A 57,671-nucleotide genomic window follows, 5' to 3' on the forward strand; every position below is an offset into this window, starting at 1 on the left:
CTTTCAATATATTTCCCGAATTGCGAATTGGCTTCAACTTTTTGAGATTCAAGAATTTCGATCATAGCCTGATCGTTTATGTCTTCTAGTTTTAATTCCCAAAAAAGCAGTTTTTTGTACAATTCAACCCAGTCTTCATAAGAATTAACCATCGCTAATTCCATCGAAATTTTACGAAATTCTTTCTGATAATCTAATGTCGTTTTTTCTGTAATTAATCTCGAATCATCCAGATTTTTCTTTAGACTCAGCAAAATCTGATTCGGATTTACGGGTTTTATCAAATAGTCGGCGATTTTAGATCCAATCGCTTCTTCCATAATATATTCTTCCTCACTTTTGGTAATCATAATCATAGGAATGGCAGATTTTTTTTCTTTCATTTCAGAAAGTGTTTCCAAACCGCTCATTCCCGGCATATTTTCATCCAAAAAAACAATATCAAAATTTTCCTCTTCAAACAAGGCGATAGCATCAAGACCATTGTTGCTGGTTGTAACTTCGTAATTCTTTTTTTCGAGAAACAATATATGTGGCTTTAAAAGATCAATTTCATCATCGACCCAAAGTATTTTAATCTTATCCATAAACAATTTTAATTTTAATGCAATTTAAAAGTATAGAACTTAAAAAGTATTAAAAATAGTATAAAATTAAGGATAAGGAATTGAAATAAATTCGAAATTAATTTTTGGGTCTTTTTAATGTTTCAGAAAATACTGATATTAAATATCAACTTTTTAAGTTAAAAACTGAAATGGTTTTATACTTATTTACTTATATTTGTTGACCAAAAAATAACCAGACTAGTGACTCAAATTAATAAGTTAAAAATATTTAATGACCCAATTTACGGGTTTATATCCATCCCGAACGAGCTTATCTACGATTTAATTCAGCACCCATATTTTCAGCGTTTGCGTCGTATTTCGCAAATGGGATTATCGTATTTGGTTTATCCGGGTGCTAACCATACGCGTTTTCATCACGCATTAGGATGCATGCATTTAATGCAGAAAGCTGTTGAAACACTTCGTTTTAAAGGTGTTGCGATCTCAAATGAGGAAGAATGTGCTCTTTTAATTGCTATTTTACTTCACGATATTGGGCACGGGCCATTTTCCCATGCTATGGAAAAAAGTATTGTTGAAGATGTAAATCACGAAGCCATTTCATTATTATTCATGAACAGGCTGAATGATGAATTTGACGGAAAATTAAGTTTGGCGATTCAGGTTTTTAAAGGCGAATATCACAGAAAATTCATGCTGCAATTGATTTCAAGTCAATTAGATATGGATAGGATGGATTATTTAAAAAGAGATAGTTTTTATACCGGAGTTGCCGAAGGAAATGTAAACTCTGAACGTTTGATTCAGATGATGAATGTTGAAAATGATGTTTTAGTTATCGAAGAAAAAGGAATTTATTCTGTAGAAAAATTTCTGCTTTCAAGAAGATTAATGTACTGGCAGGCATATTTGCATAAAACGAGTTTAGTTGCCGAATTAATTTTGATGAAAGTTCTAAAAAGAGCAAAAGAATTGACTTTAAAAGGAATAAAACTTCCTTGCAGCGAGCCGCTTTTGTATTTTATGCAAAACAAAATTACGCTTGAAGATTTTGATGCCGAAAAACTGGATTTATTTTCTCAATTAGATGATTTTGATATTATCAGCGCTTTAAAAGCCTGGCAGAAGCATAATGATTTTATACTTTCTACATTAAGTAAAATGATCATTAACAGAGATTTATTGAAGATTAAACTCAGCGCAGATAAAATCCCGATGGAAGAATCGCAGTCTTTAAAAGAAGAATTTGCCGAAGCACATAATATTTCGGCAGTAGATGCGGGATATTTTATTTTTAGAGGGAAAATTAAGAATCAGGCCTATAGTAAAGAAGCCGAACCGATACGAATTTTGAAAAAAGATAAAACAATTGAAGATGTTGTTGAAGCTTCTGATCAGTTGAATCTGAAATCGTTATCTAAATTGGTGACAAAATATTACATCTGTTTTCCAAAACAACTTATCTAAAATTAACATTTAAAATCTATTTTTTATATTTTTGTCGCGATGAAATTTACAGCAGAACAAATAGCAGGAATTTTAGAAGGTGAAGTTGTTGGTAATCCCAATGCAGAAGTTTCTAGGCTTTCTAAAATAGAAGAAGGTGAGGAGGGATCTCTTACTTTTTTGGCTAACCCGAAGTATATCAACTATATATATACCACAAAAGCGACGGTTACAATTGTTAACGACAGCTTTATACCTGAACAGGAAATCACTACTACATTAATTAAGGTTGAAGATGCTTATGCTTCTTTTTCTAAATTATTACACTTTTACAATCAGGTAAAATTGAATAAAAACGGGATTGAACCACAATCTTTCATGTCTGAAGGCACTAAATATGGAGAAAATCTCTATTTAGGAAGCTTTAGTTATATAGGACAAAATGTAGTTTTGGGAAATAATGTAAAAATTTATCCAAACAGTTTTATTGGCGATAATGTTGTTGTTGGTGATAATGTGTTTATTTTTGCCGGTGCAAAAATTTATTCAGAAACTGTAATTGGCAATAATTGTACAATTCACTCTGGTACTATTATAGGTGCAGATGGTTTTGGTTTTGTGCCAAATGAAGAAGGAGTTTATAGTAAAGTACCACAGATTGGTAATGTAATTATCGAAGATAACGTCGATATAGGTGCCAATACTACAATAGACAGAGCAACTCTTGGTTCTACAATTATTAGACAAGGAGTTAAATTAGACAATCAAATTCAGATTGCTCATAATGTCGAAATTGGTAAAAATACTGTAATTGCTGCACAAAGCGGTGTTGCAGGCTCTACTAAAATCGGCGAGAACTGTATGATTGGCGGGCAGGTAGGTATCGCAGGCCACTTAACAATAGGAAACAATGTAAGGCTTCAGGCTCAGTCTGGAGTTGCCAGAAACATTAAGGATGATGAGACCTTACAAGGAACTCCATCACTTGGATATACGGATTTTAACAAGTCATATGTTCATTTCAAAAATCTTCCTAAAATAGTTGCCGAAGTTGAAGAAATAAAAAAACAAATAATAAACCCAAAAAATGGAAATAATGGTTAAACAGAAGACCATCAAAAATGAAATTTCACTAACAGGAGTTGGATTACATACTGGAAAAGAAGTTACAATGACTTTTAAACCAGCTCCAATCAATAATGGTTTCACTTTTGTCAGAGTAGATTTGCAAGGTCAGCCAGTCATTGAGGCTGATGCTAATTATGTTGTTAATACGCAAAGAGGTACCAATTTAGAAAAATTAGGTGTTAAAATACAAACTCCAGAGCACGTTTTGGCTGCAGTAGTAGGCTGTGATTTGGATAATATCATTATTGAATTGAATGCTTCTGAACTTCCAATTATGGATGGTTCTTCAAAATATTTTGTTGAAGCTATTGAAAAAGCAGGTATCGAAGAACAAGATGCAAGCCGTAATGTTTATGTAGTAAAAGAAGTTATTTCATTTACAGATGAAGCTACCGGAAGCGAAATTCTTGTTATGCCAAGCGACGAATATCAGGTAACTACAATGGTAGATTTTGGTACAAAAGTTTTGGGTACTCAAAATGCTACACTTAAAAGTATTGCTGACTTTAAACAAGAAATTGCAAGTTCAAGAACTTTTAGCTTTTTGCACGAATTAGAATCATTATTAGAAAATGGTTTAATTAAAGGTGGTGATTTAAATAATGCAATTGTTTATGTAGATAAAGAAATCTCTGAGTCTACAATGGAAAATTTAAAGAAAGCTTTTGGTAAAGATGAAATTTCTGTAAAACCAAACGGTGTTTTAGATAACCTTACTCTGCATTATCCAAACGAAGCAGCAAGACACAAATTACTTGATGTAATTGGAGATTTGTCTCTTATTGGAGTTCGTATTCAGGGAAAAATCATTGCAAACAAACCAGGTCATTTTGTAAATACTCAGTTTGCTAAAAAACTGGCTAAAATCATTAAAATAGAACAGAGAAATCATGTACCTGTTTATGATTTAAATCAGGAGCCATTGATGGATATTCACAAAATCATGTCAATGCTTCCTCACAGACCACCATTCTTATTGATTGACAGAATTATCGAAATGTCTGATCGTCATGTAGTTGGTTTGAAAAATGTTACTATGAACGAAAATTTCTTCGTAGGACATTTTCCTGAGGCACCAGTAATGCCGGGCGTTTTAATTGTAGAAGCAATGGCACAAACGGGAGGAATTTTAGTTTTAAGTACAGTTCCTGATCCTGAAAATTATTTAACATACTTCATGAAAATTGATAATGTTAAATTCAAACACAAAGTATTGCCGGGTGATACATTAATTTTCAAATGTGAGTTGATTTCTCCAATCAGAAGAGGAATCTGTCACATGCAGGCAAACGCTTACGCAAATGGAAAATTAGTAACCGAGGCAGAATTAATGGCACAAATCGCAAGAAAACAATAATTAATCAAATTTATTGTTTAGGTTTGTTGCCCTAAAATTAGATTATTTTAATTAAATATAAAACATAGATGAATCAACCATTAGCATATGTTCATCCTGGCGCGAAAATCGCTAAAAATGTTGTAATTGAGCCTTTTACAACAATTCACAATAATGTTGTTATTGGTGATGGTACTTGGATTGGTTCAAATGTGACCATTATGGAAGGTGCCCGAATTGGAAAAAACTGCAATATTTTTCCCGGGGCAGTAATTTCTGCAGTGCCGCAAGATTTGAAATTTGGCGGAGAAGATTCTTTAGCAATAATTGGAGACAATTGTACTATTAGAGAATGTGTTACTATTAACAGAGGTACAATTGCTTCCGGACAGACTATTCTTGGTAACAATTGTTTAGTTATGGCTTATGCACACATTGCACACGATTGTGAAATAGGTAATAACGCAATTATTGTAAACGGAGTCGCATTAGCGGGTCACGTAGTTGTTGGAAATCATGCAGTTATTGGTGGTTTAGCAGCAATTCATCAATTTATTCATATTGGAGATCACGCTATGATTTCTGGTGGATCTTTGGTAAGAAAAGACGTTCCGCCTTATACAAAAGCTGCAAAAGAACCATTGTCGTATGTTGGTATTAATTCAGTTGGTTTAAGAAGAAGAGGATTTAGTACTGAAAAAATTAGAGAAATTCAGGAAATTTACAGAATTTTATATCAAAAGAACTATAACACAACACAAGCTTTAAGTATTATTGAAGCTGAAATGGAAGCAACTCCTGAGAGAGATGAAATTCTTGATTTTATCAGAAATTCATCACGAGGAATTATGAAAGGTTATTCGGGTAACTATTAATTTTAGAGTTTAGATTTCTGATTTTAGATTTCTAAACTTCATTATAAAATTAAAAAGATTAAAACATTATAAAAACATGTAGATCGGTTTTCAAAATCTAAAATCTACATTCAAAAATCTAAAATTAAAAAACAAATGGCATCTACAGCAGATATTAGAAACGGATTGTGTATTAAATTTAATCACGATATCTATAAAATTATTGAGTTCCTTCACGTAAAACCTGGAAAAGGTCCGGCTTTCGTAAGAACTAAATTAAAAAGTTTAACTTCTGGAAAGGTATTAGATAATACTTTTTCTGCAGGTCATAAAATTGACGTTATTCGTGTTGAAACACATACATTCCAGTTTTTATATCCAGAAGGTGATGAATTTCACTTTATGAATGCTGAAACATTTGAGCAAATTTCTTTAAACAAAAACATCTTAGATGCTCCGGAATTATTGAAAGAAGGAACAAATGTAATGGTTCAGATCAATACTGAAACTGATTTGCCATTATCAGTAGATATGCCGGCATCTGTAATTCTTGAAGTTACTTACGCTGAGCCGGGAGTAAAAGGAAATACTGCTACAAATGCTACAAAAAATGCAACGGTAGAAACTGGTGCATCTGTAAACGTTCCGTTGTTTATCAACGAAGGTGATAAAATTAAAATCGATACAGCTACAGGTTCATACATGGAGCGTGTAAAAGAGTAGTTTATTAATTAAGATAATTTGTCAATGAGTCAATTAGATAATTTTTGAATCAAACTATTTTGAACATTCATTTCTAACTGACTCATTTTCTAATTGACACATTTTCTAATTGACAAATTTTCTAATTATAAAATATGAAATTTCCAAAAGTTTACTCTTTAGAAGAAATTGCAAATTTGCTGAACTGCGAATTTATTGGTGACAAAAACTTTGAGGTTTTAGGCATGAACGAAATTCATGTAGTTGAACCAGGTGATATTGTTTTTGTTGATCATCCAAAATATTATGACAAAGCTTTACAATCTGCAGCAACAATTGTTTTGATTAACAAAAAAGTTGATTGTCCGGAAGGTAAAGCTCTTTTAATTTCTGATGATCCTTTCAGAGATTTTAATACTTTAACCAGACATTTTAAACCTTTTCAATTTGCAAATGTTGCGATTGCATCTACTGCCGAAATTGGTGAAGGAACTGTAATTCAGCCAAATAGTTTTGTTGGAAATTATGTAAAAATAGGAAAGAACTGTTTGATTCATTCAAATGTTTCTATTTATGATCATACCATAATTGGCGACAATGTAATTATTCATGCCGGAAGTATATTAGGAGCTGATGCTTTTTATTACAAAAAACGTCCGGAAGGTTTTGATCAGTTAATTTCTGGTGGTAGAGTAGTTATAGAAGATAATGTTGGGATTGGTGCACTTTGTACGATTGACAAAGGCGTTACCGGTGATACAACAATTAAAGAAGGCACCAAGCTTGATAATCAGGTTCATGTGGGACATGATACAGTTATCGGAAAAAAATGTTTAATTGCATCACAAACTGGTATTGCAGGCTGTGTGGTAATTGAAGATGAAGTTACGCTTTGGGGCCAGGTAGGAACAACGAGTGGTATAACCATTGGAGCGAAAGCTGTTGTTCAGGGCCAGACAGGAGTTACGAAATCACTCGAAGGAGGAAAATCTTATTTTGGAACTCCAGTTGAAGAATCAAGAGAAAAATTAAAGCAATTTGCTAATATCAAAAAGATTCCTGAAATTCTAAATAAATTGAAGTAATATGTCTATAAAAGAGTTTGTTCAAAAATTTTATAAGTCGGATGCCTTGATTGATAGTGAAGTCCTGAAAACCTATTTGCATCCTGATGTTATCATTGAGTGGAATAGCAGTAAAGGATTCATTGAAATGAATTACAATTCGATAATAGAAATGGCGAACGAGCTTAGCAGGGCTTATGTACGTTCTAAGGTAAGAATTAGCCATATTATTGCCGAAGATGATTTAGTGTCAGTGCGTTATTCGCATTATGTAAAAACGATTGAGAATCCGCGTGAAGAGATGTTATTAGCACATTTTGCAACAATTTGGCAGATAAAAGATGACAAACTTTACAGAGGTTATCAAATGAGTCAATTTTCTTAATATTTTTTTGATAATAAAAGAAGCAAAATACATTACAAAACCTTATTTTTGCAACACAATTTTAAAAACTACATAAAATATATATCATGAGTGTTTTAGTTAATAAAGATTCCAAGATAATTGTTCAGGGATTTACAGGAAGTGAAGGAACTTTCCACGCTTCTCAAATGATTGAGTACGGTACTAATGTTGTTGGTGGTGTTACTCCGGGAAAAGGAGGGACTAGCCATTTAGACCGTCCGGTTTTTAATACAGTAAAAGATGCTGTTGATCAAGCTGGAGCTGATACTTCTATCATTTTTGTTCCGCCAGCTTTTGCTGCTGATGCAATTATGGAAGCTGCTGATGCCGGAATTAAAGTAATTATCGCTATTACAGAAGGTATTCCTGTAGCAGATATGATTAAAGCAAATAATTATGTTAAAGAAAGAAATTCTAGATTAATTGGACCAAACTGTCCGGGTGTTATTACTCCGGGTGAAGCTAAAGTTGGAATTATGCCAGGTTTTGTTTTCAAAAAAGGAACTGTTGGTATTGTTTCTAAATCTGGAACTTTAACTTACGAAGCTGCTGACCAGGTTGTAAAACAAGGTTTAGGAATCACTACAGCTATCGGTATTGGTGGAGATCCAATCATTGGGACTACTACTAAAGAGGCTGTTGAATTATTAATGAACGATCCAGAAACTGAAGCAATCATTATGATTGGTGAAATTGGAGGACAGCTTGAAGCTGATGCTGCAAGATGGGTAAAAGCTGATGGTAACCGTAAACCAGTTATTGGTTTTATCGCTGGAGAAACTGCTCCTGCTGGTAGAACAATGGGTCACGCAGGTGCTATCGTTGGAGGTTCTGATGATACAGCTGCTGCTAAAAAACAAATTATGAGAGACAACGGAATTCACGTTGTTGATTCACCAGCTGAAATTGGTAAAAAAGTAAAAGAAGTACTTGGATAATCCTCAAGTCTCAAAATAATAAATTCCAAAAAAGTCTCAATATTTTGTTGAGACTTTTTTACATTTTAAAGACTGAGGCGAAAATGAAAAAAAACTTAGCATCTCAGAACCTCAGTATCTTAGGAGCTTAAAAAAGAAATATGTACAAAGAATTAGAAAAATTTAAATCAAGTAATAGTTTTACTTTTACTGTAAATGATAGTTTAGAAGAAGTTTGCAACGCTCCGGAAGGAAGTGCAGGAATTTTTGTGGTTTATGAAATCGACGGAGATTCAAAAGAATTAATTATGGTTGGTTCTACAGGAACTGTACAAAATGACGGGACTTTGAAAACAAAAAACGGCGGCCTATATGATAAAATCGTAAACGGACATCAATTTGCAAAAACAGGAAGAAAATATTCCTGGCCGGCACAAATGAAATTAGAAAATATCTCTGTTCTTGAAGTAGTTTGGTACGAAACTTTTAATGGAGATACAAAAGCAATTCCAACTGCTGTTGAAGGGCAGGTTTTGCAAAATTTCTTAGATGAAAATGCAAAATTACCAAAATGGAATGTCGCTTTTTAGTAAGCATTTTAATAATTATGACACACAAAGCCCTGCTCAATTTTAAGCAGGGCTTTTTTCATTAAGGATAGTTTTGTATTTAAGTTTGATATGTTTAATAGAGTATTATCTTATTAATTATAGGGCGTTTTTAAAGTGATTTATAATTTTAACATTTCCTTAAGACCCCAGCAATAGCAGTCAAAAGAGACATTTTGATGTATTAGGAAACCGTCCCTTTTGTGTAAAATAATTGGTTATAAGTTTTTGCTTTTATATATTTATCGCACAAAAGAAAAGGATAATGTTAAAATATTGTATTCTTAATATTATGATTTCATCTTTTTATCCAGAATTATAAGCCCCCAAGAACTATGAAAACCCGAACCCTGCCAATCCATTCAATTGATGATAATACACTTTGGAATAATTTAAAAATGGGTGATGAAAAATCATTTTCCCTTTTATTCGAAAGATATTACAGTGATCTTGTTAGTTATGGAAATTCTCTTTCTCCTTATGCCGAAAAAGTTCAGGATTGCGTTCAGGATGTTTTTACCGATATTTGGGTTTATCGTAATTCACTGCAGGAGTCTGTAGTAGTTAAAGCTTATTTGTTATCAAGCGTAAGAAAAAGAATTGCCCGTTTGTATGAACGAGATCATATATTTAGAAAAACAGCAAGTACTGATACAATTGCCTTTCTTTTAGAGTTTTCGGTAGAGAATGAACTTTTAGATGATGATTATGCTACCAAAGAAAAAGTAATGTATTTGAATAAATTGCTTAATGAATTACCTCCACGACAAAAAGAAGCCCTTTATTTACGTTATCACCAAGGATTATCTGTAGAACAGATTGCCGAAATGCTGGATGTTAATTATCAGTCAGCAAGCAATTTATTGCACCGCGGATTATTAGCTCTTCGCAAAGAATGGAAAGGTAGTTTTGCCTTTATTACACTACTATTTTCAAGTACTCTTTAAAAAAGGTTAAAAAAACTTAAAAAAAATCTTAATTTGGTGAGTATATATTAAGAGAACTGTCCTCTATGTTTTTGTAACCTTATTTTTTAGATGCAAAAACGTAATAAATATACCGAAATAGAAGATTTTCTATCTGACGAATCATTCCAATCATGGATTTTAAATAAGATCGATGAAGATGGGTGGGAAGAGTGGACTCTTGAAAGCCGTCAGCGTGCTAAACTTGTTCAAGATGCACGATTACTACTTCTAGCTATGAAAGTTCCTGAACATGAACTCTCAAACTCTGATATTCACAGAGCGTTACATCAAACCTGGATTAAAATTCGCGACAAAGAAAATCAACAGACTTTAAAAAGTTTAAAAGTTAGATTTTTAAGAAAACAATTTTTGTCCGGTGTTGCTGCAACATTATTTTTAGGATTAATGTCAGCCTGGTTCTATAACAATTATTATGAAACAGACAGCAAAGTCGTTACCTACAAAGAACTTATTGAAGAAAATAGTGAAGGTTTAGTTGAGCAGACAAATAATTCTGATAAACCACAAATTATAACATTATCAGACGGCAGTTCTGTTTTATTACAGCCTAATAGTAAATTAAGTTATCCTAAAATCTTTACCGGAAACGAAAGAAAGGTATACTTATCCGGCGAAGGCTTCTTTGAAATTAGTAAAAACCCCCAAAAGCCTTTTTTCGTTTATGCAAATGAAATCGTAACAAAGGTTGTCGGAACTAGTTTTAGAGTTAAAGCTTATTCTGACCAGCCTGATGTTGAAGTTCTTGTTCGCACCGGTAAAGTTAAGGTAAAGTCAAATGATCTTGTTTCTAAATCAGATAAAGAAGAAATTGTACTGCTTCCTAATCAGGCGCTGCGATTTTTAAGAACAGATTTAAAATTCAATAAAATAACCAATATTACACAAGATGCTGTTCTTACTCAAAGCGTTGGGAATATCGAACAATTAAGTTTTGAATTTAATGATATTCCGGTATCGCAGATTTTTGAAACCATCGAACAGGCGTATTTAGTAAATATAGATTATCCGAAAAATAAATTAATCGATTGTCATTTAACAACATCTTTGAGTGATCAGCCTTTAACAGAAAAGTTGAAAATTGTCTGTAAAAGCATTGGTAACAATACCAGTTTTGAAATGAACGGAAACCAGATCATAATAACCTCAGACGGTTGTAATTAATTTCTTTTAGTGTAACTGTAATTGCACAGAAAGAATTCTTGTTTTCAATATATAATTTTTCAAAGTAAAGCCTTTCATTTTTTAACAAAAATGTAAACTATTTCATTAAATAAAATAACCAAAAACTAAACTCAACCAGAAAATAATTAAATGCCTATGTAAAAATGAATACCATAAAAAAAGTGCCGAAATGCTGTAACATTATCGACACTTATAAAGTTGAATTTCTCGCTGTAACGAGGAGTTCATCGTTTCTTAAAATACACTCGAATCAGTATTAATCAAAACAAATCAAAATTATGAAAAAACCAGTTGTTAAACAACGATTACTCCATAGAATCATGAAAATAACACTATTTCAGTTTGTCTTGGCACTTGTGTTTTCAAGCTTTGCTGTGGCAAACAATGTAAATGGGCAAAAAAAATTAGATACCAAAGTTACAATTACAGTTGAAAATTTGACTCTTGATAATGCTTTGTCTAAAATTGAAAAGTCTGCGCATGTAAAATTTTCGTATAACTCAAGACTTCCTCAGTTGAGTAATAAAGTAAGTATTGAGGCAAATCAGGAAACGCTTTCAAGCATTTTGAGCCGAATCCTGCTTCCGTTTAATATTACTTTTTCTGAAGTAAGCAATCAAATTGTTCTGCAAAAAACTAAAACAGATCCTTTTGCAAGTGCTGATAGTCATGATTCACTTTTTGAAGTATTAACTGCAGGTCCAATTATCAAAGGTAAAGTTACGGATCAGTCAGGAAGTCCGCTTCCGGGTGCTACAGTTATGGCAAAAGGCACTAAAGTGGCTGTATTAACAGACTTTGATGGTAATTTCGTTATCGAAATGCCGGCAAATTCAACAGGACTTATTATTTCATACGTAGGTATGGATACAAAAGAAATTGGTATTGAAAACACTACACCAACAATTGTTCTTAGCGAACTAGGACAAAACTTAAAAGAAGTTGTAGTAACTACAGGTTACGAAAAAACATCTAAAAGAACTTTTACAGGAGCAATCAGCAAAATTTCTGGTGCCGAATTAAAAGTTGACGGAGTTGTAGACGTGAGCAGAATGATCGAAGGTAAAGCAGCTGGGGTTACTGTACAAAACGTTACAGGAACTTTTGGTGCGGCTCCTAAAATTACTGTTCGTGGTTCATCTTCAATTTTTGGAGATACAAAACCTTTATGGGTAATTGATGGTGTTGTTCAGGAAGATATCATCAACATGTCATTTGCAGATTTAGCATCTGGAAACTCAGAAACATTATTAAGTTCATCTGTTGCGGGTTTAAATGCAAATGATATTCAAAGTATTGAAATCCTTAAAGATGCATCGGCTACTTCTATCTACGGTTCAAGATCATTAAACGGAGTTGTGGTTGTTACAACAAAACAAGGGCGTAGAGATGCACCTTTGAAAATTACTTACGGTTTAGAGCAGACAGTTAGAGCAGTTCCTAACTACGGACAATATGATATTCTAAATTCTCAGGAATCTATGAGTATTTTAAAAGAAATGGAACAAAAAGGATATTTAGATTTGCCTTCTACAGTAAATGGAAGATATGGTGGAGCATACAACATTTTAGGAAGAGCAATCAATACTTATGTGCCAGAAACTGGAGGATATTTAGTTAATAACGATCCTGTTAGCCGTAATAACTTTTTAAGAAAATACGAATTGGCAAATACAGACTGGTTCAACGTATTGTTTAGACCATCTATTACTCAAAACCACTCGTTAAGCTTTTCTGGTGGAGGTAAAAACAATACATTTTATGCGTCTTTAGGATATTATACAGATCCGGGATGGACTATTGCTGATAATGTAAAACAAATTTCAAGTAACATCAAAGGAACATTTTACGTAAATGACAAATTGAATATTACATTATCTACATTGGCATCTGTGCGTGATCAGGGTGCTCCTGGAAGTTACGAGAGCGAAAAAGACGTAGTTTTTGGAAAAGTAACCCGTGATTTTGATATCAACCCATTCAACTATGTATTAAATACTAGTAGAACGTTAAGACCATACGACGATAATGGCAATTTAGAGTACTACAGAAATAACTGGGCTAAAATGAACATCATCAACGAGTTGAAAAACAACTTTATGGAAATCGAAGTAAAAGATATCCGTTTTCAATTAGACCTTGATTACAAAATTACGCCACATTTAACGTATAATTTAACAGGTTCTGCTCGTTATGCAAATACTAGCCGTGAGCACAAAATTTTAGAAAACTCAAACGTAGTTGGTGCTTATAAAGCCGGAACTCCAGATGGAGAAGACGGAGTAAATACATTAGTTAGAGATCAAAATATCTTTTTATATCAGGATCCAAACGATTTAACAGCTCCAAAGGTTTCTGTTTTACCAAACGGAGGTTTCTTAAGAAAATTTACAAATGACATGACATCTTACAACTTAAGAAATAGTGTTAATTACAGAAATGTTTTTGCAGATAAACACGAAGTAGAAGGTTTATTCGGAACCGAGATGAGAGTTGTAGACAGAACAAGTGATCAGTTTACAGCAGCGGGTTTACAGTACGACAGAGGTTTAACTGCTTTTACAGATCCTAGAATTATTGAAAAAATCATTAATGGAGGAGATTCTTACTACGGATTTAATGAAGAAAAAGAAAGAACTGTAGGTTTCTTCGGAAAAGTAGGTTATACATACGATCGTCGTTATACAGCTTCTGTTACAGGTCGTTATGATGGTTCTAACAGACAAGGAAACAGCGATTCTTCAAGATGGTTACCAACGTACACTTTTAGTGGAAAATGGAATGTTGCCGAAGAAAAATTCATGAAAAATGTTGAATCAATAAACACTTTGGCACTTAGAGCTTCTTACGGTTTAACAGCAACAGCCGGACCTGCAACAAACTCTTTAGCAATTTACAAAAGTTATGTTACAGACCGTTTCAATCTTGATAACAGAGAAACTGCAATTAGAATTGATGAATTACAAAACAGTGATTTAACTTGGGAAAAACAATTCGAGACCAATATTGGACTTGATCTTGGAATGTTTAACAACAGAGTACAATTAACGACAGATGTTTACCGTCGTAAAGCATTTGACTTAGTTGATTATGTAATCACTTCAGGAATTGGAGGTCAAAGAGTTAGACAAGGAAACAATGCCGATATGGAGACAAAAGGTCTTGAGGTTGGTATTACAACTAAAAACTTTGATGGTAAAGATTTTAAATGGTCTACAACGCTTAACTTATCAGTTTACCACCAGGAAATTACGAAGTTACAAAACACACCAACAGCGTTTGACTTAGTAGATTCTAATGGAGGAAATACAGTTGGGCATCCAAGAAACTCGATTTATTCTTACCAGTTTACAGGTTTAAATAATCAGGGTTTACCAACATTTATTTTACAGCCTGGTGCAGAAAATAATATTACAGATGCAAACTTTCAGGATAATTTAGATGTTACTAAATATTTAAAATATGAAGGATCAATCGAACCAAACAAATCTATCGGTTTAGCAAATACATTTACATACAAAAACTGGTCATTATATGTATTTTTTGTAGGTTCAGGCGGAAACAAAGTTCGTTTAAATCCGGTTTACGACAGTACTTACGATGATTTAACTGTATTTACAAAAGATTTCACAAACCGTTGGATCAATCCTGGAGACGAAAACTTTACAAATGTTCCGGTTATTGCAGACAGACGTTTAAATGCTAATTATGGTGGAGAACGTACACTAGCAAGAGCTTACAATACTTACAACTATTCAGATGCTCGTATTGCTGATGGAGATTTCGTTCGTTTGAAAAACATTTCATTAAGCTGGGAATTCCCTAAAGATTTCAAGAAAAAATTAGGGTTAAGTACATTTACATTAAAAGGTTCTGCAGTTAACCCATGGTTAATTTATTCAGATAAGAGATTAAACGGTCAGGATCCTGAGTTTCGTAATTCCGGAGGAGTTGCTTTACCAGTAACATCTCAATACACTTTTACTTTAAACCTTTCATTATAATAGTCAGAAACATGAAAAACTTAAAAATAGCATTATCCCTTTTAATACTTATAAGTATTACTAGCTGTGATGATTTCCTTTCGGAAAAACCAGATAACAGAACAGAAATTGACACTCCTGAAAAAATCTCAGAATTGTTAGTTGAAGCTTATCCGCAAATGAGTTATTTTGATATTGCAGAAACAATGTCGGATAATGTTTTTGACAGCGGAATGGTACAGACTTTAATAAAAAATGAGCAGAACTATAACTGGGAAATACAAACTGAAACTACAGATATAGATACGCAGGCTTACTATTGGGATGCATGTTACAGAGCTATTGCACATGCAAACAAAGCCTTAGAAGCTATTGAAGACTTAGGAAGCCCTGCTAGTTTAAATCCTCAAAAAGGAGAAGCATTAATGGCAAGAGCATATTCTCATTTTATGCTGGTTTCATTTTGGTCAAAACGTTACAATCCTGCAACAGCGGCTACAGATTTAGGAATTCCTTACGTTACAAAACCTGAAACAGAATTAGTAACAAAATACAAAAGAAATTCAGTAAGAGAAGTTTTTGATTTTATCGAAAAAGATATCGAAGACGGTTTAAAACTGGTAACAAATAATTACAAGCAGCCAAAATTCCACTTCAATGTAAACGCATCAAAAGCTTTTGCAAGTAGATTCTATTTAGTAAAAGGAGATTGGGACAGAGTACTCGAATTATCAAGCGATTTAGGTTCTAAGCCAGTAGGCAAATTAAGAGATTTTCCATCTTATGATTTATTAAGTGCTGTTGATCAGAGATTAGCTTATGCAGATAGCGATGCCGAAACAAATTTATTAATCGTTTCTGCAAACTCAATCGTAAGCAGATCGTACTATTCAAACCGTTTTTACCTTTCAGGAGCAAGATATCCGGAAATTTTTGGTACTGCAACTAGCCCTTACCTTAAACCTTGGTATTATAATTTCTACTCATCAAACAGTAGTATAACGGTATTTATGCCTAAATTTTATGAATATTTTAAATATTCGAATGTAACTGCCGGAATTGGAGATCCTTATGTTGCAGAAGTTTTATTAAGCAATGATGAGTTTTTCTTAAACAGAATTGAAGCTCACGTAATGAAAGGAGATATCGCATTAGCAAATGATGAATTAGATTATTTCCTGTCAACAAGAACTGTAGGTTATGTTGCCTCAGACAAATTAACAGAAGCAAAAATCGTTGCAAAATATCCTGTAATAGCAGATGAATATACGCCATTCTATACAATGACGCCTGTACAAACATCTTATATTAAAGCAATTGCAGAAACAAGAAGAAGAGATTTTGTACACGAAGGAATAAGATGGTTTGACGTAAAACGTTTCAACATAGTTGTAAACCACGAAACAGCAAACAAACCAACTAATGTTTTGGTAAAAGATGACAACAGAAGAGCGCTTCAAATCCCACTTCATGCATCAAATACCGGAGTTGAATTAAATCCTAGATAATCTTTAAAATTAAAAACTTATGAAACTATTCAAATACAATAAATTTGCTTTTATGGCTATGGTTTCTGCAGCTCTAATTTCATGTGCAAGCGATGATCAGCCTGGAGAAAGTCAGCTAGATTACACACAGCCAACAAAAACGGCATTAGATAAATGGATTGCAACTACATATTTAAATCCTTTTAATATTAATGTACAATACAAATGGAACCAAAATACTGTTGATAACAGCCGTTATTTATTTCCGCCAACAATAGATAAAGTAAAACCAGCTCTGGAAATCGTTGAAGAAATCTGGCTTAAAAGTTACTCAACAATTGGAGGAGCAGATTTCGTGAAAAAAATCGCGCCAAGAGAAATTGTTTTAGTTGGAGGTGTAAACTTAAACAGCGTAGGAACAAGAACGTTAGGTTTAGCCGAAGGTGGACAAAGAGTAACATTATTTGAAACAGATTATATCGATCAGTCAGATCGTGCAAACGTTTCAGAATTTATTCATACCATCCAGCACGAGTACATTCACATTTTAAATCAAAATAAACCTTTTGACGAAAAAGCGTGGGCAGCAGTAACTCCTGTAGGATATACTGCAGACTGGTATAACTATGATATTCCGGAATCAAACGAAATAGGATTTATTACAAGTTATGCAAGATCAAATATTAATGAAGACTTTGCAGAAACTGCTTCAATGATCTTGATTTTTACAAAAGCCGAATATGAGGCATTCCTTGACGGAATCGAAAGTCCATTCGCTTATCAGGCATTAAAAACAAAAGAAGCTCTTGTAGTAAAATATTTCAAAGAAGCATTCAACATGGATTTTTATGCTTTAAGAGACGAAGCTGAGAAAAACACAACAGGTGTAATAAACAACTAAAAACAAGTATCATGAAAATAAAAAACATATATAAGTATTTATTTGCAGCAATTTTGATACTGCATTTAAGCGCCTGTAACAACAATACCGACGCTGAGCAATTATTTAATCAAACTCCAACGGAACGTTTAAACGCTCAAAAATCTGAACTTAGCGAAGCATTACTTGCCTCACAGTTTGGCTGGAAAGCAGTATATTTTACAGACAATACCGTTTTAGGCGGTTACACGCATTTGTTTAAGTTTGCCCAGGATGGAACTGTAGAAATGGCCTCAGATTTTGACGCCGATACTGATGTGTATAAAAGTGAATATGAAATTCAGTTAGGAAGTACTGTAAGTTTAACATTTACAACAAAAAACAGAATTCACCTTTTATCAGAATCAGATAATTATCCAATACCGGCTTTAAGAGCAAAAGGATATTTAGGGGATTTTCAGTTTTTATACTACGGACAAGAAAACGGAGAAATAATTTTTAAAGCAAACAGAAACGGTACAGAAATCCGTTTTGTAAAAGCAACTGCAGATGATTGGGCAAATTTGTCAAAAAATCTGGTAATGGAACAAAACGTTATTGGAAGCGACGAAAGACCGCTTTTCAGATTATTGGAGACAACTGACGGAACTACAACACATAAATTTGATTTCGCTTTTAGTGAAGTGACTCGTTTTGCAGAATCAAATTCTATCGAAAGTGGTTATTCAATCAGCTACAACATGGGTGTTGGATATACTCCAACCGGGATTGTAGTAAGCCCTGCAGTAGAAGTTGGAGGTCAAAAATTGACAAACTTTGTATACAATGATGCCGATGGAAGTTTTACAGCAACAGGAACTGGTGGAGTTAAGGCAACAATTAAATATTCTAACAAGCCATTAATACTTACAGATGACTATAAGAATTTCTTAGATGCTAAACCACAGATGGTTTTAGGTTACATTGCCGCAAACCTTTACACAGCACCAACAACTTCAACATTAGCAAAATCATTGATAGATGAAGTAAATGCAACATTACCGGCAAATCAAAAAATAAGCAGAGTTCAGATTTATTTTAACTCACCTTACGGAAATTATGTTGAGTATCGTTTCTCTGGAGGAAAACCAAGTTTGTACCACAACTTTACAACAAGTGCCGATGATACAAACAAAACAATTTTGTTTACTCACGATTCATGGGATAATGGAGCTGCGTATATTCCGGCACCGGCATTCCTGAAAAAATTAGACGACGAATTCTTCAATCCATCAGGACTTTACATCAAAAAAGAAGCATTCAAAATTACGTATTCAAATACCATTTATACAATTACTAGTTCAACAAGTAATTTTAGAATAACAACATATCAATTATAGTAATTTTTAGTTTTAATTTTTATTTTGAAGGAAGCAGCTCAATTTATTGAGCTGTTTTTGTCTTCTTAAAGTCTAAAAAATGAAAATTAACAGGACAGCCAATTTTAAATCATCCGTTTATAGAATGTTATCTATGGCATTAGTTCTCATTGCAGCATTTTTTATTACAAAAGAAAACCACATATGAAAATTTTAGTTTTATTTATTTTGGAAAAAGCAGTTCAATTTATTGGGCTGTTTTTTTGTTTTAGAACAAAAGAAAATTCTCAGTCTTTTTTACAATTCAAATTTTATTAAACGCCCAAATAATCTATATTTGTAATTCAAAAAATAAAAACGAATACCTCAATATGAAATTACTAGAAGGAAAAGTAGCAATCATTACTGGCGCCAGCCGCGGAATTGGTAAAGGAATTGCAGAAGTTTTTGCTAAACACGGAGCAAACGTAGCATTTACATATAGTTCATCTGCTGCATCTGCAGAAGCACTTGAAGCAGAATTAAATGCTTTAGGAGTAAAAGCAAAAGGTTACCAATCTAACGCAGCTGATTTTAATGAAGCACAGACTTTTGTTGACGCTGTTTTAGCTGATTTTGGAACAGTTGATATTTTGATTAACAATGCCGGAATCACAAAAGACAACTTATTAATGCGTATGTCTGAAGCTGATTTTGACCAGGTTATTGATGTTAACTTGAAATCAGTTTTCAATATGACAAAAGCAATCCAAAAAACTTTCTTAAAACAGCGTGCAGGTTCTATTATCAATATTAGTTCTGTAGTTGGAGTTTCTGGAAATGCAGGTCAGACAAACTACGCAGCTTCAAAAGCAGGAGCAATTGGTTTTACAAAATCGGTAGCTCTTGAATTAGGTTCTCGTAATATTCGCTGCAACGCAATCGCACCAGGTTTCATCGAAACAGAAATGACAGCAAAATTATCTGAAGACGTAGTAAAAGGATGGAGAGAAGGTATTCCGTTGAAACGCGGCGGAAGCCCGGAAGATGTAGCAAATGCTTGTCTTTTCTTGGCTTCAGACCTAAGTTCATACGTTACAGGACAAGTACTTAATGTTTGTGGAGGAATGCTTACCTAATAAGTTGATTGTTGATGGTTTTTGTTTATAGTTAACAACCATAAACCATAAACTAACAACCAAAAACTAAAAAATAAATATGACTACAAACACAATTTTATTATTATTACTTTCTTTAGTAATAGCAGGTGGTTTGTCGTACTTTCAATATTTTTATAAAGCCAAAAACAAATCAAATCTGATTTGGTTTTTGGCTTTTTTACGTTTTCTGGCCATCTTTGGATTATTGGTTTTATTGATAAATCCGATAATTTCTAAAAGTTCACTTGAAATTACCAAAACGCCATTAGCAATTGCAGTAGATAATTCAAGTTCGATAACAGCTTTAAAATCAGATAAAAAAGCAGTTGAGTTATATCAAAAACTGGTTTCAAATCCGGCATTAAAAGAAAAATTCGAAATTCAGTCTTATCAATTTGATGACGAATTTAAAACTTCAGACAAATTTGATTTTAAAGGAAAACAAACAAATCTCGATGAAGTTGCCAGAAATTTAAAAAGCATCAACAAAAACCTGACTTTCCCAACCGTAATTATTACCGACGGAAATCAAACGACAGGAAACGACTACGTATACAGATTCGATCCTGCGAATAAAGTTTATCCTTTGGTTGTGGGAGATACAACCACGTTTTTTGATTTAAAAATAAATCAGCTTAACGTAAACAAATACGCATTTCATAAAAATAAATTTCCCGTAGAAGTTTTTCTGCAATACGCCGGAGACAAACCAACAACTGCTGATTTTACAATTTCGCAGGGAAATTCAGTTGTAGCCAAAGAAAAAGTTTCTTTTTCGCCATCAAAAAAAACAGCCGCTCTAAATTTACTTTTACCAGCTGATAAAGTAGGACTGCAGATTTTTAGAGCCAATATTTCATCTGGAGCAAAAGAAAAAAACAGCTACAATAATATCAAGAATTTTGCTGTAGAAATTATTGATCAAAAGTCAACAATTGCAATAATTTCATCAATAAATCATCCTGATATTGCTGCATTAAAACGTTCAATCGAAGTTAATGCACAACGTAAAGTGATTTTAGTTAAACCAAATGATATTAACCAGTTACAAGAAGCATCGGTTTTGGTTTTATATCAGCCAAATTCATCTTTCAAACCAATTTTTGACAATAACAAAGCTGCCGGAAGAAACACATTTATCATAACCGGAAACAGTACCGATTTTAATTTTTTAAATCAGCAGCAAAGCAATTTAATCTTCAAAATGAGCGGACAAGTTGAAGATTATTTATCAGAATTTCAACCGCAGTTTAATCTGTTTGCAATAGATAATATTGGTTTTGAAAATTTCCCGCCATTACAAAATGCATTCGGAACCATTTCTACAAACGGAAATGTATCCGTTTTACTTTCTTCAAAAATTAGAAACGTTTCCACAAATGCACCTTTATTGGCTTTCGCCGAAAATCAAGGCAAAAGAACTGCTTTTCTATTAGGAGAAAATAGCTGGAAATGGCGTCTGCAAAGTCATATTGATAATCAGTCATTTGAAAAATATGATGTTTTTGTAGATAAAATAATTCAGTATCTAGCAACATCGGCTTCAAAAAAATCTTTAGTTGTAACACACGAAAGTTTTTATAATTCTGGAGAAGAAATTGTGATAAACGCACAATACTTTAATAAAAACTACGAGTTTGACGAAAAAGCAAGACTAACAATTACGGTTACAAATGCAGAAACCAAACAAGTTAAAAATTACGATTTATTAAAAGGAAACAATTCTTTTTCTGTAAACTTAGAAGGGCTAACAGCCGGAAAATATAATTTCACAGTAAAAGAGTTAAATTCAAATACATCATATTCAAGTCATTTCGAAATTTTAGATTTTGATATCGAAAAACAATTTGTAAACCCGGATGTTTTAAAATTGAAGCAATTGGCATTACAAACCAACGGAAAAGCCTATTTTGAAAATCAGGCAGATGATTTGATTAATACACTTTTAGAAAACAAAGAATACAAATCAATTGAGAAAAACGTTTCTACAAAAACGCCAATAATTGACTGGGTTTGGTTATTGATCTTAATTGCGGTTTTATTGACAACGGAATGGTTTGTTAGGAAGTATAACGGGCTTTTGTAGTTTTTATCATATAGCGTAAAGTCCCTACGGACAAAATTGAGTTTAAAATACTGGTTTTGCTACCGATATTTAATCTCTACGAGATTTTTTTCGTTATATGTTTTGCTATTTTTTTCGTTAAATAGAATTCTATAAAAGGGTTTATACATAGAAAAAACTCCGTTAGGAGTTTTGCTAACGATATTTAATCTCTACGATATTTACTTCGTTAATTTTATTTGCTATATTTTTATTAAATAAAATTTAATTAAATGAATCAATTTAATAAAAAAACTCCGTTAGGAGTTTCATATCGGTAGAAAAAAAAATGACCACCAAATAAATTTGTCCCGTAGGGACTACACTCAATTTAATTTCGTGTAAATTCGTAAAATCAGTGTTTCACATTAAATAACAATATGGATTTCAGGCTAAAAGTATTTTACACCGTTGCCCTTCGTCTTAATTTTACTAAGGCCGCAAGTGAATTGTATATTACACAGCCTGCAGTTTCAAAACACATTCAGGAACTCGAAGAAACCTATAAAACCAAACTCTTTGAACGAAACGGTTCTAAAATCGCTCTAACTCCAGCCGGAGAAATTCTGCTAAAACATACAAAAGAAATCTTCGAAATTTACCGGGAAATAGATTTTGAAATGAGTTCGTTTATCAGTGAACGTCAAGGTTTACTGCGGTTAGGCGCAAGTACCACAATTTCCCAATATATCATTTCTCCCGTTTTGGCACGTTTTCATCAAAAACAAAAAGACATAAAAGTCAATTTATTAAACGGAAATACAGAACAAATCGAAAATGCTTTAATTAATAAAGAAATCGAAATTGGAATTGTCGAAGGTCAGTCAAAAAATCAATCCATAAAATACATTCCTTTTTTAAAGGACGAACTGGTTTTGGTCTGCAATAGTAATAATCCTTTTGTAAAGCAAAACGAGATTTCAGTAAACGATTTAAAATCAATGAAATTCATAACGCGCGAGCGCGGTTCCGGAACACTTGAAGTTATAGAATTTGCATTGAAAAACGCAGGATTAAAATTTTCAGATTTACAAATCGAAATGCAGTTAGGAAGCACGGAAAGTATAAAATCCTACTTGCTCAATTCAGATTGTTTTGCTTTTATGTCGATTCATGCTGTGAATAAAGAATTGAAAAACAAGGAATTGATTGTTTTAGATGTCGAAAAATTATCTGTAGAGAGATACTTTTACATCATTACTTTATTAGGGAAATCAGATCCTTTGTCAGAATTGTTTATTCAAAATATCGCGAATCATTATAACTTGAAGTTATAGTCGATTGTATTTTACGATTGGCGAAATTCATTTAATCGACGCAACTTTGCAGAGTAAATATCAATTACTCTATTTTGAAAACAAAACAACATTCCGCGTCACAGTTATTTGAAATTAATCATTTCTTGCAACAGCTAATTTTTGCCGTAATAATATTATTGTGTTTATTTTCGATAATTTCTCCACCAATTGCATTATTACTAGGCATTATAGTAGTGAATGTTTTCGGAAATCCTTTTGTAGAATTCAACAGTAAAGCGATAACATTTTTACTGCAGTTTTCAGTAGTAGGTTTAGGCTTTGGAATGAACGCATCAAGCGCATTTTCTGCAGGAAAAGAAGGTTTTGCTTTAACTGTTTTTTCAATTTTTAGCACAATAACTTTCGGTTTTCTTTTAGGAAAATGGTTAAAAACCGAGAGAAAAACATCGTACTTAATCTCATGCGGAACAGCTATTTGTGGAGGAAGTGCAATTGCTGCCATTTCACCCGTAATAAAATCAAATGAAAATAAGACTTCAATTGCTTTGGGTGTTATTTTTATATTGAATTCAATCGCGTTATTTGTTTTTCCGTTGATCGGACATCAACTTGATTTATCTCAAAAAGAATTTGGATTATGGTGTGCTATTGCTATTCATGATACAAGTTCTGTCGTTGGTGCGGCCAATAAATACGGAGCAGAAGCTTTGCAGATTGCTGCAACAGTTAAATTAGCGAGAGCTTTGTGGATTATTCCAATTTCACTTCTAACAGCAGTTATTTTTAAAAATAAAAACTCAAAAATCAAGATTCCTTATTTTATAGGTTTATTTATTTTGGCAATGCTTTTAAATTCTTATGTTCCGCAAATAGCAATTTTTACACCGCATATTGTAAATATTGCCAAAATAGGATTAACGATAACTTTATTTCTAATTGGCGCGACTTTAAATTTAAGTACTTTAAAAACAGTAGGAGTGAAGCCTTTGCTTCAGGGAGTTTTTCTTTGGATATTTATTGCTGTTTTAAGCTTAGTATCAATTATTTATTTAGGTTAAATTATTTTACATTCGAAAATTTTACAGCAGGTTTGCCGATCATTTTATATGATTTCCCTTTAAACGAAAAACGTCTTTCAATTTCAAAATTAAATAATTTTTTATTTTTCGCCATTGCTGCAATTTCTTCAGGAAGATCAACCTCAAATTCATCTTCAGCTTTTGCGGCTTTATTAAATGATCCTGTAGTTTTTATAATAATATCTCTAAAATGTTTTTTGGTATTATCATTTACAACAGTGTAAGAACCAGACCATTTAACACTTTCAATATTTGTTAACTGATATTTTGGCACTTCCATAATTGGCTGATATTTTCCATCAAAGCCAGCAACTAAGTATAGCCAGCCTTCAAAAGGCCCGCCTGCACCGCCATTAACATGCAGCAAAGTAAAAGCAAATTGATCCTCACCAATTTGTAAAAGTTTAGGAGTTGGACATTGAGAAAAAGCACCAAATGCGGCTACTGCAGGCTGAAAAGATCTCATTTCCCAAATTGTTCCATTTTTTGCAAATTTAGCAATACCTATTAATCCACCAGAAAAACGACCTGTTTGCAAACCATCAGTATCGTAAACTGAATGATTAAATGCTAATATTTTGAATTGATTTCCTTTAGAATCAGAATAATCTATATTGGTAATAAGTCTTGTGGCAACGCCTTCGCTGTAAGGAAATAGCTGGTCGCCTTCAACACCATTAACATCAATAAAAGGTGCGGGTTTGCAGGATTTACAGTCCCAGCTTATAAAAGTATTGTGATCTGAAAGATGATATAATTTTCCAGGAAACAGCTTTTGCATTGTTTTGATTCCATCAAACGAATCAGAAATTTTAAGTACTCTTTTTGGATTTAAGATGGTGTCGCTAACATTTTTTAATTGAACTTCAGCTTCTTGCGCGAAACCTATTGCAGTAAAAAAATAGATAAAAAATAAATAAAAACGGCGCATATTTATAAAGTTTAATACTACAACAAACATACAAAGAAAATTTACCAATATGAACTTCTATCACTTATATGGATTAAAAATTTCAAAAAGTTAAAATAACATAATCTTGAATAGTATTCTTTTGAATTATCTTTAAATAAAGGTAACTTTGCCCTCCAAATACAAAAACAAAATGAAAAATTTCAGAATGAGACCAAAGTTAATCGCATTCTTCGCATTAATTATTGGTTTTTTTACCTTATCATGGGGAATTGTAGGCCATGAAAGAATCAACAAAGCGGCTGTAATGGCTTTACCACAACAACTTCAGGTATTTTTTTACAATCACATCGATTTTATTACACAGGAAGCTTCGGTACCAGATATTCGTAAATATGCTTTAAATTATAAAGACGAAAATCCGAGGCATTATTTTGATATGGAAAATTTTGGTTCTGTAGACAGCATACCGCAGACGATGGAAGCCGCAAAGAAAAAATATGATGCTAAATTCCTAAACGATAACGGAATCCTGCCATGGTACATTGAAGATATGATGGCAAAATTGACCAAAGCTTTTAAAGATAAAAACAGAGCAGAAATCTTATTTCTTGCAGCAGATTTGGGTCATTATGTTGGAGATGCGCACATGCCTTTGCACACGTCTGCAAATCACGACGGACAGTTAAGCGATCAAAAAGGGATTCACTCTCTTTGGGAAAGCAGACTTCCTGAATTATTTGCTAAAAATTACAAATTAAATGTTCCTCAGGCTCATTATTATGAAGACGTTCATAAAGCAGTTTGGGATATGATAAACGACACACACAGTCTGGCGCAGCCTTTACTGGATATTGATAAAAAATTAAGAACAGCAACCCCGGAAAATCAGGTTTTTAAAATGGATACTGATGGTAAAGTTTTGAAAAGCAAGTACAATACAGCTGTTTTCTCTGAGGATTATGCTAAAAAACTTCACGAGCAGTTAAACGGAATGGTTGAAAGCCAGATGAAAAAAGCAATTGAAGCAACTGCTAGTTTTTGGTATACTGCATGGGTAAATGCCGGTAAACCGGATTTAAGCGATTTAGATGCACCATCTGTAACACAAAGAAATAATCAGGCTTTAAAAGACGATTTATTATTATTTAAAAAAGGAGATTTATTCGGATTGAAAAATCAAAATGATTAAGTTTTCTCAAACTATAAAGATCAGGTTTGTTCTTCTGAACATATAGATTAAAAAAAGCCTCAAATTTAAATAATTTGAGGCTTTTTTGTTTGGGCTTTTTTTAAGGAATCTTTGCGTATAATATTTTATTTTTCCCTGTTAAATGCATATTTTCAAATTGATATTGTTTTTTCTTCAATACATAAGAAGCAGATTGATAATAAGATATAGTTTCATTTATCAATTCTTTGTTTTTGTTTTTTAAAGGAATTTCATCGTAATGAATTTGATATTCTGCTGCGATATCTGTCTTTTTAAGTTTCAATTGAAATTGTTTTACTTCTTGTTTTGGTGATAAAATAGTCAAAACATTATCTTTTATTAAGCCTAAATCCTGATAAGTAGCTATAAATGCTCTTGGTTTATAAGAAGGTTTAAAAACATCCTGCCCAAAAAACTTACTATTATAATCAAAATTTAATAATCCGAAAAGTGTAGGCATCAAGTCAATCTGCGACATTAGTTTGTTGCATTTTTCAGGCTTTTGGTTCGGAATATAAATAAAAGCGGGAATTCTGTATTTATCAAGCGGAAGTTCTGTTTTTCCGGCGCTCGAAGCACAATGATCGGCCACAATTACAAAAACTGTATTATTAAACCAAGGCTGTTTTTGAGCCATATGAAAGAATTTCCCCAACGCATAATCCGTATATTTTACACCACCATCACGGGATTTAATATCGCCTGGAATATCGATTTTATTATTTGGGTAAGTAAAAGGTCTATGATTACTTACTGTCATAATATGATTAAAAAATGGCTTATTCAGCTTTGCTTCGCCATTCATTATTTTAATCGCTTTATTGTACATGTCTTCATCGCAAACGCCCCAAACATTCGAAAATGTAATTTCTTCAGGAGAAAAGCTGGATTTGTCTACAATTTCATATCCGTTTCCTGAATAGAAATCCTGCATATTGTCAAAAAAAGCATCACCGCCGTACATAAATTTTACATTATAGCCCTTTTGCTTAAACACAGCTCCGGTTGAAAACTTATTTTTATTATCCTCACGTTTTACGACACTTTCACCTGCAGTTGGCGGAAGACATAAAGTAACCGCTTCAAGTCCGCGTACAGTTCGGTTTCCAGCCGCATACAAATTAGTAAAATGCAAACTTTTTTGAGATAAGCTATCTAAAAAAGGAGTGATATTTCCTTGATTTCCATACGTTTTCATAAAGTCGGCACTTAAACTTTCAATGGTAATCAACACGACATTTTTACGTTTTTCTAATGAATCATTAGTTATTTTTTGAAATGTGTTCTCTCCGGAAATATTAGGAAACTGTTTTTTTAAAATAGCAAATGCTTCCTGGTTTGGCAGTGTTTTGTAAAATTTGAAATAATCTAATTTACTGTTCTGAAAAGCAAGGTAAAATTTATATAAACCATTCGATTGTAATTCATTTACAAATACATTTTTAGAATTTTCAGTTTTTGCCAAAGCCGGAATTGCTAAAAGAGAAATAGCTGCCAAAGTTAGGTAAACGGCAGATATTTTTATTTTTTCATTAAAATTTGGAATCTCATTAATATAATTCTTAGAATTTTTTACGATGAAATAAGTAACAATACCACTAGCTATGAATAATCCTGAAAACAAAGGAATTACAGGGTAAGACTGCATAATATTCCCTATAACTTCATTAGTATAAATAAGATAATTAACCGCTATGAAATTGTATTTTACTCCAAATTCGTTCCAAAAGAAATATTCGCTTAATCCATTCTGAAGAATTAAAACTACATATAAAAATATAACAAAAGAATACAGCCAGAAACGAAGCTTAATTCTCCATTTTGGAAGAAAAAGAAAAAGTGCAAACAAAATAGCTTTTAATGCAATAAAAATCATAACGATTCTGGGCAAAGCTCCGCCATACTCATCAAAAATACTTTTTCCAGAGGCAGTATAAATAAGTAATGCAATAAAAAAAGTTAAAATAATATAACCCGAAGGCATTGAATATTTTGATTCTGAAAGAAAAATGAGGTACAACCAGAGAAAAAGACCTGCAATTACAAAAACAAAAAAATCTGAAATTAATCCCAAAGCAAAAATTTTAAAACTCTCAAGAAATGTAAATGAACTTTGAGTTATAGGATGAAAAATCAAGACAATTCTCAATATAAAACTTACAGAAAAATAGAAAATCGCCAGATTATAAAACGGAGAAAATTTTTTGGAAAAACTCATGGTATTTTATTTTCAGCAAAATTAAATCTGATTAATTAACATCAGATGAAGTTATGCTTTAACCTTACTTAGCTTAAACTTAATATTTGCTTAAGATTATTTGTTTTGTTCTATTATGATGATTTTAAGCGGTTTCTCCATCTTAAATATCTATCTTTGACATTACTTAACATAGGTTAATATTGAAATAAATCACCCAATATGCATATTTTAATTGTCGAAGATGAACTAGGAATTGTTCAGTTTTTGGAACAGGGATTAAGAGAAGAAGGATATAAAATTACTACAGCAAATGATGGTGCGAAAGCATTTGAATTAACACAAAGCCATAAGTTTGATTTGATTTTACTCGACTGGATGATTCCTAAAATTAATGGTTTGGAATTGTGTAAAGCGATAAGAATCAAAGATCAAAAAACTCCAATTATATTTTTAACCGCAAAAGATACGGTTCAAGAAACTATTGAAGGTCTTAAAGCAGGGGCAAACGATTATATTAAAAAACCATTTAGTTTTGAAGAATTGGTCGAAAGAATTAAAATTCATTTTAGAAATCGCAGCGGGAACGAAACGCTTTCATTGGGGACCATAAAAATCGATTTGTCAAAACATATTGTTTTAAAAAACGACGAAGAAATTGCTTTAACGCAGAGAGAGTTTGAATTATTGGTTTATTTAATTAGAAACAAAGGAAGAGTCTGTACCCGAAATCAGATCTTAAAAGATGTCTGGGACATTAATTTTGAATACGATACCGGAGTAATTGATGTCTTTATGAACGCAATTCGTAAAAAACTAAACTTAAAAATTGAAGAAGACTACATAAAAACCATACGAAGTGTAGGATATATTGCTAATGAACTATGATGAAGGAGCTTTCTTTTAAAACCAGAATTGCATTAAATTACATAACCACAACAGGATTGCTTATTCTGGCTGCTTTTTCGGCAATTTACTTCATTGTCAGGCTCACGGTTTACAATCATATAGATGAAAACTTATTGATAGAAGTCCGCGACCATCTTAGTGAAATTAAATTTGAAAAGAAAGTTGTAGTTTTTATGGATACCGAAGAATGGGAGGAAAGAGAACATAATTCTGTTGATGTAAACCCGGTTTTTGTTCAGTTTTTGGATTTGAATAAAAAGATAATAGAAAAATCGCCTAACCTTAAAAATGAAAAACTGGTTTTTCACGAAAACAAATCTGGTTTTGAATTTTTTGATACTCATTTATTAGATAATAAAATCAGACAAATTCAGGTTCCGCTTCATATTAAAAACAAAAAAATAGGGTATCTGATTATTGCCATGTCCCTTTCAGATTCTACGAAGGTTTTACAAAACCTTTCTGATACACTTTTAATAGCATTTCCGGTAATTATTCTATTGTTGTTTTTTATCGCCCGTTTTTTGGCAGGAAGAAGTATAAGTCCGATAAATGCTATTATCAATACTTCGAAAATTATCACAAAAGATAACCTGAAATCCCGAATTCCATTACCAAAAAGCAGAGATGAATTGTATACGCTTTCGACAACTATAAACAGTTTACTGTATCGAATTGAAGAAGCAATTGAACGCGAAAAACAATTCACTTCTGATGCTTCTCACGAATTGCGAACACCTTTAACTGTAATTAAAGGAACACTTGAAGTACTTATTCGTAAACCCAGAAACAGCAAGGAATACGAGGATAAAATAAACTATTGTATAAACGAAGTAGATCATTTAAATATGTTAGTAGATCAGCTTTTAACAATGGCAAGATTCGATAATCAAAAACAACAGATTAATACTGAAAAAGTTTATCTGAATGCCATAATTTTAGATGTCCTAACATTGAATTCAGAGAAAATAAACAGCAAAAAACTCAATGTAAAATTTGATGCCAAAACAGATTTTTATATTCAGTCAGACACTTTTTTAATAATAACTATTCTTAGAAACATTATTTCAAACGCTTTAAAATATACAAAAAACGAAGGCGAAGTTTCTATTTTACTTTTTAAGGAAGACAGTAAAATAATCTGTAAAATTTCGGATAACGGAATTGGAATTAAAAAGAGTGATTTAGAAATGATTTATAATCCTTTTTTTAGGTCAAATTACACCGATCATCCTGAAATTAAAGGCGTTGGTTTAGGATTGTCTATCGTAAAAAGAATTACAGAACTACTCCATATTACATTTAAAATCGAAAGTGAAATAGAAGTTGGGACTATCGTAACTTTAAATTTTGAAGAGGATTTGAAAACGTTATCGTAAATTGAAAATTTGCAATAAAAACTCAGGCTGAGATTTTTTTTAACAATAATCTATCGTTAAGTTATATTAAAAATTGTTTTTTTATGAAATTAACTAGTATATTTGCAACCGAATCAAAGAATTATAAAACACACCAAACAATGATTTCAAATCAATTACATCATCATCATTTACATTATTGCTCTCAAGCGATGTGTTAATGGTATGTGTGTAAATCATCATATTTTAAAAACCCGTTTGAGTACATCAAACGGGTTTTTTTATACCAATTCTTTGTACTCAAACTATTAATCAAACAACAAGTAAAAAAATGAGTACTTTAAAAATTGCAATTCAAAAATCAGGTCGTTTAAACGAAGACAGCATTCAGATCTTAAAAGACTGCGGTATTTCGATCAACAACGGAATTGATCAGTTAAAAGCCGAAGCTTCAAACTTTCCTCTTGAAGTTTTATATCTTAGAAATTCAGATATTCCGCAGTATTTAATTGACGGCGTCGTAGATTTAGCGATCGTTGGCGATAATCTTTTAGTAGAAAAAGGAAAAAACATTGAAGTTGTACAGCGCTTAGGATTTTCAAAATGCAAAGTTTCTGTAGCCGTTCCTAAAACTTTTGAGTACAATTCTATTCAGGATTTGTCAGGATTACGAATAGCCACTTCTTATCCAAACACCGTTACCGAATATTTTAGTTCTTTCGGATTATCAGTCGATATTCACCAAATTTCTGGTTCTGTAGAAATAGCACCAAATATTGGTCTTGCAGATGCGATTGTAGATATCGTTTCAAGCGGAAGTACTTTATTCAAAAATAACCTGAAAGAAGTTGAAGTTATCTTAAAAAGCGAAGCTGTTTTGGCAGTTTCTCCAAAAGTTTCTCCGGAAATTCAAAAACACATCGATACATTAAAATTCAGAATACAATCGGTTTTAAGAGCCAGAAATTCAAAATATATTTTAATGAATATTCCAAACGACAAAATCGATGCTGTTGGAAAAATTCTTCCGGTTTTAAGGAGTTTAACAGTTCTTCCGCTTGCACAGGAAGGTTGGAGCAGTGTACACTCTGTAATTGATAAAGACACTTTTTGGGATGTAATCGACCAGTTAAAAGAAGTAGGAGCAGAAGGAATTTTAGTTTGCCCAATTGAGAAAATGGTATTGTAAAAGGAAATTCCAATTTTTAAATCCCAAATTCCAATTCTCGACAACAGCTTGCGAACTTAACGTTTTCTAAGCCAAAAAGAATATAAAAAAACCTTGCGGACTTTGTGTTAAAAAAACACAACGATAATAAAGCTTATAGCCTGCAGCTTATAGTCTAAAGCAAAAAAAAGCATAAAAATATGAATAAAATAAGCAATCCAAAACCAGATACATGGTCTGAAATATTAAAAAGACCAACCCAGACAATTGATGATATTGAAGTTACTGTAAAAGAAATCTTTAAAGAAGTTCAGAAAAAAGGAGATGAAGCAGTGGCAAAATATACTTCAATTTTTGACGGAATAACTTTAGAAAACTACGAAGTTTCTAAAGCAGAAATTAACGAAGCAATCGCTTTGATTCCGAATGAATTAAAAGAAGCTATTCAATTAGCAAAAGACAATATTTATAAATTTCACCGAGCTCAAAAAACAGAAAGAGTTGAAATAGCAACAATCGAAGGCGTAAATTGCTGGCAGGAAAAAAGACCAATTCAAAAAATCGGATTGTATATTCCCGGCGGAACAGCACCTTTATTTTCAACTGTTTTAATGCTGGCAGTTCCGGCAGAAATTGCGGGCTGCAAAGAAATCGTATTGTGTTCTCCTCCAGATAAAACAGGGAAGATAAATCCGGCCATTTTGTATGCTGCAAATTTATGCGGTGTAACCAAAATTATAAAAGTTGGCGGAATTCAGGCAATTGCCGGAATGACATTCGGTACTAAATCTATTCCTAAAGTGTATAAAATCTTTGGTCCGGGAAATCAATTTGTAACTGTAGCAAAACAACTGGCAACGCAATTTGGAGTTGCAATTGATATGCCGGCGGGTCCATCAGAATTATTAATTGTGGCCGATGATACCGCAGTTCCCGCTTTTGTAGCTTCAGATTTATTATCGCAGGCAGAACACGGAACAGATAGTCAGGTGATTTTGGTTTCGACTTCAAAAAAACTGATTGACGAAGTAGAAAAAGAAGTGCAGTCACAACTGGAATTATTGCCAAGAAAAGCAATTGCAGAGAAAGCAATCGAAAATTCGAAATTGATTTATGTTGAAAATGATCAGATCGCATTGGATTTAATCAACGAATATGGCCCTGAACACTTTATAATCTGCTCAGAATATGATGATTTCTATTGCAACGGAATTGTAAATGCAGGTTCTGTCTTCATCGGAAATTATACGCCGGAAAGCGCCGGAGATTACGCCTCTGGAACCAATCATACTCTGCCAACGAATGGTTACGCGAAGAATTACAGCGGAGTAAACTTAGATAGTTTCATGAAATCAATGACGTTTCAGAAAATTTCTAAAGAAGGAATTCAAAACATTGGAAAAGCAATTGAATTGATGGCTGATGCCGAAGGATTGCAAGCGCATAAGAATGCTGTGACGCTGAGATTAAAGGGTTTGCAATAAATTAAAGAGAAAAGAATATAGAACAAAGAATATAGAAATTTTACGGATCAGATGAGGGTCTATTCTCTTTATTCTATCTTCTATATTCTAAAAATTAAGATAATGAAATTCGATATAAATAAAATAACAAGAGAAAACGTAAAATCTTTAAAACCGTATTCTTCTGCGAGAGATGAGTTTGAGGATTTTGATACCGCCGATATGATTTTTCTGGACGCTAATGAAAATCCATATCAAAATGGCGTAAATCGTTATCCGGATCCGCAGCAGAATTCAGTTAAAGCTATTTTAGCCAAAAACAATAATACGAAACAAAGCCAGATTTTATTAGGAAACGGAAGCGATGAAGTTTTAGATTTACTTTTCAGGGCTTTCTGCGAACCTAAAAAAGACAATATTATTTCGCTGCCGCCTACCTATGGAATGTACGGCGTTTTAGCAAATATTAATGCTGTTGAAAACAGAGAAGTTTTACTGACAAACGATTTTCAGCCTCAAGTTGAGAAGATTCTGGAAGCGGTTGACGAGAATACAAAAATCATTTTTTTATGCTCGCCAAATAATCCAACAGGAAATTCTTTCTCAGATGAAAGCGTAGTGAAACTGCTTCAAAACTTTAAAGGTTTAGTTGTAATTGATGAAGCATATATTGATTTTTCGGATAAAGAAAGCTGGCTTACAGAAATCGATGAATATCCGAATTTGGTCATTACGCAGACGCTTTCAAAAGCCTACGGTTTAGCCGGAATTCGTTTAGGAATTTGCTATGCTTCTGAAGAAGTTATTTCAATTCTAAATAAAATCAAACCACCTTACAATGTAAACGAATTAACGCAGCAAAGAGCTAAAGAACGTTTAAAAGATTTAGACAAAATTAAACAAGAAATAGCTTCTATTATTGAGCAAAGAGAAGAACTGCTTAAAGTGTTACTTGAAGTAAATTTTGTTGAGAAAGTGTATCCAACAGAAGCTAATTTTATCTTGGCAAAAGTAGATGATGCTAATAAAAGATACGACCAGTTAATCGAAAAAGGAATCGTTATTCGTAACAGAACTACTCAGCCTTTATGCGAAAATTGCCTTCGTTTTACGATTGGAACAAAAGAAGAAAACGCGATTGTTATTAAGGAATTAAAATTGTTAAACTAAAAATTATTAGCCACAGATTAGAAAGATTAAAATGATTTCTTTCTGTGCGTGATTTTTAGCAACGAATTAAATTAGAGAAATTCGTGAATTTTGTGGCTAAAAAAAATCATATTAATCTGTGAAATCTGTGGCAAAACAAAAAAATATGAAAAAAGTACTTTTTATCGATCGTGACGGAACGATTGTTTTAGAACCGGAAAATTACCAATTAGACAGTTTAGATAAACTGGAATTTTATCCGAAAGTTTTTCAATATTTGGCTAAAATTGCTAATGAATTAGATTACGAATTAGCAATGGTAACCAATCAGGACGGACTTGGAACAGATAGTTTTCCTGAAGATACGTTTTGGCCAACGCAAAATTTTATTCTAAAAGCTTTTGAAAACGAAGGAGTTGTTTTTGATGAAATCTTCGTAGACAGAACTTTTCCGGAAGAAAATGCGCCTACACGCAAGCCAAGAACCGGAATGCTGACTAAATATTTGAATAATCCAGATTATGATTTGGCAAATTCTTTTGTTTTAGGAGATCGTTTAACAGATGTTGAACTGGCTAAAAATTTGGGTGCAAAAGCTATTTTCATGAACAATACGGATGGAATTGGAAGCAATGAAATTTCATCAAAACGTGAAGAATTAAACGAGACAATCGTTTTACAAACAATGGATTGGAAGAAAATCTATGAGTTTTTAAAATTAGAAGCGCGTTCAGCCTCAATTACAAGAAAAACGAATGAAACGGATATTTATATTAACTTAAATCTTGACGGTACAGGAAAAAGCAAAATCGATACCGGAATTGCATTTTTCGACCACATGTTAGACCAAATCTCACGTCATGGTCAAATGGACTTAGAAATCACTGTAAAAGGTGATTTAGAAGTAGATGAGCATCATACAATTGAAGATACAGCAATTGCTTTGGGAGAAGTTTTCGCGAAAGCGTTAGGAAACAAATTAGGAATCGAGCGTTACGGTTTTTGCCTTCCAATGGACGATTGTTTAGCGCAAGCAGCAATTGATTTCGGTGGAAGAAACTGGCTGATTTGGGAAACTGAATTCAAACGTGAAATGGTGGGTAAAATGCCAACAGAAATGTTTTATCACTTCTTTAAATCATTTACAGACGGAGCAAAAGCCAACTTAAATATCAAAGCAGAAGGCATCAATGAACATCACAAAATCGAAGCTATCTTTAAAGCTTTCGCGAAAGCCATAAAAGTAGCCGTAAAGAGAGATACCGAAAAAATGATTTTGCCTTCAACGAAAGGAATGCTTTAATTAAGTCAAAAGTTGAAAGTCATAAAGTCGAAAGTTTCCCAAAATTATGGATATTAAAAATCGGCTTTAAGACTTTCGACCTTCGACTTTAAGACTAATAAAGAATGAAAATAGTAATTATAAATTACGGAGCAGGAAATATTCAGAGTATTATGTTTGCTATTGAAAGATTGGGTTTTAAAGCTGTTCTGAGTAATAATCCGGACGAAATTAAATCGGCTGATAAAGTTATTTTTCCTGGCGTGGGCGAGGCAAGTTCGGCTATGAAAAAACTTCGTGAAAGCGGTTTGGATAGTTTGATTCCGGAATTGAAACAGCCTGTTTTAGGAATTTGTCTCGGAATGCAGTTAATGTGTAACAAAACAGAAGAAGGAAATACAAAAGGTTTAGGGATTTTTGATGTTGATGTTTTGAAATTTTCAAACAACGTAAAAGTGCCACAAATGGGCTGGAATCAGATTTATGATTTAAAAACGGATTTGTTTAAAGATATTTCTGAAAATGAATTTATGTATTTGGTTCATAGTTTTTATGCTCCAAATTGCCCAGAATCGATTGCAACAACTAATTACGATGTTGAATACGCTTCGGCTTTGCAAAAAAACAATTTCTACGGAACTCAATTTCACCCGGAAAAAAGCGGTGATGTAGGAGAAAAGATTTTAGGGAATTTCTTAAAAATGTAAATATTTCAATATCAATCAAAATATCAAAAATTAATTTCAATTTTAGAATCTAAAATCTGAACTCTAAAATCTAAAATAATAAAAAATGAGAATAATACCAGCCATAGATATCATTGAAGGAAAATGCGTTCGTTTGTCCAAAGGTGATTATGATACCAAGATAATTTACAACGAGAATCCACTTGAAGTGGCAAAATCATTTGAAGCACACGGAATTGAATATCTGCATTTAGTAGATCTGGATGGCGCAAAATCGAGTAAAATTGTCAATTATAAAATATTGGAGCAAATTGCAACGCAAACCAGTTTAAAAATTGATTTTGGAGGCGGATTAAAATCAGATGATGATTTGAGAATTGCTTTTGAAAGCGGTGCCAACCAAATTACCGGCGGAAGTATTGCCGTAAAAAACAGAGCCATTTTTGAAAAATGGATTTCAGAATATGGTTCGGAAAAAATCATTTTAGGCGCTGATGCTAAAGATGAAAAAATTGCGGTTTCGGGTTGGCTAGAAGATTCAAATGAAGATTTAGTGCCTTTTATTCAGGATTATCAATCAAAAGGTATTCACTATGTTATCTGTACAGATATTGCCAAAGACGGAATGCTGCAAGGACCAAGTTTTGATTTGTACAGTAAAATTTTAGAAGAAGCAAAAGGCGTAAAACTAATCGCTTCTGGCGGAATTTCAACTTTTGATGAATTACCAAAATTAGCAGAATTAGGCTGTGAAGGAACTATTATCGGAAAAGCAATTTACGAAGGAAGAATTACATTAAAGCAACTTGAAAACTATATTTTAAATAAATAGATATTCCGCAAAGTTGCACAAAGCAAAACGCAAAGATTCACAAAATTTTGCGTAGCTCTGAGAATCTTTGCGAATCTCTGTGAAACAACAAATAAAAATGCTTGCAAAAAGAATCATACCTTGTTTAGATATAAAAAACGGAAGAACCGTAAAAGGCGTTAATTTCGTTGACTTGCGCGATGCCGGCGATCCAGTAGAATTGGCTGCAATTTATTCAGCTGAAGGCGCAGATGAATTGGTTTTCTTGGATATTTCGGCAACAGAAGAAAGACGTAAAACACTTGTAAATATGGTGCGAAGCGTGGCGGAAAAAATCAATATTCCGTTTACTGTTGGCGGCGGAATTTCATCCGTGGAAGATGTTGATATTCTGCTGAATAACGGAGCAGATAAAGTTTCTATCAATTCATCGGCAGTTAAAAATCCGCAATTGATTAATGATTTAGCACAGAAATTTGGAAGCCAATGCGTTGTAGTTGCAATTGATGCGAAACAAATCGACGGACAATGGATTGTGCATTTAGTCGGCGGAAAAGTACCAACAGAATTAAACTTATTTGATTGGGCTGTTGAAGTCGCAGAACGTGGTGCAGGAGAAATTCTTTTCACTTCAATGGATAACGACGGAACTAAAAACGGTTTTGCAAACGAAGCTTTGGCAAAACTTTCAGAATTAGTAAATATACCAATTATTGCTTCTGGAGGCGCAGGAAATATTCAGCATTTTGTAGATTCGTTTCAAAAAGGAAAAGCTGATGCGGCTTTGGCAGCGAGTGTTTTTCACTTTAAAGAAATAGAGATAAAAGTTTTGAAACAGGAACTTAAGAACAATGGAATTGAAGTGAGACTTTAATTGAAGCAAGAGACAAAAAGAAAGAAAAGATTTAATCTAAAATAACAAGAATTCAGAGAATCTAAAATCTGGACTCTAAAATCTAAAATTAAAATGGAAATCGATATCAAAAGCGCACACGGATTAATTCCGGCTATAATTCAGGATTCAGAAACTAAAAATGTTTTGATGCTGGGTTATATGAACGAAGAATCGCTTCAAAAAACAATAGAAACGCAAAAAGTAACTTTTTTTAGTCGTTCAAAGCAAAGACTTTGGACTAAAGGCGAGGAGAGTGGAAACTTTTTAAACTTGGTAAGTATAAAAAATGACTGCGACGGCGATACGCTTTTAATTCAGGCAAAACCTGTTGGGCCAACATGCCACACAGGTGCAGATACTTGCTGGCAGGAACCAAATGATGCAAATTATGGTTTTATTTCTCAATTAGAAAATACAATCAAAACCCGTAGAGAAAATGCTGATTCTGAACAGAGTTACGTAGCTTCTTTGTTTGCAAAAGGAATCAATAAAATTGCTCAAAAAGTGGGTGAAGAAGCAGTAGAAGTAGTTATCGAAGCAAAAGATGATAACGACGATTTATTCCTTAGCGAAAGCGCTGATTTACTTTTTCATTATTTGATTTTATTACAGGCAAAAGGATATCAGCTGAATGATGTTGTTGAAGTTTTGAAGAAACGTCAGAAGTAACACAAATTTTGTTTTAAACCAATCTTGTCAGACTGAGCGAAGTCGAAGTCCCGTTTGCTAAATTACTTTGCGGGACTTCGACTTCGCTCAGTCTGACAAAAATTACTGTCAACATAAAGGGAATAAAAATCCGTATAAATCAGCGCTTTCGCATAGCAAATCCGTGTCATCCGTGTGCCATTCGCAATGACTTACTCCACAAATTCAAAAACTGCAAATTCTTCCGGATGATGGAATCCAAATTTTTGGCTTTTATAATCCTGTAATGCAAGATATTCGGTCGTATTACCGTAATCTATTCTAAAAGTATTGGCTTTCCATTTGGTGCCAGTTTTTGGTTTTGCAAAACCGCCATTTTTAATCTTTTCGAGACTTGAAAAAGGAACTTTTATTTCGGTATCAAAACCTTCAGGAGTTATTTTGCTAATAGCTTCGAATCCATCAATATTAAAATCCATTGCAGTTTTCCAGCCGCCGCATTCGGGCGAAATGCATTTTAAAAGCATATCATAATTGGCAGAATAGGCATTTACCCCAATTTCTATATAGTTTTTTCCATCTCCATCCGGATCAATAAAAACTTCGACTAAATCATCACTTTCATAGATTTTAGAATCTTTCTTTTGAGGTTTTCCAACTATTTTAGTATCTACAGAGCGATAAGCTATATAAAGGTTTTCGTCATTCCACGAAAGTGAAACCATTGTGTTTTGTGTTGCTTTTTCTCCTGAATTATGAATTACAAACGGACCTAAAAATGGCGTTTTCCAATCACTTAAATCACCGTCGATAATTAATTTTTCAGAAGTTTTTGGAATAGGGAAAGTCTGGGAATAATTATGAATTGAAGATAGGAAAGTAAAAAGGTATATAAACGTGCTAAATTTCATAAAACAGGAAAATTTTAGCTAAAATAGAAAACAATACTATATAAGAATACAAATATTGTAACAAAAAATAAAAATATATACTAATATTATAACTAATTCAAAACTTAATTTATAAATAATGAAAAAATACTTTGGGAGTGTTATAACAGCTGTTTTTATTGGTTTTACTGCCAATGCTCAGGGACTTATGAATAAGTCAGAAACCGTTTTTACACATCAGGATACTTTACGCGGAAGCATTACAAAAGAAAGAGTCTGGTGGGATTTGAAATATTATCATTTGGATGTAAAAGTAAATCCAAAAGAAAAATTTATATCTGGTTCAAATACGGTGCGTTATAATGTTTTGGCAGAAAACAATAAAATGCAGATTGATTTGCAGGAACCGATGAATATTACAAAAGTGACGCAAAACGGAAAAGACTTAAAGTTTGAAAGAGACGGAAATGCGTTTTTTATCACTTTAACTGAAAATCAAAAAGTTGGCGATACTAAAGAAATTATAGTTTATTATGAAGGAAAACCGAAAGAAGCGGTAAGAGCGCCTTGGGATGGTGGATTTTCCTGGAAAAAAGACAAAAACGGAAAAGATTTTATTGCAACATCATGTCAGGGCTTAGGCGCGAGCGTTTGGTGGCCGTGTAAAGATCATATGTATGATGAAGTTGAAAATATGTTAATCAGCGTGAATGTTCCGGGAGATTTAATGGATGTTTCAAACGGAAGATTACAAAGTGTTAAAAAAGAAAAAGACGGAACTAAAACCTTCAACTGGTACGTTTCGAACCCAATTAATAATTATGGCGTAAATATCAACATTGGGGATTACGTTAATTTCTCTGAAAAATTTAAAGGAGAAAAAGGCGATTTAGACTGCAGTTATTATGTTTTGAGAGATAATCTTGAAATTGCTAAAAAACATTTTCAGGATGCTCCAAAAATGCTGAAAGCTTTTGAAAGCTGGTTCGGGCCTTATCCGTTTTATGAAGACAGTTACAAACTGGTTGAAGTTCCGTATTTAGGAATGGAGCACCAAAGTTCTGTTACTTACGGAAATGACTTTCAAAATGGTTATAGAGGAAATGATATGAGCGGAACCGGCTGGGGATTAAAATTCGATTATATTATTATTCACGAGTCTGGACACGAATGGTTTGCAAATAATATTACCTATAAAGACATTGCTGATATGTGGATTCACGAGAGTTTTACAACTTATTCTGAATCGCTTTTTATCGAATATTATTACGGAAAAGAGGCTGCAAATGAATATATAAGAGGAATTAGAAAAGTGATTACCAATAAAAAACCGATTATTGGTTATTATGATGTAAATGTTGAAGGATCAGGAGATATGTATCCAAAAGGAGCGAATATAATTCATACGATTCGTCAGGTTATAAATGATGATGCCAAATTCAAATCAATTTTGAGAGGAATGAACAAAACGTTTTATCATCAAACGGTTACTACAAAACAAATTGAAGATTTTATATGTAAAGAATCGGGAATAGATTTTAGTCCGGTTTTTAATCAGTATTTGAGAACAACGCAGGTTCCTACCTTCGAATATTATTTTAAAAACCAGAAATTGATCTATCACTGGATTAATTGTGTGGAGAATTTTGATCTGCCTTTAAAAGTTACTTTAAATGGAGTTGAAACGTGGTTAAAACCAACAACAGACTGGAAAGCTGAAAATGTAAAAGATGATAAATCAACTTTAATTGTAGACAAAAACTTTTATGTAACGGAATTTAATATCACAAATTAAACTTCGGAAATAATTAAAAATTGAAACCCAATAAATTTCTTATTTATTGGGTTTGTTTTTTTAGGAAGAAATCATAAAATTTTAGAAATCTTGATTCGAATGTTTACATTTGTTGCAGATTGATTTCAAAATAATACCATTTTACTAATGAAAAATTACTTCGGAAGCATTTTTACTGCTTTTTTAATTGGTTTTACTGCCAATGCCCAAGGACTTCTTAATAAAGGAGAAACAGTTTTTACACATCAGGATACTTTACGCGGAAGCATTACAAAAGAAAGAGCCTGGTGGGATTTAAAATACTATCATCTTGATGTAAAAGTTAATCCAAAAGAAAAAGCGATTTCGGGTTCAAATACTGTGCGTTATACTGTTTTAACAGAAAATAACAAAATGCAGATCGATTTGCAGGAGCCAATGAAAATTACCAAAGTAACGCAGAATGGTAAAGAATTAAAATTTGAAAGAGACGGTAATGCATTCTTTATTACTTTAACTGAAAAACAGAAAGTTGGGGACACAAAAGAAGTCATAGTGTATTATGAAGGAAAACCAAAAGAAGCAGTAAGAGCGCCGTGGGATGGAGGGTTTTCCTGGAAAAAAGATAAAAATGGAAAAGATTTTATCGCTACATCATGTCAGGGTTTAGGTGCGAGCGTTTGGTGGCCGTGTAAAGATCACATGTATGATGAAGTTGAAAATATGTTGATCAGCGTAAATGTTCCGGGAGACTTGACAGAAGTTTCTAATGGAAGATTACAAAGCGTTAAGAAAGAAAAAGACGGAACTAAAACTTTCAATTGGTATGTTTCGAATCCAATCAATAATTACGGTGTAAATATCAATATTGGAGATTACGTTAATTTTTCTGAAGTATTTAAAGGAGAAAAAGGAAATTTAGATTGTAATTACTATGTTTTAAGAGACAATTTAGCTGCAGCAAAAGAACAGTTTAAAGATGCTCCAAAAATGCTGAAAGCTTTTGAAAACTGGTTCGGGCCTTATCCGTTCTACGAAGACAGCTATAAACTGGTTGAAGTTCCGTATTTAGGAATGGAGCACCAAAGTTCTGTTACTTACGGAAACCAATATAAAAATGGTTATTTAGGACGTGATTTAAGCGGAACTGGCTGGGGATTAAAATTTGATTTTATCATCATTCATGAATCTGGGCACGAATGGTATGCAAACAATATCACCTATAAAGATATTGCTGATATGTGGGTGCATGAGAGTTTCACTAATTATTCTGAAAGCTTATTTTTAGAATATTACTATGGAAAAGATGCCGCTGCTGAATATATTATTGGATGCAGAAAAAACATTCAGAATGATACACCGATTATTGGGCATTATGATGTAAATAATGAAGGATCTGGAGATATGTATCCAAAAGGAGCTTCGATGCTGCATATGATTCGTCAGGTAATTAATGACGATGCTAAATGGAAATCGATTTTAAGAGGAATGAATAAAACTTTCTATCACCAAACGGTTACTGGAAAACAAATTCAGGATTATATCAACGAACAATCTGGAATTAATTTCAACAGAGTTTATGCACAATATTTAACGACAACACAAATTCCGGTTTTTGAATATATGTTTAAAAACGGAACTTTCGGATATCACTGGACAAACTGTGTTGCGAAATTTGATATGCCGGTTAGAGTAAAATTAAATGGTGTTGAAACCTGGTTAAAACCTACTACAGAATGGCAGTCTGAAAAAACAACTAATGAAGATAGAAAAGTAGAAGTTGATAAAGATTTTTATGTAACGACTTCGAATATTGTAGAATAAAGTTTTTAAAATTTCAAAATAAAAAATCCCAAATTCCAATTTTAGGAGTTTGGGATTTTTTATTTTTCAGTAACCCCGACAGGTTTTTAAAACCTGTCGGGGTTGTTGTATATGCGCAAAACCTTTGTCAAAGTTTTAAACTTTGACAAAGGTGATTGAGTATGTAGTTGGAATTTGGAATTTAAAAAATTGGAATTTTTAAATCAACGGCTGTTAAGTTTCGCCTTTTCTTTAATAATATCCGCAATTTTTCTATTCTCGATTTTACTTTCAAGCCAGGAAATAATATCCAGATACAAGAAAGCTCTTTTTTCGTAAGTATTCTTTTCAAGTTCAACAAAACGTGCATGCATTTTTTTGAATTCCTTCTTGATATCTGCAGGATAAAAGTTATTCAGGTTTCTTAAAAACTTAATGATTTCTTTTTGAACTTCATGTAAATCATTCATTTTCAATAAGAATTTATACGTGTTTTTAAGATGATTTTCCAAATAATAATCTTTTCCTAACTCATAATGTGCAATTAAAGATAAAAGTCTCGCAAAGCACATCAAATCTTCGCGCATTGTCAAGTTCTTATTATTGATGATTTTATCCAGGTAATTGATGCATTCGTTGTATTTTTCATTTCCGAAATATATAGAAGCAATTTTATAGAAAAACAACATTTCGTGATGTTCATCAAGATGATCGCTGTGTTGTTTCAGTTTTTCTAAAATTTCAGGAATCAAATATTCACTTTCAGCAAAAGTACCTTCAAGAATATGCAGGTTCAGTTTGTTGTTATATAAGTATAAAAATGACAAAGAAGCAAGATTATCATTTACAGGAAATCTCGGATCTTCAATCGTTTCTTCAAGCAGCGAAAGGTATTTTTTGAAATTTGAAGTATATTTCAGCATATACAGCGATTCCAGGAAATAATGATTTCCTTTTAGAAAAAATACCGGATTCAGATAAATCATATTCGGATTATCATAAAAAAGCTGAACCCATTTGTAAGCAAATTTATAACTCGCTAAAAAGTCCTGAACCAGAAAGCTTCGCCATAAATTGGCATTGTAAAACCAATATTTTTCGCGGAAACCAAACTTAGTTTCGTCTAGTTTAGAAATATGTTTGTTGAAATAATCATCAATGTATCTGTACTCTTCATCATTTTTTACGTAACCGGTTTTCAGCATGATTCCGTATAATTGAAGCGAAAGATTTGATAATTTGCTCGAAATAGTATTTCTGTAATTTAATTCTTTGGCCTGAACAACCAATTCATCGGCGCGGCCCTGAATACTTCGGGTAATATATTGTGATTCTATTAGTTTTTCAAACTCGACAATTTCATACGCCATATATTTTTCGTCATTCTCTAAAGCCTGCTGTTTTGTTTTGTCGAGAATCTTTAAACTCTGTTTATAAAGACCTTTATTATATAGTATAACGGCAAAATCGATTTGTTCGCGCAATTGATAACGAATATTCTGGCTCGGAATATTCAAACGAATACTTACCAGAATTTGTTTATACAAGTATGATTTTAAGTTAGATAGCTGTACCTTTTTGATACTTCCGCTTTTTAAAATAAGCTTTTCATCGTAGGTTTCAGATTTATCTAAAATATTGAATAATTCAATGAATTTAGTATTCGAACTTGTTTCTAATCGGCTTGCAAAAATTTTAAACTGCCTTTTTTCAGATTTGGAAAGTGATTTAATCAGAACAAATAAGAAATCTTTTTGATGGTTAGCCATTGTAAAAAATAATAATATAACTTATTGGTTATTAAATATTTAACTCGTTATAAATTGTGTTATGCACAGTATAATTTCATTAAAATGAATTTCGTACTGATAAAGTACAATATATATTTGTTATCAAGATGTGAAATTACATTAAATAAATGAATATGAATAGAGAGAAAGTTCAAATTTTTGACACCACTTTACGCGACGGTGAACAAGTTCCAGGATGTAAGTTAGATACTAAGCAAAAATTAGTTATCGCAGAGCGACTAGACAAAATGGGAGTTGATATTATCGAAGCAGGTTTTCCTGTGTCAAGTCCGGGCGATTTTTTATCGGTCTCTGAGATTTGTAAAATTGTAGAAAATGCAACCGTCTGCGGACTAACAAGAGCCGTAAAAAACGACATTGATGTTGCTGCAGCTGCTTTAAAGCACGCTAAGAAACCTAGAATCCATACCGGAATCGGAACTTCAGAATCTCATATCCTCCACAAATTAAATACCACCCCGGAAGATATTATTGCAAGAGCAAAATTTGCAGTAGCTCACGCAAAAACGTATGTAGAAGATGTTGAATTCTATGCCGAAGATGCTGGTAGAACAGACAATGCTTTCCTTGCAAAAGTTTGCGAAGAAGTTATCAAATCTGGTGCAACGGTATTAAACATTCCTGATACAACAGGATATTGCCTGCCGGAAGAATACGGAGCAAAAATTAAATATTTAAAAGAAAACGTAAAAGGAATCGAAAACGTAATCCTTTCATGTCACTGTCATAATGATTTAGGAATGGCAACTGCAAACTCAATCGCAGGAGCTATAAATGGAGCAAGACAAATTGAATGTACTATTAATGGTATTGGAGAAAGAGCAGGAAATACAGCACTTGAAGAAGTGGTTATGATTTTCAAACAACATCCGTACTTAAATTTAGATACAAACATTAATACGAGAGAATTAAACGAAATGAGCCGTTTAGTTTCTGAAAGTATGGGAATGATTGTACAGCCAAATAAAGCTATCGTAGGAGCAAATGCTTTTGCACACAGTTCTGGAATTCATCAGGATGGTGTTATCAAAAACAGAGCAACTTACGAAATTATGGATCCGCTTGATGTTGGTGTAAACGAATCTTCAATCATTTTAACAGCAAGAAGCGGTAGAGCAGCATTAGCATATCGTGCTAAAAAAGTAGGGTACGAATTGACAAAAACACAATTAGACACTGTATATATTGAGTTCTTAAAATTTGCCGATATTAAAAAAGAAGTAGTAGATGCTGATATTCATCAGATTATCGAAGCTTCTAAAATTGAAGGCGAATTAATCAGAAGCTAGTTAAAAAAGAGAATAGAAGAAAGAATATAGAACAAAGAGAAAAATAAAGATTTAAATCATAAAGAACGAGACGTTATGAATTTGAAAATAGCAGTTTTACCAGGAGACGGAATTGGACCAGAGGTTATTGCACAGGCCAAAAAAGCATTATATGCTATTGGCGAAGTATACAATCATGAATTTGTTTTTGAAGAAGCTCTCATGGGGGCTGTTGCCATTGACAAAACCGGAAACCCTCTTCCTGAACAGACTTTAAATCTTTGTTTAAATACTGATGCTGTTTTATTTGGTGCCATTGGCGATCCTAAATACGATAATAATCCAAACGCAAAAGTTCGTCCGGAGCAGGGATTATTGAAACTTCGTAAAGAATTAGGATTGTTTGCCAACATTCGCCCAATAAAACCTTATAAAGCATTGGTAGAAGCATCTCCTCTAAAAAGAGAAATTATTGAAGGTGCAGATTTTACTATTTTCAGAGAACTAACAGGCGGAGCTTATTTTGGAGCTAAAACTTTGAATGAAGAAGGAACACATGCTTCGGATTTATGTGAATATTCAGAAGAAGAAATCACCAGAATTGCACACTTAGCTTTTAAATCGGCACAAAACCGACGCAAAAAGTTAACTATGGTTGACAAAGCGAATGTTTTGGAAACTTCCAGATTATGGAGAAAAGTAGTTCAAAAAGTTGGCGAAAGTTATCCTGATGTTCTTTTAGACTTTTTATTTGTAGATAACGCAGCAATGCAAATCATCTTAAATCCAAAACAATTTGATGTGATTTTGACAGAAAATTTATTTGGAGACATTTTATCAGATGAAGCCAGTGTGATTACAGGTTCAATTGGTTTATTGGCTTCGGCATCTTTAGGAGAAAAAAATGCACTTTTTGAGCCAATCCACGGATCTTATCCTCAGGCAAAAGGAAAAAATATTGCTAACCCAATTGCTTCTATTTTATCAGCAGCAATGTTATTAGAACATTTCGGATTATTTACAGAGGCCAATATGATTTACAAAGCTATTGAAAAAGCAATTGAATATAAAGTAGTTACAGTTGATTTAAAACCAGATTCAAAATTCGGTACAAATGAAGTAGGGGAGTTTGTTTCAAATGTGATTTTCAGCAAAGATGACCTGTTATATTTCAGAAATGACAATGTTCATATCGGGCAATCGACAATAGTTTAAAATTTCTATTAAAATTATGAATTAAATAACAAGAAGTATTGAAAATGTTGAGATTTTATTTTTTTAGTTCTTAAAGTTTCCGTACTTTTGTAACACTAAAAAAATAAAGATGCAAATCTCAATTATTATTACTTCTGTCGTTGTTGTCAATGTGTTTAGCACATCTGCATCGGGAATGGTATAAATATAATTGAAAGACTATATTATAAACCTTCCAAATACTGGAAGGTTTTTTTTTGAATAAAAATTAAAACAAAACAAGCAATAATGGAATTAAATAAGTACAGCAAAACCATCACTCAAGATCAAACTCAGCCAGCGGCTCAAGCGATGTTGTATGGTATTGGTTTAACTGAAGAAGATTTGAAAAAAGCACAAGTAGGTATTGTGAGCATGGGTTACGATGGTAACACTTGCAACATGCACCTGAATGATTTAGCAAAAGATGTTAAAAAAGGTGTTTGGGATGCAGATCTGGTCGGACTTATTTTTAATACCATTGGTGTAAGTGACGGAATTTCAAACGGAACAGAAGGAATGCGTTATTCATTGGTTTCTCGTGACGTTATTGCAGATTCTATCGAAACAGTCGTTGGAGCGCAGTGGTACGACGGTGTAATTGCAATTCCGGGCTGTGATAAAAACATGCCGGGAGCATTAATTGCAATGGGAAGATTAAACCGCCCTTCGATGATGGTTTACGGAGGTTCAATTCACTCAGGAAAATGGAAAGGTGAATCTCTAAATATTGTTTCTGCTTTTGAAGCTTTAGGAAAAAAAGTAAAAGGCGAAATTACTCCGGAAGATTTTAAAGGAGTAATTCAAAATGCATGTCCGGGTGCTGGTGCCTGTGGTGGTATGTATACAGCAAACACAATGTCTTCTGCAATTGAAGCATTAGGAATGAGTTTACCATACAGTTCTTCAAACCCAGCATTAAGTAAGGAAAAAAGAGAAGAATGTGTTGCTGCCGGAGCTGCAATGAAAATTTTATTAGAAAAAGATATTAAGCCAAGAGATATCATGACTCGCAAAGCTTTTGAAAATGCTATTACAATCGTAGCAGTTTTAGGAGGTTCTACAAATGCAGTTATGCACTTAATTGCAATGGCTCACTCTGTTGGTATCACAATTACTTTGGATGATTTTCAGGCTATTAACGACAGAACTCCTGTGCTTGCCGACATGAAACCAAGTGGTAAATATATGATGGAAGATATTCACGAAGTTGGAGGAATTCCTTCTGTAATGAAATATTTATTGAAAGTTGGATTGATTCACGGAGATTGTTTAACTGTAACAGGAAAAACAGTTGCTGAGAATTTAGCTTCAACTCCGGATTTACAAGACGGACAAGAAGTAATTCATGAAATTCAAAAAGCCTTAAAGCCAACAGGAAATATTCAGGTTTTATACGGAAACCTTGCTTCTGAAGGTGCTGTGGCAAAAATCAGCGGAAAAGAAGGAGAATATTTTGAAGGACCAGCTGTAGTTTTTGAAGGAGAATTTGAAGTAATTCCAGGATTACAGGCCGGAAAAATTAAACCGGGTAATGTAGTCGTCATCAGGGGTTGTGGACCAAAAGGTGGTCCGGGAATGCCTGAGATGCTAAAACCTACATCGGCAATTATTGGTGCCGGATTAGGAAGCACCTGTGCTCTTATCACAGATGGTAGATTCTCCGGAGGTTCACACGGATTCGTGGTAGGACACGTTACACCAGAAGCATATGACGGAGGTGGTATTGCACTAGTAAAAGATGGAGATATAATTGCCATCGATGCTGTAAAAAATACGATCGACCTGAAAATATCTGACGAAGAATTTGCAGCTCGTAAAGCGGCTTGGGTTCAACCAGCGCTAAAAGTTGACAGAGGAGTTTTACTTAAATACGCAAGATCGGTTTCTAGTGCTTCAACAGGCTGTGTTACCGATAAATAATCGACTAAAAAAGAATTCAAAAAGTAGCTTTTGGAATTCTAAACAATAAAATTACCAAATGGGAACAATTAGAATATCAGGCGCCGAAGCCGTTATAAGATGTTTATTAGAAGAAGGAGTAGACTTAATTTATGGTTATCCGGGAGGAGCTATAATGCCGGTTTACGATGAATTATATAAATTTCAGGATCAGCTGCACCACGTTTTAGTTCGTCATGAACAAGGTGCAACTCATGCTGCTCAGGGTTATGCAAGAGCAACAGGAAAAGTAGGAGTGGCTATCGCTACTTCTGGACCGGGAGCAACAAACTTAGTTACCGGAATTGCCGATGCTCAGATCGATTCAACTCCAATGGTTTGTATTACAGGACAAGTTGGAAGACATTTATTAGGATCTGATGCTTTTCAGGAAACGGATATTATCGGAATTTCGACTCCGGTAACAAAATGGAATTTTCAGGTAACAGAGGCTTCTCAAATTCCGGAAATCATTGCAAAAGCATTTTATATTGCTCGTTCCGGACGTCCGGGACCTGTATTGATCGATATTACTAAAAACGCTCAGTTTGATGAGTTAGATTTTAGTTATGAAAAATGTACAGGAATCAGAAGTTACAATCCGGTACCAAAATTAAATTTAGATAAAGTTGCCGAAGCCGCAGCATTAATCAATAGCGCTAAAAAACCACTCATCGTTTTCGGACAAGGAATTATTTTAGGTCAGGCTGAAACCGAATTTAAAGCAGTTCTTGAAAAATCAGGAATTCCGGCTGCCTGGACAATTTTAGGACTATCGGCTTTGCCAACAGATCACCCTTTAAATGTGGGAATGTTAGGAATGCACGGAAATTATGCGCCAAACTTGCTAACAAATGAATGTGATGTTTTAATTGCCTTCGGAATGCGTTTTGACGACCGTGTTACAGGTAAATTAAGCACTTATGCAAAACAGGCAAAAGTTATTCACTTCGAAATTGATCCTGCGGAAATTGATAAAAACGTTAAAACAGAAATTGCTGTTTTAGGAGACGTAAAAGAATCTTTAGCGGCTTTATTACCATTATTGGATGCAAAATCTCATGATTTATGGCACAATGAGTTCAAAGAATTAGCCAAAGTAGAATATGAATCAGTAATTAAAGACGAATTAAATCCATCAACGGCTGGACTTTCAATGGGTGAAACTATTGAAATGATCAACAAACATTCAAAGGGAGATGCGATTATCGTTTCAGATGTTGGTCAGCACCAAATGTTTGCGTGCCGTTATGCTAAATTCAATTCGACAAAAAGTAATATTACTTCCGGCGGATTAGGAACAATGGGATTTGCACTTCCGGCAGCCATTGGGGCTAAAATGGGAAAACCAGACCGAGAAGTGGTAGCCATTATTGGTGATGGAGGATTCCAGATGACCATTCAGGAATTAGGAACTATTTTCCAGACACAAGTTCCTGTAAAAATTGTTATTCTAAACAATGAGTTTTTAGGAATGGTACGTCAATGGCAGGAATTATTCTTTGATAACAGATATGCATCAACAAAAATGATTAATCCAAATTTTGTTGCCATTGCCGAAGGATATCATATTAAATCTAAAAAAGTAACACAGCGTGAAGATCTTGATGCTGCTGTTGCAGAAATGCTGGCTTCAAAAGAATCTTACTTCTTAGAAGTCATGGTGGAAAAAGAAAACAATGTTTTCCCAATGATTCCGACCGGAGCATGCGTTTCAGAAATTAGATTAAGCTAAAAATGAAGTTTCAAGTTTCAGGTTAAAAGTTTCAAGTTAGATTGGAACGTTAAACCTGAAACAAAATAAACTTTAAACAAAAATTACATGGAAGATAAAACATTTACCATATCGGTATACTCAGAAAATAACGTGGGTTTATTAAATAGAATATCAGGGATATTCTTAAAGCGTCACATTAATATATTAAGTTTAAATGTTTCAGAATCAGAAATAGAAAATGTTTCAAGATTTATCATTGTTGTAAATACGACAGAAAAATGGGTTCAGAACATTGTTGGACAGATTGAAAAACAAATCGAAGTTATAAAAGCTTTTTATCACACAGATGAAGAGACAATCTTTTTAGAAAATGCACTTTTTAAAATTGCTTCAAGTTTGTTATTTGATGAAAAACAAATTCAGAATATCATCAAAGAAAGTCAATCAACGATTGTAACAGTTTCAAGAGATTTCTTTGTGATTTCAAAATCAGGAAGACGTTCAGAAATTGAAGATTTATACGAAAAATTCAAACCATACGGCATTATGCAGTTTGTACGTTCGGGAAGAATTTCAGTTTCTAAAGAAAAAATGGAGATTTCATCATTGTTAGAAACCTTCAAATAAACAATTAATATGTGATATTACATCATCACAATCAATTATAAATAAATTAATTACTAAATTTCATTTCATTAAATATTTTAAAACAAAATGGCAAATTATTTCAACACATTACCACTTAGATTACAATTAGAGCAACTTGGAGTTTGCGAATTTATGGAGCAGTCAGAGTTTGCAGACGGAATTTCAGCATTAGCAGGAAAAAAAGTTGTCATTGTAGGCTGTGGTGCACAAGGTTTGAATCAAGGTTTAAACATGAGAGATTCAGGTTTAGATATTTCTTATGCATTGCGTGCAGATGCAATTGCTGAAAAGAGAGCTTCATATAAAAATGCAACTGAAAATGGATTTAAAGTAGGTACTTATGAAGAGTTGATTCCAACAGCTGATTTAGTTTGTAATCTTACTCCGGATAAACAACATACATCTGTTGTTAACGCGATTATGCCATTAATGAAACAAGGTTCGACTTTAGCATATTCTCACGGATTTAATATTGTTGAAGAAGGAATGCAGATTCGTAAAGATATCACAGTTATTATGTGTGCTCCTAAATGTCCAGGTTCTGAGGTTCGTGAAGAATATAAAAGAGGTTTTGGTGTACCAACACTTATTGCAGTTCACCCTGAAAACGATCCAAACGGATTTGGTTTAGATCAGGCAAAAGCTTACGCTGTAGCAACTGGAGGACACAAAGCAGGAGTTTTAAGATCATCTTTTGTAGCTGAAGTTAAATCAGATTTAATGGGTGAGCAGACAATTCTTTGCGGATTGCTTCAAACTGGATCTATTTTATGTTTTGATAAAATGGTTGAAAAAGGAATCGATCCTGCATATGCCTCAAAATTAATTCAATACGGATGGGAAACTATCACAGAAGCTTTAAAACACGGTGGAATTACAAACATGATGGATCGTTTAAATAACCCTTCTAAAATTGAAGCTTACGAATTGGCAGAAGAATTAAAAGATATCATGCGTCCGTTATTCCAAAAGCATCAGGATGATATTATTTCTGGAGAATTCTCTAGAACTATGATGATTGACTGGGCAAATGATGATGTTAATTTATTGAAATGGAGAGCTGCAACTGGAGAAACTAACTTCGAAAAAACAGCTCCACAGGAAGCTCCAATCTCTGAGCAGGAATATTTTGATAATGGAGTATTGATGATTGCTATGGTAAAAGCTGGTGTTGAGTTAGCTTTTGAAACAATGACAGAGGCAGGAATCATCGAAGAATCAGCTTATTATGAGTCATTACACGAATTACCATTAATTGCAAACACAATCGCAAGAAAGAAATTATTCGAAATGAACCGCGTAATTTCTGATACTGCAGAATATGGTTGTTATTTATTCGATCATGCATGTAAACCATTGTTGGCTGAATTCATGAAAAAAGTAGAAACAAATATTATTGGTAAACCATTTTCAACATCAAATGGAGTAGATAATAATGTTTTAATTGCAGTTAACAAAGAAATTCGTCAGCATCCAATCGAGGAAGTAGGGGCTTGGTTAAGAGAGTCTATGACGGCGATGAAAAAAATTGTATAATAAATTTGGGAATTTCCACGCATTCCGAATGTAGTGGAATTTGCTCTGTATCAATGTTTTAAATTAATATTTTGAATTAGTAAGCACTTATTAAGAAAAATAGATATAGATGCATACTGCATTCACTTAACTTCGGTGAGATAAGTAAGTTAAGTGAAGCTGATCCCTTAAATTGGGGTATATTTTTAATCAAAAATGTACTTGTTGAAAATTTCTATTTTAATTAATAAAGATGCTGCTATTTTCAAAATAGGTAAAGTATTGTAATGCAGAAATTACAAAATTAATTGTTATTGAAATTTGTTAAATAAAAAGGTATGATAATTTCTTTGTCATACCTTTTTTGCGATTTAGATTTTTTTCTAAAACGTCTTTTTTTAGAATAACTTTAAAAAAAACGTATATTTTATTTATTATATGTTTTTTTTATACAAAATTTATGAATTAAATAATTTTAAGAATAGAAGCAGATTTAATACATTTATAAAAAAAATTCCACAAAACTATGAGTTATTATAAAATTGAAAATTTAGAACAATATTTTAAACATTACAATAAGTCAATAAGAGAGCCAAGAAAATTTTGGGGAAAAATTGCCGAAGAAAACTTTACTTGGTATCAACAGTGGGAAAAAGTTGTTGATTTTAATATGGCCGATGCCGAAGTAAAATGGTTCACTGACGCAAAGGTTAACATAACCAAAAACTGTATCGATAGACACTTAAGCAAAAGAGGAGAAAAAACGGCTATTATTTTTGAACCGAATGATCCATCTGAAAGCGCCTTACATATAAGTTATAACGAATTATACGAACGAGTATCTAAAATGGCGAACGTACTGCGTGAGCAGGGAGTTCGTAAAGGCGACCGCGTTTGTATTTATTTACCAATGATTCCGGAATTGGCTGTTTCTGTTTTGGCATGTGCCAGAATTGGAGCAATTCACTCAGTAGTATTTGCAGGATTTTCTTCCTCTGCAGTTTCTGCCAGAATTAATGACTGCGAATGCAAAATGGTAATCACATCTGATGGCGGTTACAGAGGAAACAAAACAATTGACTTAAAAGGAATTGTAGATGAAGCTCTGGATACTTGTCCTTCGGTTTCTAAAGTTTTAGTGGTAAAAAGAACAAAAACAGAAGTTGCCATGAAGGAAGGCCGTGACATTTGGTTACAGCCATTATTAGATGCAGCTCTTGATAATAGTGTAGCAGAAATTATGGATGCCGAAGATCCGTTGTTTATTTTATATACTTCAGGATCAACAGGAAAACCAAAAGGGATGGTACACACAACGGCTGGTTACATGGTATATACAGCATATACGTTCAAAAATGTTTTCAGTTATGAAGAAAATGATATTTTTTGGTGTACAGCAGATATCGGATGGATTACCGGACACTCATATATTTTATACGGACCATTATTAAATGGTGCTACAACCGTAATTTTTGAAGGGGTTCCTTCATATCCTGATTTTAGCCGTTTCTGGGATATTATCGAAAAACATAAAATCACACAATTTTATACAGCACCAACAGCAATTCGTTCATTAGCAAAAGAAAGTTTAGATTATATTCAAAAATATCCACTAAAATCTCTTAAAGTTATTGGATCAGTTGGAGAGCCAATCAATGAAGAAGCTTGGCACTGGTTCAACGACCACGTTGGAGATAAGAGATGTCCGGTTGTAGATACTTGGTGGCAGACAGAAACTGGAGGAATTATGATTTCGCCAATTGCTTTCGTAACGCCAACAAAACCAACATACGCAACTTTACCATTGCCGGGAATTCAGCCGGTTTTAATGGATGAAAAACGTAATGAAATTGAAGGAAATCAAGTAGTTGGAAGTTTATGTATTAAATTCCCATGGCCTGGAATTGCGAGAACTATCTGGAATGATCACAATCGTTATAAAGAAACATATTTCTCTGCTTTTCCTGGAAAATACTTTACAGGAGACGGCGCATTAAGAGATGAAGTTGGTTATTATAGAATTACGGGTAGAGTAGATGATGTTGTCATTGTTTCCGGACATAATTTAGGAACGGCTCCAATCGAAGATGCTATTAACGAACATCCGGCGGTTGCTGAATCTGCCATTGTTGGATTCCCACACGATATTAAAGGAAACGCTTTATATGGTTATGTTATTTTAAAAGAAACCGGAGAAGTTAGAAATAAAGAAAACTTATCAAAAGAGATCAATCAATATATTGCTGACCACATTGGACCAATTGCAAAATTAGATAAAATTCAATTCGTATCTGGTTTACCAAAAACACGTTCAGGAAAAATTATGCGTAGAATTTTGCGTAAAATCGCAGAAGGAGATTTCTCTAACTTTGGAGATACTACAACTTTGTTAAATCCGGAAATTGTGGATGAAATTAGTAAAGACAGAATTGCTTAATTCTTAAATTATAAAACGAAAAAGCCTCTTGATTCAAGAGGCTTTTTCGTTTTTAATATTCAAATTTCATCTGTCAGACTGAGCGAAGTCGAAGTCACTTATGCTGTATCACTTTGCGGGCTTCGACTTCGCTCAGCCTGACAACCATGTCTATAGTTATCTTTGTCAAAGTTCAAAACTTTGACAAAGATTTTTATTTAATTCCCAAACGAGATTTCAATTTCAAAAACAAAAGTCCAATTTTATAAGCATCTTCTGCTGAAGAATTTCTGTCACTTTTCGGGATTTTGTAAATTTCGCATAAATCGTTTAGCGAAAACTGTTTGTCATTAATATCAGTTAATTTTCTATACATAACATCAATATCCAAAGCTTCATTTTTCAATCGGCCGCAATCCAGTCTTTCAAGGGCAGCATTCAGCATTTCGATATCAAAATTAATATGATGGCCAACTAAAACAGCATTTCCAATAAAATTTATAAAAGCCTCCATCGCCTCAGGTTCAGGCATTTTGGTCATTTTACTTTCAATAATAAATTCATTAGAGATTCCATGTTCTTCTAAAAATTTATACTGAAGTAAAACAGCTTCAAAATTCTCCTTAATAATAATACTGTCATCAATAACCGAAAAAGCGCCCAAAGACAAAATAACATCTTTATTAGGATTCAAACCAGAAGTTTCGGTAGACAAAACCACAAATTTATTGGGTTTTGCTTCTAATTTTGTTAAGTAATCTTTCCAGAATTCCGGATATTCCTTATTAATATTTTTAATCCAGTCTAGCATATTTACGAGAATTGTGTAAGTTGAAATTTACTCTTTATAAGTTCCTCAAGGTCTTTCATCGGGGTTAAAGCATTTTTTAACTTCTCTTTGTCTGTTTTAGACATTTCTCTTAAATTAATATATTGTCCGGAATCGTCATTTTTTAAACCTTCAACAGTTCTAAATTTTGAAAGTGTCAAAAATGCTTCGGCACAACTTAAATATATTTCGGCATTCTTAGAATCGGTGATTGCTAATTGCTTGAATCTTAAATATGTATTTTTAATTCCTTTAATGTTAGCGCTCAAAATTAATAAACGTGCACTGTCTATAAGAGGCATTAAAGCACGGGTTTTTATATCAAATTTTCCTTTATGAGGGCCTTCTTCTTCAACAATGAATTTTTTGAAAAAGCTTAAAGGAGAATTTCTCTTTAAAGCATCATTTCCTAAAAAGTCAAAGAATAAAGTATTGTTTACAGCATTTTTGAAAACAACATTTTCAATAACTTCTTCGATTTTTGGCTCTCCAATTACAATTTCATAATCAAAGAAAATACTGCTCAAATCGTTGCTGTTTTCACCTGGAGTATTCATCCAGCTGTTGTATTGTTTTGTCCAGTCACTCAATGATTTACACCACAACATGTTGCTTCCCATGTGACCATTTGGACAATACTCGTA

The 57,671-nt window shown here is 33.1% G+C and carries 46 protein-coding genes (2 of these 46 cut by a window edge); 39 read left to right on the plus strand and 7 right to left on the minus strand.

The annotated features are described in order from the left end of the window. Nucleotides 1-587, minus strand: the start of a protein-coding gene (gene porX / locus BUC29_RS16510) for a T9SS response regulator signal transducer PorX (RefSeq protein ID WP_073417283.1). 967 nt of this gene lie to the left of the window's left edge; 587 of the gene's 1,554 nt are visible here — the first part of the coding sequence; the start codon lies at nucleotides 585-587; its stop codon lies beyond the left edge, outside the window. 222 nt (nucleotides 588-809) lie between these two features. On the opposite strand from porX, the gene BUC29_RS16515 reads away from it, so the two are divergent. The 19 genes from BUC29_RS16515 to BUC29_RS16605 all read left to right on the plus strand — a co-directional run bounded on the left by BUC29_RS16515 (nucleotide 810) and on the right by BUC29_RS16605 (nucleotide 24,472). Further along, nucleotides 810-2,039 carry an HD domain-containing protein gene (locus tag BUC29_RS16515; protein ID WP_073417284.1) on the plus strand — a complete coding sequence of 410 codons (1,230 nt, stop codon included), beginning with the start codon at nucleotides 810-812 and terminating at the stop codon, nucleotides 2,037-2,039. A 39-nt stretch (nucleotides 2,040-2,078) separates the two neighbouring features. Further along, entirely contained in the window at nucleotides 2,079-3,122 is a 1,044-nt protein-coding gene (gene lpxD / locus BUC29_RS16520) for a UDP-3-O-(3-hydroxymyristoyl)glucosamine N-acyltransferase (RefSeq protein ID WP_073417285.1), read from the plus strand. Further along, nucleotides 3,115-4,503: a bifunctional UDP-3-O-[3-hydroxymyristoyl] N-acetylglucosamine deacetylase/3-hydroxyacyl-ACP dehydratase gene (locus tag BUC29_RS16525; RefSeq protein WP_073417457.1), complete on the plus strand. Its 1,389-nt coding sequence runs from the start codon at nucleotides 3,115-3,117 to the stop codon at nucleotides 4,501-4,503. The genes lpxD and BUC29_RS16525 overlap by 8 nt, the downstream gene beginning before the upstream one ends. 68 nt (nucleotides 4,504-4,571) lie before the next feature. Beyond that, entirely contained in the window at nucleotides 4,572-5,357 is a 786-nt protein-coding gene (gene lpxA, locus BUC29_RS16530) for an acyl-ACP--UDP-N-acetylglucosamine O-acyltransferase (protein WP_012024961.1), read from the plus strand. A gap of 135 nt (nucleotides 5,358-5,492) precedes the next feature. Then, nucleotides 5,493-6,059 carry an elongation factor P gene (gene efp, locus BUC29_RS16535; RefSeq protein ID WP_073417286.1) on the plus strand — a complete coding sequence of 189 codons (567 nt, stop codon included), beginning with the start codon at nucleotides 5,493-5,495 and terminating at the stop codon, nucleotides 6,057-6,059. Nucleotides 6,060-6,193: 134 nt separating this feature from the next. Next, nucleotides 6,194-7,123, plus strand: a complete 930-nt coding sequence (locus BUC29_RS16540; protein WP_073417287.1) for a UDP-3-O-(3-hydroxymyristoyl)glucosamine N-acyltransferase — start codon at nucleotides 6,194-6,196, stop codon at nucleotides 7,121-7,123. A 1-nt stretch (nucleotide 7,124) separates the two neighbouring features. Next, a complete protein-coding gene (locus tag BUC29_RS16545; RefSeq protein ID WP_073417288.1) occupies nucleotides 7,125-7,487 on the plus strand; it encodes a nuclear transport factor 2 family protein in 363 nt (120 codons plus the stop codon). Between the two features lie 86 nt (nucleotides 7,488-7,573). Continuing rightward, nucleotides 7,574-8,446, plus strand: coding sequence for a succinate--CoA ligase subunit alpha (sucD, locus tag BUC29_RS16550; protein WP_057118027.1), 873 nt, complete (start codon nucleotides 7,574-7,576; stop codon nucleotides 8,444-8,446). Nucleotides 8,447-8,586: 140 nt separating this feature from the next. Then, nucleotides 8,587-9,015: a hypothetical protein gene (locus BUC29_RS16555; RefSeq protein ID WP_073417289.1), complete on the plus strand. Its 429-nt coding sequence runs from the start codon at nucleotides 8,587-8,589 to the stop codon at nucleotides 9,013-9,015. A 353-nt stretch (nucleotides 9,016-9,368) separates the two neighbouring features. After that, nucleotides 9,369-9,980: an RNA polymerase sigma factor gene (locus BUC29_RS16560; RefSeq protein ID WP_073417290.1), complete on the plus strand. Its 612-nt coding sequence runs from the start codon at nucleotides 9,369-9,371 to the stop codon at nucleotides 9,978-9,980. A gap of 90 nt (nucleotides 9,981-10,070) precedes the next feature. Further along, nucleotides 10,071-11,183, plus strand: coding sequence for a FecR family protein (locus tag BUC29_RS16565; RefSeq protein ID WP_073417291.1), 1,113 nt, complete (start codon nucleotides 10,071-10,073; stop codon nucleotides 11,181-11,183). Between the two features lie 299 nt (nucleotides 11,184-11,482). Next, entirely contained in the window at nucleotides 11,483-15,208 is a 3,726-nt protein-coding gene (locus BUC29_RS16570; RefSeq protein ID WP_073417292.1) for a SusC/RagA family TonB-linked outer membrane protein, read from the plus strand. An 11-nt stretch (nucleotides 15,209-15,219) separates the two neighbouring features. After that, a complete protein-coding gene (locus BUC29_RS16575; RefSeq protein WP_073417293.1) occupies nucleotides 15,220-16,695 on the plus strand; it encodes a RagB/SusD family nutrient uptake outer membrane protein in 1,476 nt (491 codons plus the stop codon). Nucleotides 16,696-16,714: 19 nt separating this feature from the next. Next, nucleotides 16,715-17,575, plus strand: coding sequence for a substrate import-associated zinc metallohydrolase lipoprotein (locus BUC29_RS16580; protein ID WP_073417294.1), 861 nt, complete (start codon nucleotides 16,715-16,717; stop codon nucleotides 17,573-17,575). An 11-nt stretch (nucleotides 17,576-17,586) separates the two neighbouring features. Next, nucleotides 17,587-18,933, plus strand: a complete 1,347-nt coding sequence (locus BUC29_RS16585) for a DUF4302 domain-containing protein (RefSeq protein ID WP_073417295.1) — start codon at nucleotides 17,587-17,589, stop codon at nucleotides 18,931-18,933. A gap of 350 nt (nucleotides 18,934-19,283) precedes the next feature. Continuing rightward, the gene (gene fabG, locus BUC29_RS16590) at nucleotides 19,284-20,030 is read left to right on the plus strand and encodes a 3-oxoacyl-[acyl-carrier-protein] reductase (RefSeq protein WP_073417296.1); all 747 of its coding nucleotides are present in this window, start codon (nucleotides 19,284-19,286) and stop codon (nucleotides 20,028-20,030) included. Nucleotides 20,031-20,109: 79 nt separating this feature from the next. Beyond that, complete coding sequence (locus BUC29_RS16595) at nucleotides 20,110-22,137, plus strand: hypothetical protein (protein WP_073417297.1); 2,028 nt, start codon at nucleotides 20,110-20,112, stop codon at nucleotides 22,135-22,137. Between the two features lie 398 nt (nucleotides 22,138-22,535). Next, nucleotides 22,536-23,432, plus strand: coding sequence for a LysR family transcriptional regulator (locus BUC29_RS16600; protein ID WP_073417298.1), 897 nt, complete (start codon nucleotides 22,536-22,538; stop codon nucleotides 23,430-23,432). Between the two features lie 74 nt (nucleotides 23,433-23,506). After that, a complete protein-coding gene (locus BUC29_RS16605) occupies nucleotides 23,507-24,472 on the plus strand; it encodes a YeiH family protein (RefSeq protein WP_073417299.1) in 966 nt (321 codons plus the stop codon). 1 nt (nucleotide 24,473) lies between these two features. Here BUC29_RS16605 and BUC29_RS16610 read toward each other — a convergent pair whose 3' ends face one another. Further along, on the minus strand, nucleotides 24,474-25,454 hold the full coding sequence (locus BUC29_RS16610) for a hypothetical protein (RefSeq protein WP_244160840.1): 981 nt from the start codon (nucleotides 25,452-25,454) through the stop codon (nucleotides 24,474-24,476). A 142-nt stretch (nucleotides 25,455-25,596) separates the two neighbouring features. Between BUC29_RS16610 and BUC29_RS16615 the strand changes: the two genes are divergently transcribed. After that, entirely contained in the window at nucleotides 25,597-26,595 is a 999-nt protein-coding gene (locus BUC29_RS16615; RefSeq protein ID WP_073417301.1) for a zinc dependent phospholipase C family protein, read from the plus strand. 100 nt (nucleotides 26,596-26,695) lie between these two features. Here BUC29_RS16615 and BUC29_RS16620 read toward each other — a convergent pair whose 3' ends face one another. After that, on the minus strand, nucleotides 26,696-28,834 hold the full coding sequence (locus BUC29_RS16620; RefSeq protein ID WP_073417302.1) for an LTA synthase family protein: 2,139 nt from the start codon (nucleotides 28,832-28,834) through the stop codon (nucleotides 26,696-26,698). Nucleotides 28,835-29,035: 201 nt separating this feature from the next. Between BUC29_RS16620 and BUC29_RS16625 the strand changes: the two genes are divergently transcribed. The 10 genes from BUC29_RS16625 to hisIE all read left to right on the plus strand — a co-directional run bounded on the left by BUC29_RS16625 (nucleotide 29,036) and on the right by hisIE (nucleotide 39,203). Continuing rightward, a complete protein-coding gene (locus tag BUC29_RS16625) occupies nucleotides 29,036-29,701 on the plus strand; it encodes a response regulator transcription factor (protein ID WP_073417303.1) in 666 nt (221 codons plus the stop codon). Further along, on the plus strand, nucleotides 29,698-31,101 hold the full coding sequence (locus BUC29_RS16630; protein WP_317043494.1) for a HAMP domain-containing sensor histidine kinase: 1,404 nt from the start codon (nucleotides 29,698-29,700) through the stop codon (nucleotides 31,099-31,101). Before BUC29_RS16625 ends, BUC29_RS16630 begins: the two co-directional genes overlap by 4 nt. Before the next feature lie 310 nt (nucleotides 31,102-31,411). Further along, nucleotides 31,412-32,269: an ATP phosphoribosyltransferase gene (gene hisG / locus BUC29_RS16635; RefSeq protein ID WP_073417305.1), complete on the plus strand. Its 858-nt coding sequence runs from the start codon at nucleotides 31,412-31,414 to the stop codon at nucleotides 32,267-32,269. Between the two features lie 179 nt (nucleotides 32,270-32,448). Further along, entirely contained in the window at nucleotides 32,449-33,732 is a 1,284-nt protein-coding gene (gene hisD, locus BUC29_RS16640; protein ID WP_073417306.1) for a histidinol dehydrogenase, read from the plus strand. A gap of 102 nt (nucleotides 33,733-33,834) precedes the next feature. Next, nucleotides 33,835-34,881: a histidinol-phosphate transaminase gene (gene hisC, locus BUC29_RS16645; RefSeq protein ID WP_073417307.1), complete on the plus strand. Its 1,047-nt coding sequence runs from the start codon at nucleotides 33,835-33,837 to the stop codon at nucleotides 34,879-34,881. A gap of 145 nt (nucleotides 34,882-35,026) precedes the next feature. Continuing rightward, entirely contained in the window at nucleotides 35,027-36,163 is a 1,137-nt protein-coding gene (gene hisB / locus BUC29_RS16650; RefSeq protein ID WP_073417458.1) for a bifunctional histidinol-phosphatase/imidazoleglycerol-phosphate dehydratase HisB, read from the plus strand. A 104-nt stretch (nucleotides 36,164-36,267) separates the two neighbouring features. After that, complete coding sequence (gene hisH, locus BUC29_RS16655; protein WP_073417308.1) at nucleotides 36,268-36,849, plus strand: imidazole glycerol phosphate synthase subunit HisH; 582 nt, start codon at nucleotides 36,268-36,270, stop codon at nucleotides 36,847-36,849. 85 nt (nucleotides 36,850-36,934) lie between these two features. After that, entirely contained in the window at nucleotides 36,935-37,660 is a 726-nt protein-coding gene (gene hisA, locus BUC29_RS16660) for a 1-(5-phosphoribosyl)-5-[(5-phosphoribosylamino)methylideneamino]imidazole-4-carboxamide isomerase (RefSeq protein WP_073417309.1), read from the plus strand. Between the two features lie 97 nt (nucleotides 37,661-37,757). Next, nucleotides 37,758-38,513, plus strand: coding sequence for an imidazole glycerol phosphate synthase subunit HisF (gene hisF / locus BUC29_RS16665; RefSeq protein ID WP_073417310.1), 756 nt, complete (start codon nucleotides 37,758-37,760; stop codon nucleotides 38,511-38,513). A gap of 87 nt (nucleotides 38,514-38,600) precedes the next feature. Beyond that, entirely contained in the window at nucleotides 38,601-39,203 is a 603-nt protein-coding gene (hisIE, locus tag BUC29_RS16670) for a bifunctional phosphoribosyl-AMP cyclohydrolase/phosphoribosyl-ATP diphosphatase HisIE (RefSeq protein WP_262489310.1), read from the plus strand. A gap of 191 nt (nucleotides 39,204-39,394) precedes the next feature. On the opposite strand, the gene BUC29_RS16675 is transcribed toward hisIE, so the two are convergent. Beyond that, nucleotides 39,395-40,093 carry a carbohydrate-binding family 9-like protein gene (locus BUC29_RS16675; protein WP_073417312.1) on the minus strand — a complete coding sequence of 233 codons (699 nt, stop codon included), beginning with the start codon at nucleotides 40,091-40,093 and terminating at the stop codon, nucleotides 39,395-39,397. Nucleotides 40,094-40,211: 118 nt separating this feature from the next. Between BUC29_RS16675 and BUC29_RS16680 the strand changes: the two genes are divergently transcribed. Beyond that, a complete protein-coding gene (locus tag BUC29_RS16680) occupies nucleotides 40,212-41,867 on the plus strand; it encodes a M1 family metallopeptidase (RefSeq protein ID WP_073417313.1) in 1,656 nt (551 codons plus the stop codon). A gap of 147 nt (nucleotides 41,868-42,014) precedes the next feature. After that, entirely contained in the window at nucleotides 42,015-43,670 is a 1,656-nt protein-coding gene (locus BUC29_RS16685; RefSeq protein WP_073417314.1) for a M1 family metallopeptidase, read from the plus strand. A gap of 203 nt (nucleotides 43,671-43,873) precedes the next feature. Here BUC29_RS16685 and BUC29_RS16690 read toward each other — a convergent pair whose 3' ends face one another. Next, the gene (locus BUC29_RS16690) at nucleotides 43,874-45,418 is read right to left on the minus strand and encodes a hypothetical protein (RefSeq protein WP_073417315.1); all 1,545 of its coding nucleotides are present in this window, start codon (nucleotides 45,416-45,418) and stop codon (nucleotides 43,874-43,876) included. A gap of 155 nt (nucleotides 45,419-45,573) precedes the next feature. On the opposite strand from BUC29_RS16690, the gene BUC29_RS16695 reads away from it, so the two are divergent. The 7 genes from BUC29_RS16695 to acs all read left to right on the plus strand — a co-directional run bounded on the left by BUC29_RS16695 (nucleotide 45,574) and on the right by acs (nucleotide 56,219). Continuing rightward, the gene (locus tag BUC29_RS16695; protein WP_073417459.1) at nucleotides 45,574-46,749 is read left to right on the plus strand and encodes a 2-isopropylmalate synthase; all 1,176 of its coding nucleotides are present in this window, start codon (nucleotides 45,574-45,576) and stop codon (nucleotides 46,747-46,749) included. 75 nt (nucleotides 46,750-46,824) lie between these two features. Continuing rightward, entirely contained in the window at nucleotides 46,825-47,943 is a 1,119-nt protein-coding gene (leuB, locus tag BUC29_RS16700; RefSeq protein WP_073417316.1) for a 3-isopropylmalate dehydrogenase, read from the plus strand. Between the two features lie 267 nt (nucleotides 47,944-48,210). Next, nucleotides 48,211-49,884, plus strand: a complete 1,674-nt coding sequence (ilvD, locus tag BUC29_RS16705; protein ID WP_073417317.1) for a dihydroxy-acid dehydratase — start codon at nucleotides 48,211-48,213, stop codon at nucleotides 49,882-49,884. 58 nt (nucleotides 49,885-49,942) lie between these two features. Further along, entirely contained in the window at nucleotides 49,943-51,637 is a 1,695-nt protein-coding gene (ilvB, locus tag BUC29_RS16710) for a biosynthetic-type acetolactate synthase large subunit (protein WP_073417318.1), read from the plus strand. Nucleotides 51,638-51,724: 87 nt separating this feature from the next. Further along, nucleotides 51,725-52,246: an acetolactate synthase small subunit gene (gene ilvN / locus BUC29_RS16715; RefSeq protein ID WP_073417319.1), complete on the plus strand. Its 522-nt coding sequence runs from the start codon at nucleotides 51,725-51,727 to the stop codon at nucleotides 52,244-52,246. Between the two features lie 87 nt (nucleotides 52,247-52,333). Continuing rightward, a complete protein-coding gene (gene ilvC / locus BUC29_RS16720) occupies nucleotides 52,334-53,803 on the plus strand; it encodes a ketol-acid reductoisomerase (protein WP_073417320.1) in 1,470 nt (489 codons plus the stop codon). Nucleotides 53,804-54,308: 505 nt separating this feature from the next. Further along, the gene (acs, locus tag BUC29_RS16725; protein WP_073417321.1) at nucleotides 54,309-56,219 is read left to right on the plus strand and encodes an acetate--CoA ligase; all 1,911 of its coding nucleotides are present in this window, start codon (nucleotides 54,309-54,311) and stop codon (nucleotides 56,217-56,219) included. Nucleotides 56,220-56,412: 193 nt separating this feature from the next. Here acs and BUC29_RS16730 read toward each other — a convergent pair whose 3' ends face one another. After that, nucleotides 56,413-57,009 carry a 3'-5' exonuclease gene (locus tag BUC29_RS16730; RefSeq protein WP_073417322.1) on the minus strand — a complete coding sequence of 199 codons (597 nt, stop codon included), beginning with the start codon at nucleotides 57,007-57,009 and terminating at the stop codon, nucleotides 56,413-56,415. A 2-nt stretch (nucleotides 57,010-57,011) separates the two neighbouring features. Further along, nucleotides 57,012-57,671, minus strand: partial view of a DUF294 nucleotidyltransferase-like domain-containing protein gene (locus BUC29_RS16735; RefSeq protein WP_073417323.1) — the final stretch only. 1,254 nt of this gene lie beyond the right edge of the window; 660 of the gene's 1,914 nt are visible here — the last part of the coding sequence; the start codon falls outside the window, past its right edge; its stop codon occupies nucleotides 57,012-57,014.

Source organism: Flavobacterium defluvii, assembly GCF_900129555.1.
GTDB lineage: Bacteria > Bacteroidota > Bacteroidia > Flavobacteriales > Flavobacteriaceae > Flavobacterium > Flavobacterium defluvii.

Coding starts and splice junctions, on each gene's coding strand:
- lpxD (WP_073417285.1), top strand. CDS start 2,079: ATGAAATTTACAGCAGAACAAATAGCAGGAATTTTAGAAGGTGAAGTT.
- BUC29_RS16525 (WP_073417457.1), top strand. CDS start 3,115: ATGGTTAAACAGAAGACCATCAAAAATGAAATTTCACTAACAGGAGTT.
- lpxA (WP_012024961.1), top strand. CDS start 4,572: ATGAATCAACCATTAGCATATGTTCATCCTGGCGCGAAAATCGCTAAA.
- efp (WP_073417286.1), top strand. CDS start 5,493: ATGGCATCTACAGCAGATATTAGAAACGGATTGTGTATTAAATTTAAT.
- BUC29_RS16540 (WP_073417287.1), top strand. CDS start 6,194: ATGAAATTTCCAAAAGTTTACTCTTTAGAAGAAATTGCAAATTTGCTG.
- BUC29_RS16545 (WP_073417288.1), top strand. CDS start 7,125: ATGTCTATAAAAGAGTTTGTTCAAAAATTTTATAAGTCGGATGCCTTG.
- sucD (WP_057118027.1), top strand. CDS start 7,574: ATGAGTGTTTTAGTTAATAAAGATTCCAAGATAATTGTTCAGGGATTT.
- BUC29_RS16555 (WP_073417289.1), top strand. CDS start 8,587: ATGTACAAAGAATTAGAAAAATTTAAATCAAGTAATAGTTTTACTTTT.
- BUC29_RS16560 (WP_073417290.1), top strand. CDS start 9,369: ATGAAAACCCGAACCCTGCCAATCCATTCAATTGATGATAATACACTT.
- BUC29_RS16565 (WP_073417291.1), top strand. CDS start 10,071: ATGCAAAAACGTAATAAATATACCGAAATAGAAGATTTTCTATCTGAC.
- BUC29_RS16570 (WP_073417292.1), top strand. CDS start 11,483: ATGAAAAAACCAGTTGTTAAACAACGATTACTCCATAGAATCATGAAA.
- BUC29_RS16575 (WP_073417293.1), top strand. CDS start 15,220: ATGAAAAACTTAAAAATAGCATTATCCCTTTTAATACTTATAAGTATT.
- BUC29_RS16580 (WP_073417294.1), top strand. CDS start 16,715: ATGAAACTATTCAAATACAATAAATTTGCTTTTATGGCTATGGTTTCT.
- BUC29_RS16585 (WP_073417295.1), top strand. CDS start 17,587: ATGAAAATAAAAAACATATATAAGTATTTATTTGCAGCAATTTTGATA.
- fabG (WP_073417296.1), top strand. CDS start 19,284: ATGAAATTACTAGAAGGAAAAGTAGCAATCATTACTGGCGCCAGCCGC.
- BUC29_RS16595 (WP_073417297.1), top strand. CDS start 20,110: ATGACTACAAACACAATTTTATTATTATTACTTTCTTTAGTAATAGCA.
- BUC29_RS16600 (WP_073417298.1), top strand. CDS start 22,536: ATGGATTTCAGGCTAAAAGTATTTTACACCGTTGCCCTTCGTCTTAAT.
- BUC29_RS16610 (WP_244160840.1), bottom strand. CDS start 25,454: ATGTTTGTTGTAGTATTAAACTTTATAAATATGCGCCGTTTTTATTTA.
- BUC29_RS16615 (WP_073417301.1), top strand. CDS start 25,597: ATGAAAAATTTCAGAATGAGACCAAAGTTAATCGCATTCTTCGCATTA.
- BUC29_RS16620 (WP_073417302.1), bottom strand. CDS start 28,834: ATGAGTTTTTCCAAAAAATTTTCTCCGTTTTATAATCTGGCGATTTTC.
- BUC29_RS16625 (WP_073417303.1), top strand. CDS start 29,036: ATGCATATTTTAATTGTCGAAGATGAACTAGGAATTGTTCAGTTTTTG.
- BUC29_RS16630 (WP_317043494.1), top strand. CDS start 29,698: ATGATGAAGGAGCTTTCTTTTAAAACCAGAATTGCATTAAATTACATA.
- hisG (WP_073417305.1), top strand. CDS start 31,412: ATGAGTACTTTAAAAATTGCAATTCAAAAATCAGGTCGTTTAAACGAA.
- hisD (WP_073417306.1), top strand. CDS start 32,449: ATGAATAAAATAAGCAATCCAAAACCAGATACATGGTCTGAAATATTA.
- hisC (WP_073417307.1), top strand. CDS start 33,835: ATGAAATTCGATATAAATAAAATAACAAGAGAAAACGTAAAATCTTTA.
- hisB (WP_073417458.1), top strand. CDS start 35,027: ATGAAAAAAGTACTTTTTATCGATCGTGACGGAACGATTGTTTTAGAA.
- hisH (WP_073417308.1), top strand. CDS start 36,268: ATGAAAATAGTAATTATAAATTACGGAGCAGGAAATATTCAGAGTATT.
- hisA (WP_073417309.1), top strand. CDS start 36,935: ATGAGAATAATACCAGCCATAGATATCATTGAAGGAAAATGCGTTCGT.
- hisF (WP_073417310.1), top strand. CDS start 37,758: ATGCTTGCAAAAAGAATCATACCTTGTTTAGATATAAAAAACGGAAGA.
- BUC29_RS16675 (WP_073417312.1), bottom strand. CDS start 40,093: ATGAAATTTAGCACGTTTATATACCTTTTTACTTTCCTATCTTCAATT.
- BUC29_RS16680 (WP_073417313.1), top strand. CDS start 40,212: ATGAAAAAATACTTTGGGAGTGTTATAACAGCTGTTTTTATTGGTTTT.
- BUC29_RS16685 (WP_073417314.1), top strand. CDS start 42,015: ATGAAAAATTACTTCGGAAGCATTTTTACTGCTTTTTTAATTGGTTTT.
- BUC29_RS16690 (WP_073417315.1), bottom strand. CDS start 45,418: ATGGCTAACCATCAAAAAGATTTCTTATTTGTTCTGATTAAATCACTT.
- BUC29_RS16695 (WP_073417459.1), top strand. CDS start 45,574: ATGAATAGAGAGAAAGTTCAAATTTTTGACACCACTTTACGCGACGGT.
- leuB (WP_073417316.1), top strand. CDS start 46,825: ATGAATTTGAAAATAGCAGTTTTACCAGGAGACGGAATTGGACCAGAG.
- ilvD (WP_073417317.1), top strand. CDS start 48,211: ATGGAATTAAATAAGTACAGCAAAACCATCACTCAAGATCAAACTCAG.
- ilvB (WP_073417318.1), top strand. CDS start 49,943: ATGGGAACAATTAGAATATCAGGCGCCGAAGCCGTTATAAGATGTTTA.
- ilvN (WP_073417319.1), top strand. CDS start 51,725: ATGGAAGATAAAACATTTACCATATCGGTATACTCAGAAAATAACGTG.
- ilvC (WP_073417320.1), top strand. CDS start 52,334: ATGGCAAATTATTTCAACACATTACCACTTAGATTACAATTAGAGCAA.
- acs (WP_073417321.1), top strand. CDS start 54,309: ATGAGTTATTATAAAATTGAAAATTTAGAACAATATTTTAAACATTAC.
- BUC29_RS16730 (WP_073417322.1), bottom strand. CDS start 57,009: ATGCTAGACTGGATTAAAAATATTAATAAGGAATATCCGGAATTCTGG.